We start from the raw sequence: 56,927 nt of genomic DNA on the forward strand, positions 1-56,927 counted from the left end.
TTTGATCGCGCTTGAGCTGCTTACGCACCAATGGCTTACCGCGTTTGTCGGCACCGTGGATCTGAAAGACACTCTTTGCCAAATCGATCGCAACTGTCGTAATCTCCATAGCGGACGCTCCTTCCGTTCAAGTGGTTGTACGCACTCCCACTTTGGCACATTGATGCCGTTTCAGGTAGGGGCGTCCATCCCATTGATTTCGGCTGATGCTGCAGGCGAGTACCGCCTGCATCTTACGACCAATGCATTCGCTGTCGTCCGTCAGCAGCGCCGATCAATGTGCACGCCGAGCCAATACTTCATCACGCGGTCCTGCATCCACCACACGTCCCGCCTCCATCACCACAATCGTGTCAAAGCGGCTGAGCAGGCTGGGCCGATGCACAGAGGCCACGATACACGCCGTGGGAAATGCGGCATACATGCGATCGAATACTTGGCCTTCCGCTTGCGGGTCCAGCGCGCTGGTGGGCTCATCGAGCAGCAACAACGAACTGCCTTGCGCCGCCAATGCCCCGCGTGACAGAGCCAGGCGTTGCCGCTGCCCGCCCGACAGATTGCTGCCGCGTTCGTTGACCGGGCTGGCCAGGCCGTCGGGCATTCGTTGCAGGACTTCGTCGAACACACCGGTATGTACGGCGGACTGCAGGGCGGCTGACGTGGCGGGCTCGCCAAAGGTCAGGTTCTCTTGCACGCTGGCTTCGAACACCTCGGCTTCTTGCGGGATGAGCGTCGCCAATGTGCGCAGTTCGGCCCAGTCTACTGATTTGCCGTCGCGCAGCAGATCGCCTTGCTGCGGCGGATAGAGGCCGGCCAATGTGCGCAACAGTGTGCTCTTGCCGCCTCCGCTGGGACCTATCAACGCGATGCGTGATCCGCGGCGCAATACCAGATCGACGTCATGCAAGCCACCGCGTCCATCAGCGGAATAGCTCCAGGTGAGGCCGCGCAGCGCCAAAGTTTGCCAAGGCGCATCGGGCACGACGGCGGGCACGGTGGCCTGCGGATTGCCAGGCGCCTGCCAGATGGGCTCGGCGCTGGTGAAGTCGGTGTGGATTCTTGAAAAGCTCTGGAAGTTCGACGCAATGGCGCTGACGACCGAGGCGACCTGCTGGGCATATTGATAGATCATGAAGATCGTGCCTAACAGCACTGCCTGTCCCGGTTCGCGATGTTGCAGTACGTAATGGACGACCAGTATCCACGTCAGGCCCATGCCCATCAGATCCACCACGCACCACTTGACCTCGTTGACCCAGAGCGCCCGGCGCAGCGGGACCATCACGGTTGCCAGGCGACGGCCCAGAATCTTGCGCGAGGCAGCTTGCAGCCGCAGACCAATTACCGTCCCTGCATTGCTGACAAAGTCGAGCAGCGCCGCAACATAGCGACGTTCCTCATCGTTCTCGGAGCGCGCCAGCCGCATCAGGACGAGGTCGAAACGCAAGGTGATGAGCGCGATCACCAGGTAACCGCCAACGGCAATGCTGCCGCTAGCCTGAGACAGCAAGAACAACGCTACCAGGGGCCCGACGAAGTTCAAGGCGCTGTGCAAGTAGCCATACATGCCGCGCGCGAATGTCGACAAGGCACGGCTGGACTGCAGCACGCGGTGCTGCAAGTCGCCGGAGTGACGGCCATCGCGCCAGGTCAGCGGTGCGGCAGCGATACGCGCGTAGAGCTCATCGGCCAGTTGTTCGCGCGCCTGTATGCCCACCTGACCTTCCAGCACGCGACCGGGACCGTGAAATACCCAGTGCATCGCGTAGCAACTGACCAGGAACATGATCCACAGTCCGGCCGTCGGCATATCGTTCTGCTGCAGGGCATTGATGGCGTGGCCTGCCAGCCAGGGCAAAGTCAGCTTGATCAGCTGCGCGCCGGACAGCAGGGTGATGGCACCGATCAGGTGCCGGCGCTTGCCTTCGGCATAGCGCCACAGCGCGCCACACAGCTCGAGCGCTGCGCGGGTCATGCCGATAGAGGAAGATGAGGAGGATGAATCAAGTTTCATTATGCAGGGCAGGCAGGTCGGACTGGCTTGGCAGGATTAGGCAGAACATTCTTGTGGGGAAGTCTGTTGATTCAGCAACGTCGCTATTTTGACATTTACTATCTCTCATGCCTTTGGCTTGCGGTGTTTGCTCGCCAGATAGTGCTCGCCCCAGGATTTCATGGCTTCCAGTGTCGGAGCCAGCGTGAGGCCAAGCGCTGTCAGTGTGTATTCGACCCGTGGTGGGACCTCGGCAAACACTTTACGGCTGATGATGCCGTTTGCCTCCAGCTGTCGCAACTGCAACGTCAACGACCGCTGCGTCACCCCGCCGATCAGTTTTTTCAGTTTCCCGAAACGCTTGGTCCCGCTTAGCAGATAGTGAATGATTAATGGCTTCCATTTGCCGCCGGTGATGTCGACCGTGATCTCCACCGCGCGTCGGTATTGATCGAGCTTGCTAAGTGCCATAGGTGTTCCGCGAGTCCATGCATAGATTTCATTAGTGTAATTAATATACTTAGGATCGCGGACGCCCACCCGGCACCCGAATCGGGATCCATGATGGGCAAATTGTTCGTAGCCTGGTGAGTGGATGTAGGCGCGCGGCGAGTCGTTGCTGCCCGCTTATCGTTTAGATACTCCGCAATAGAGTTCCAGCGCCATATGAAGTCGCCTCCTGTAGCGGCTCGCAATGGCCGTTGCCAACAATCCCCCGATCAGCGATATGTGTTCCAGCCCCCAGTACATAGCTTGAGCTGCCTGTGGCGCTTCCGGCGCCTGAAGGCAATGGACGATCAGGCGGGTCAGCAGCAAGAGCGCCACTAACGCGGCGGCACCCAGCCAAAGCGCTTTGTCCAGGATGATCAGGACTGCGCCGCCGATCAAGATCGTAGCGGTGGAGATATTCAAAAGCCACGCCGGCTGCAGGCCACCTGATGGCATCTGACCTTGGCTGCCCGGTAGGCCAATGAGCTTGGCCAGGCCTGATGACAGGAACACGATCGCTACCAGGACCCGGGCAGTGATCCACAACCATCGGCTGTCCAATACGGAGCCGATCCGAGTGCGCATGCGAGTCAGCCTCATGCCTGCCCCATTAATAGCGGGTACAGCGAAAGCTCTTTGGCGCGTTGTTCCAGACGCTGGTAGTAGACCTGCACCGCTTCCAAGTGCGGACGATCGAATGGAGTCTGAAGCCAGCGCTGAACCGACAAACCCACGGCAATATCGGCCAGGCTGAAGTCCGGCCCGGCAACATAGGCGCCAGTCTCCGTTAGTCGGCCCTCCAAGACCAGCATGAATCGCGTCCACGATCGGAGCGAAATCTGAATCTGCGTTGAGTCACCATGATCGGGCGAGCGCCTGACCAGCGACATGAAGGCATAGCTCCACGCACGATTGAGGTCGGACGCCTGCCAGTCGAGCCACTGATCGACCCGAGCTCGGGCTGTAGCCTCAACGGGATAAAGTGCGCCGTCACCATAACGATTGGCCAGGTAGCGCAGGATGCTGTTGGATTCCCACAGCACGAAATCGCCGTCTATCAACACAGGCACCATTGCGTTCGGGTTCAGAGCCCTGAATGCATCGGTATCGATGTCGCGAAAGCCGCTGCCCCAGTCTTCCTGCTGGAACGGCAGGCCGAGTTCGGCGCATGCCCATAGAACCTTGCGAACGTTGATGGAAGATTGTTTTCCGAGAATAGTCAGCATACAGCGCAGCAACGGTGAAAACTGATTCACCCACGGCCATCAAGCCGTCCGTGATCAGGTAGGGAGTCGTTGCACGCCATCATAATTGCACATACCATTACATTCAAAAAATTGTCATGGATACACCGATAATGGCGACGGCGCGCTACAAGCAATTGGTTGACCGGTTTGCTGCCGATATTCGTTCAGGAAAATTGCCGCCCGGCACTCGATTGCCCACACACCGCCAGCTCGCGGCAAAAGAGAAGGTAGCGCTCGTTACCGCCACGCGTGTCTATGCAGAGCTCGAAACGATGGGCTTGGCGATCGGGGAAACCGGGCGCGGCACATTTGTGCGCGAGATCGCGCTTCCGTCGGGACTGGGCATGGATCAACAGGCGATAGCTGCGGACATGCTCGATCTGAACTTCAACTACCCGGCCTTGCCCGAGCAGACCGAGTTGCTGCGTACGGCATTGCGGCAGCTCTCCACCGCTGGCGACCTGGACGCATTCCTGCGTTGTCATCCTCATGGCGGCCGTCCGCATGAACGAGTAGTATTTGCCAACCACTTGGCGCAGTCCGGCCTGCCAGTGAAACCCGAGCAAGTGCTGGTGGTCAACGGCGCTCAGCATGGCTTGGCCGTGGTGACGATGGCGCTGTTGCAGCCTGGTGATGTAGTGGCCGTTGATGCGCTGACCTATCCTGGTTTCAAGGCATTGGCTGAACAGTGCAAATTGGATCTTCTGCCACTGCCTGCATCTGGCTCCGGTTGCGACTTGGATGCACTGGAGCGAGCATGCAAGAAACGGCCCGTACGTGCCGTCTACGCCATGCCGACGGTGCACAATCCTTTAGGGTGGGTGCAGGACATCGACGGCCGCAAGCGGTTGGTAGCCCTTGCCAGACGTCACGATCTGATGTTGATCGAGGATGCGCCTTATGCATTTCTTGAACGGCGTCCACCGCCGCCACTGGCCGCTCTGGCCCCCGAGCGATGTGTGCATGTCACGACGCTGTCCAAGAGCGTAGCAGCGGGGTTGCGCGTAGGTTTTGTGACGGCGCCCGCAGACTGGATCGCCAGGCTCGAACGCGCCATCCGTGCGACTGTCTGGAATACGCCCGCAGCCATGACAGCCTTGGCCTGCGCATGGTTGCTCGATGGGACGGTGGACCGGCTGGTCACAGAGAAACGGCGAGACGCAATTGCCAGGCAGGCCGTGGCGGCAAAGGCGCTCGCCGGCTTGAATCCCGTCAGCCATCCCGCTTCATACTTTGTCTGGTTGCCTTTGACCGAAGACGTGCGCGCCGAGTCGGTTGCCATGTCGCTCCTGCAACGCCGGATATCGGTATCAACCGCCGCACCATTTTCCGTAGGGTCGCGTATTCCTCATGCTTTGCGCATCGCTTTGGGATCTGTAGATCTCGCCACGTTAAAGCGCGCCCTCGACATCGTTAGAGAGGTCGTCGAGCGCGCCGAGTGACGAGTCAGCGTTCTATCGCGGATCCAGCTCGCGTTTGTGCTGGATGATTCTCGACACCAGACCATAGGCGACGGCGTCTCCAGCGGACATCCACAGGTCGCGCTCGATATCCATGCGCACCCGTTCGATAGGTTGGCCGGTTTCACGCGAGATGACCTGCGCGATACGTTCGCGCGCCTTGATGATCTCTTTTGCCTGTAGCGCCATGTCGCTGGCAGAACCACCCGCTCCGCCACTGGGCTGGTGAATGAGAAAGCGGGTTTGCGGCAGGCAATAGCGTCGCTCGCGGGGCGCTCCTAAAAAAAGATGAGTGGCCGCGCTGCCAACCCATCCCGTGCCGACCATGTTGACGGGCGCCGAAATAAAGCGCACCACATCATGGATCGCGTCACCCGATTCGAGATGCCCTCCCGGCGACGAGACGATAACGGTGATTGGCGCGTCCGAGTCGGCATCCAGCGCCAGCAACTTGCGCACCGTTTCGGAAGCAAGTGTGTCCGTAACGGTACCGAATATCAGGACCGTTCTGGACTGAAATGCCTTTTCCTCCAGGAAAGTGCTGTCGCGCAGTGACGAGGGCCCGGGTTGCGTGTCTATCTGTTGTGCAAACATATACTATCGTTCCTTGGTGTTGATTCATTTAGTAGACGAACGAACAGGTGTTTGCGTGACATATCCAGACGACTCTGCTTTTTCAATCGATGATGAAGCACTGCACCGCCGCCTTCTTGCGCTAGCTCGCCACTGGTTGTCCGTTGGCGACGAGGCCCAAGATCTGGTGCAGGACACATGGGAACGCGCCCTCGACGGCAGGCTGCCTTCCGACGCCGAGAGCCGCGAGGCCTGGATGGTGACTGTCCTGCGCAACCTTTGCATCGATGCCTGGCGCCGTCAGGAGCGGCTACGGATCATCAAGGATAGGCTTGTAGAGGATGGTTCACCGGCGTCTGGCGTCGACTTCCCCGAGCGATTGGTCGAACAGGCACAGCGTGTAGAGCAGGCTCTACGGCATCTTGTTCGCGTCTTGCCCGCAGGCGAAGTTGCGATGGTCCTTCTGTATGAGGTATTCGATTACAGTCACGTCGAACTCGGCGCACTGACGGGACACAACGCGGTCGCTTCACGCCAGCAACTGCACCGTATATTGCAGCGGGTACGCCGCTCCGACCCGAAGGACGACCCGGTAGACGACGATTCAAGCGATTTGCTCGTCCTATGTTATTGGGCGTTGGCGCAACGCGACCCTGCCGGATTGGTCGCTGTGTTGCGGACTTCACAGCCGCAGGCGATGGCGCTTTCGGTTCCGGCTGTCGGGTATGAGTTTGGCGACTCGGTCCAGTTGCCCCAGGCTACGCCGACCCGGATCATCGATCTGTTTACCTCGCAGTTCTGCATTGTCAGCGGTTTTCACTTTTACCTGCCCCAAATTGAGGCAATCGCTGAGCTCGCCTGATTGCAAGGCCTGCTTGCGCTAGGCGGCAACGAGCGCCATGATCAGGTCGTTGAGCTCGTTTCGAATATTTCGAGAATTTCGAACTTATGCTATCATGCGAGGCATGGCTACCAAGTTGACTCCTTCCCGTTCGAGCAAGCGGCGCGCTGCTGCGGCTGTTCGCCAAGTGGCTAGGGCGCGCGTAGAAACAGCTCGTCCTATGCCGGTGTTCGAATTGTCATTCGACGTGGAGCCTGTCGTATCCATCGTCCGGCGTCACGTCAAGCTCAGTAAAAAAGCCGACGCGGCCATCACGCATGAATTGGTCGAAATGCTGGGTCGCGCCACCGTGCAGTTGCGGACCGCGGATCACAAAGCCAAAGCTCAAGAAGACGATCCGGTACTCACTACGGAGCAAGCAGCACAGCTTGCCAATGTCAGCCGGCCATACATGGCCAAGCTAATTGACGCTGGTACAGTGGCATTGCACCAGAAGGTCGGTAATCAGCGCCGCGTGCTGCGCAGCGCCGTGATCCGCTGGCAGGAAAGCGAACGGACACGTCAGGCCAAGGCACTCAAGCGTCTGTCCAAGGACCTGGACGAGGAAATCTTCTCGTCGTGAGCGTTCCTGTTGTCGCCGATGCTGATACGCTGTTTGCAGCCACGACGCGCGGGCTATTGATCTACCTGGACTACCACGGGCTCATCAAGCTGCACTGGTCTCCGCTGATACTGGATGAAGTCAGTCGGGCGCTGGTGGACACGGGACGTAAGCCAACACTGAAAGATGCGAGGGCGCACGAGGCGCGCATGTGCAAGGCCTTGCCTAATGCGCTGGTGTCGACGGCCGACGTGCAAGCCCAGTTTGCGGCCGTAGCGTCTGCTGTTCGCTCTGGGAAGGACATCCACGTTGCGGCGTGTGCGTACTGCGTGATCGCTGGCGAGGTGTATGGCGGTACACCGGCGGTCGCGCTGGTGTCGCGCAATACTAAGGACTTCAGGAAAACCGCGCTCGCCAGACTTGGCATTGTGCTGCAGCTACCGGACGCTTTTCTCTACGGGTTAATTACGGCGCAGCCCGTGGAAGTCGCAGCAGCGTTTCGCCGGTTCCGCATGGATCTGGCTTCCAAACCCGAGCCGGAGGCTCTATTAGAACGCCTGGAGCGGGATGGACAGGTGAAAGCCGTGCAGCGGTTGCTCGACTTATATCGGGCACAGGAAATCGAACTTTAGGATTTCTTCCCATCGGTATGATCGGAAATGGGCGGGCAACGATTGTCAATCAGGTCATATCCCAATCCCATCTATTTGGCACCCGGGTATATGTAGTCGCTCCTATAGCAACAACCCGGGAGACGGCTTTGAAGAGACTACCATTCTTGATAGCGGGAGTGATGGCGATGGCGGCACAAGCGTATGCGCAGGACAAGCCCACGGTCCAGTTGATCGCCACAGGCGGCACGATCGCGATGAAAATCGATCCGGTCAAGAAAGCGCCGGTGCCCGCGATTTCCGGCGACGATTTGATGGCCACCGTGCCCGACGTCGCAAAGTACGCCAAAGTCGAAGTCAACAACCTATCCAACGTCCCGTCCGATTACATGGACCCGGTACGCTGGACAGCCTTGACCAAGGCCGTCGAAGAAACGCTGAAGCGCCCCGAGGTAGCGGGCGTGGTGGTGTCGCACGGTACGGACACGCTCGAAGAAACCGCATTCTGGCTGGATACGACAGTCAAGTCGGATAAGCCCGTGATCTTGATCGGCGCCCAGCGCAATGCTTCATCATCGGACTTCGACGGCCCGCGTAACCTGCTCAACGCGGTACGCATTGCGGTCGACGGACAAGCGAAAGGCAAGGGCGCCATGTTGGCCATGAATAACCAGATCAACGCGGCGCGTTATGTCACAAAGACGCACACGGCCAATGTGGAGACCTTTCAATCGGGCAGCTATGGCTTGATCGGCGAAGTCTATGCGGACAAGGTCGTCATTGACCGAGCGCCGTTGCGCCGCCAGCACATCCCGATTGTCGCCTCGCAAATGCCACGGGTGGATATCGTGGCCATGTATGGAGGCGCCGACGACCGTATGTTGCGCAGCGCGGTTGATCAGGGGGCCAAGGGTATCGTGGTACAGGCCCTGGGCATGGGCAACGTCAACATGCCTATGTTCGAAGGGATCAAGTACGCGCTGTCCAAAGGGGTGCCGGTGGTCATTTCGACCCGGGTACATAACGGCCGAGTCATGGCGAACTATGGTTTCGAGGGCGGCGGCAAGACGCTGGCCGATGCGGGCGCCATCATGGCGGGCGACCTGACGCCACAGAAATCACGCATTTTGCTGATGTTGCTGCTGCAGCAGGGCAAGACGGGCAAGGAAGATATCCAGGCCGCGTTTGATCTGTAGCGGGATCGGCCAGCGGGCGCCTTCTCGTAGCGCCTAATCGAAATCGATCAGGCGCTGCCACTGCCACTGGGGATCGTTCCTAACCCAGTCACGCCTGGGGTTGAGGCGCCTTACCAGGTTCATTCGGACGGACAGGACGCTTTGGTTCGTGCCGAAATGGATCGGGAGCGTCGCCCGGAACAGGCTGCTGACGTCCGGGGGCGTTCTTCCCTGGGAGATCGCCGGGGAACTGATCCCGGTTGCCCGACTCCGGACGGCCGGGCTGGCCGTTCTGATCTACGCTTTGCTGACTCATATGCATGGATATTTCCTTTTGATTGTAGGAAGCAGCATGACGCTGCATCCACATCCTAAATATCCAGCGGCAAGCTAGATAGATCGCGTCATACTGATTTTTCTAGTACTTTTGGCTCACCGATCCTGCTGGCATTCGACTACCAATCTCATAAAAGGGACGAGATGCAACAGTTGTCCACCGTCTTCACCACCGAACGCCGTCATCTTCTGGAAATCATCGATGGATTGGTGGAGGGCATTATCCTGCTGGACATGAACCGGCATATCGCCTGGGCCAATGACACCGCCTTGTCCATGCATGGCGTGGCCAATCTTTCCGATCTGGGCGGTACGGCTTCCGGTTATCGCAAGAACTATAAGCTGCGATATCGTAATCAGCGCAAATTGCTGGCCCGCCAATATCCCATGTACCGAGCGTTGGCCGGAGAGTCGTTTAACGATATCGTCGTGGAAGTCACCAGCGTGCGCGATTCGGATTTCTATCGAATCCATCAAGCCAGGAATCTCGTGCTCAGCGATGCACAAGGCAATCCCGAGGGCATTGTGCTGGTGCTGCTGGACGTCACCGAGCGCTACAGCGCCGAAGAACGCTTCGAGAAGACCTTCAACACCAACCCCGCTCCGGCAATCATCTGTTCGCTGGAGGACATGCGTTACGTCAAGGTCAATCAGGGCTTTCTGCAGATGACGGGTTACGAGCGTCAGAACGTCCTGGATCATCCCTTTGATGAGATCGACATACTCGGTAATTCGCCACAGCGAGAGAGCGCCGAAGAACGGCTGAAGGAGCGGCGGACCATCTCGCAAATGGAAACCTGCATACCGCTGCCGGACGGCACCGACAAACTGGTGGTCGTAGCCGGCCAGCCCATAGAGGTCGGCGATGCTGAATGCATGCTTTTTACGTTCAACGATCTGGAGCCGCGGCGCAAAGCGGAAAACGCACTGCGCTATAGCGAGGAGCGTTTTTCGAAAGCGTTCCGGTTAGCACCTGTGCCCATGGTGCTGAGCACGCCTGCAGGCGATGTATTGGAGGTCAATGACGCGTTCGTCGAGACGACAGGTTATACGTTAAACGCTCTGAGCGGGAATAAGGCATTAGCTGATCTGTGTGTGGAATCGGGCGTCTACGACGAGACGATGACCAAGCTAGAGGAGGGCGCAGGGGTTAGAAGCCGGGAGTTCAAACTAAGCACGCAAGACGGACAAGTACTGGACTGCCTGCTGTCAGCCGAACCTGTTGTTATCCAGGACCAACCCTGCATTCTGACCGTGATTCAGGACATCACTGAGCGCAAGCGCAGCGAGACCGAACTGATGGCTGCTATCGAAGCCGTCATGCAGGATACTTCCTGGTTCAGTCAGACGGTGATCGAGAAACTGGCCCAGATCCGCCAGCCTCAAGGTGCCCCCAAGGCCGATGCCCAACTGGCCGACCTCACGCCGCGTGAACGCGAAATACTTGGTCTGATGTGTCAGGGTCTGAGCGATCCCGATATTGCGCAGCACCTGAACGTGTCCCGTCATACGGTGCGCAATCATGTTGCGTCGCTGTATAGCAAGCTTCAGGTTCACCGGCGCAGTGCTGCAATTGTCTGGGCACGTGAACGCGGCATTGTGGGATATGAAAAGCCGCAGCGCGTCCGGCGAAAAGCCGGCCGGTAGTTTGATACTAGAAAAAATAGTATTTCCGTCGCTTTTTAGGTCTGATAGTGCTTTTTATAGTGCAGCCATCCGGAATCGCTTCGCAGAGGTGCTGCCGGGTACTTCTTCAATGCACGAATAGGGAGACCGTTATGGATAACGATCGCATCAAAGGCGCAGCCAAGGAAGTCAAAGGCAATATCAAGGAAGCTGTAGGCAAGGTGACTGGCAATCGCCAGACCGAGGCTGAAGGTAAGGTTGAAAAGACCGTCGGTAAAGTTCAGCGCAATGTCGGCGAAGCCAAGGACGAGGTTCGCGACGCACTCAAAGGAAAACAGTAATCAAGCGCGAAGCCGATGACGCGTTCAGGCAAATAATCTGGATTCGAAAAGGACACACCATGAGAAGCAAAACATTGGTCGTTGCGATGACACTGCTGCTAACGGGTTTGATGGCCGGTTGCAACACCATGCACGGAGCAGGCAAGGATATCGAGCGTGGTGGTGAAAAGATCCAGGAGCAGGCCCGATAAGGGGGCACTTGCAAGCTAGAGCTGCGACCCACTCATTGGGAGTGGGTCGTTTTTTAAATTCGTCCAGTAAAGAGCGGCAAGCGCGACTCGATACGGCGCAACAATTCGGCGGCCGCGGTCGACAGCGGCCGGCCCAATCGCACCATCAGCTGCATCTCGGCCTGATGCATTACGGGGTGATCGATGGGCACCAATACCAATGATCCATTGGCCACGTCATGTGTGACGCCGAGGTCGGCCATTAGCACGACGCCCGCGCCACTTAAGGCATAGTGCCGCAGCACGCCCAGCGAATTCGTCGTCAAGGCGGGCGATATATGAATCTTCTCGGTGAATTCCAGCATGTCGACCATGCGCCGCAGGCCGTAAGGCGCCGTCATCAGAGCCAAGGGATGCTGTAGCAGTTCCTTGATCGAGATCGCTCTGCGACGCCGTGCGAGCGGATGATCGGCACGTACCAACGCGCCCACGGGGATACGCTGCTTTGCGCGTACTCGTACTTCGGGATGTTGCGGTGGATTGAACGCAAGGCCGATGTGTACACGATCGCTGCGTACGGCTTCCACCACCTCGTCGACCGATGCAGTGTTGATACCTATGCGTATATCCGGAAACTCCTGACAATAGGGTGCCAACGCATGCGTCATCAACGCTTCTATCATGCCTTCACTGAGGCTGATCTCGATACGCCCGCGCCGCATGCCCCGCAGCGCTTGCAGCCGGTCTTCCAAGTGCTCGTGCTGGGCACGATAGCCTCTCAGGAATTCCTCCAGCATCTCGGCAGCTTCAGTAGGCGTCAATCCGCGTGCTCGGCGCTCGAACAGCGGCAGGCCGACCTCTTTCTCCAGTAATTGGATCTGTCTGCTGATCACGGACGGTGACATATCCAGCTTCTCTGCGGCGCCACGTATTGATCCGCAGACGATGACTTCGTGCATGTAGCGCAAACGCGCCTGATTCAATTCGTTCATTGGGCTCGCCTGCCGACGTCTAACGCCTGTTGTTTGCCGCCAGGTACCGCCGCAGCACGATCGTTGCCTAAAAGCGAACGATAAGTGATAACTAGTTCATTGTCTACAACACTAGCGTCTGCGAAGATCGCGCCTGGAACCTGCACGACTATTACCACAATACATAGGGAAAACTCGCATGAATCACGGCGCCTCTTTGCCAGCAACCCGCGACGCATATGCGTCTGCGGACCTATCTTCCATCTATCGCAAGATCAACTGGCGCCTGTTGCCGCTACTCGTTCTCTGCTACACCTTTGCCTATCTGGATCGCGTCAACATCGGCTTCGCCAAGCTGCAGATGCAGGCCGACGTCGGCATTTCCGATGCGGTATATGGACTGGGCGCGGGTATCTTCTTTCTGGGATACGTGTTGTTCGAGGTGCCCAGCAATCTGCTGCTGGTGCGCATCGGCGCGCGCAAAACGATCTGCCGCATCATGATTCTGTGGGGGCTGACCTCGGCCAGCATGCTGTTCGTGCAGGGCGAGTACAGCTTTTACGCGCTGCGCTTTCTGCTGGGCGTATTCGAGGCCGGCTTCGCACCTGGCATGATCTTCTTCCTGACCTATTGGTACTCTACCCGGCGCATGGCGGGCGTCATGGCAGTAGTGATGTGTGCCGGCCCGCTTGGTGGCATGCTGGGTGGACCGGTGTCCGCCTGGATCATGACGCGCTTTAGCGGTGCGCACGGCCTAGACGGCTGGCAATGGATGTTTCTGCTGGAGGGCCTGCCCTGCGTGCTGTTGGGTATCGTGGCTTTTATATGCCTGGCTGACAAGCCGGAAAAAGCCCGCTGGCTGTCGCCACAAGAACGTGAATTGCTGGCGGCCGACCTGCAGACGAGGCAGGCCGCACACGCGACGCATGCCTTCAAGGACGTGCTGAAAGATCCCGGCATCTATGCACTGGCCATCCCGTATTTCTGCCTCATCAGCGGCTTGTACGCGGTCAGTTTCTGGTTGCCGACTTTGTTGCAGCAGTCGGGCCTGCGCGACACCATGGAGATCGGCATCTGGTCGGCAATCCCGTACATCGCTGCCATTGCGGCCATGTTCGTCCTGTCGCGCCACTCGGACAGGACGAACGAGCGGCGTTGGCATGTGACTGCACCAGCCATTCTCGCTGGCGTCCTGCTCGTCGGCGCGCTGTCGGTACCCGATCATTTTCTATTGTCGATGACGATGCTGGCGTTAGCCACGGCCCTGATGTGGGCTGCGTACACCGTATTCTGGGCGATCCCATCGCAACACTTGAAAGGCCCGGCAGCGGCAGGCGGCATTGCGCTGATCAACAGCATAGGCCTGTTGGGCGGTTTCGCCAGCCCCTCATTGATAGGCTGGATCAAAACGTCGACACAGTCGCTGAACGCGGGTTTATACGTCATTGCCGCACTACTTGTCGTCGGCGTCCTGCCCATACTGTTTACCCGCCACGCGCGCACGCAAGGATGAACACTGCCATGAAAATTCTAGTCGCCGGTTTTCAACACGAGACCAACACCTTCGCGCCTACGCAGACCGACTATGTAAACTTCGAGCGCGGCGAAGGCTTTCCCGCCATGACGCGGGGCGCGGATTTGCTGGCTTTCGCCGATATCAACATACCGGCGGGAGGCTTCATCCGCGCCGCGCAAGCCGCCGGGCACCAGCTCGAACCGGTCATCTGGACCGCCGCCAGTCCCGCGGCACACGTCACGCGGCAAGCCTATGAACGTATTGCGGCCGAGATTATCGATGCCGCGGGCCATCGCGAGTACGATGCGATTTACCTGGACTTGCACGGCGCCATGGTCACCGTCGACGCCGATGACGGCGAGGGAGAACTGCTGTCGCGCCTGCGCGCCCGCGTTGGCAACCGCGTGCCGATCGTGGCCAGCCTGGACCTGCATGCCAACGTGACAACGGCAATGTTGCGTCACGCGAGTGGCATGACTGCCTTTCGCACCTATCCGCATGTGGACATGGCCGACACGGGCGCTCGCGCGTATCGGTTGCTCGAAGATCTATTGCAGCCGGACAGCACGTTGCACACGCGGTCGTTGCGCTTGCCATTCTTGATCCCGATCAATGGAATGTGCTCCATGCTGGAGCCTGCAAAATCCATCTACGCCACGCTGGCATCGCTGGAAGACCGGTTCGGCCTGGCATCTCTGTCATTCTCTCCAGGTTTCCCAGCGGCGGACTTTCCCGAATGCGGGCCAGTAGTGTGGGGACATGGTCGAGATCTCGAGGCGGTAGAGCAGGCCGTGCAAGCATTGTATGACGCCGTGCTGCAGGCCGAACCGCTATGGGCCGTTCCGTTTCTCGAGCCGTCGGAGGCCGTACGCCAAGCCCAGGTCTTGGCGCGGGATGCGGACCGGCCGGTAGTCATCGCCGACACGCAGGACAATCCGGGAGCAGGAGGCGACTCGAACACCACAGGCATGCTGCGTGCGCTGATCGAAGCCGATGCGCAAGGTGCTGCGCTGGGCCTGCTGTGGGATCCGCAAGCCGTACAGCAGGCAGTGCAGGCGGGAGTAGGCAACCGGGTCACCCTGTCTCTGGGTGGCAAGTCGCGCATACCTGGAGACGAGCCCGTGAATGCGGAGTTCGACGTCGAGTACATTGGCGACGGCAAATGCCGTTTCGACGGTCCCATGATGCACGGCGTCCAAGCCGACGTAGGGCCGGTCGCCTGCTTGCGCCTGGGCGGAATCCGCGTGGTGGTCAGTTCAGGCAAATCACAAATGCTGGACCGGAATCTATTCCGTACGGGTAATGTGCAACCGGAACAGATGAAAATTCTGGTGGTGAAAAGCTCGGTGCATTTCCGCGCCGATTTCCAGCCTATCGCTCAGGATATCTTGGTAGCGAAAGCGCCTGGCCCCATGAAGGCCGACAGTGCGGACTTGCCCTGGATGCGCTTGGCGCCAGGAATGCGCATGCGCCCGATGGGCGAGCCATTTGCGCCGCCATCTGCAAACGCTGTCCCAGACCGCGTCACAGGAACGGGGCTCCCATGAAGAACGTGGGGAAGCCTCAGTATTGAATAAGAACCAGCCACTCGTGAACGCTCCACAGGTGGTTGGTTCTGTTCCGCGACTGTGTGAAGGGAGGTCACAGTCCTTCACACTAGGGACGAGATCAGCCCAGCAGGCCGCCGCCCAGCAGGCCGTTCAGCAGATTGTTGACGAGGCCGAGAACAGTACCCAACAAGTTGTTGACGAGATCCATAATGACTCCGTAAATAATGGTCACAACGCGGAAATGCATTGTGATCCTTTGTCATTCTCAGCGAGTGATACAGTTGTTGTCAAGACCGTTCTTTTCAAGTATTCGCAGTGTGTTTTGAGCTGCGCTAAGGGCTCGCCTTTAATGGGGGAAGCGCATTTCTTTGGTCAAAAGCCGGAAATGACAAGACAGATCCTGGCTGACGTCCGGGGAACGCAGGGACTCAACGATCCGCTCAAGTGCGGCGACTCGCGCGGTGGCCCGAATCATTGATCGAGTACTATTAGCGCGTTGGTGGCCAATCTCTGGCCGTCCCCTGTCAGAGCTACCTGTTTCCATCTGTCTCAAGACTGCCGCATCGCATGCCCCACTCGACGACGAAGCCTTTGGGTAAAAGCAAGAGAAAACGTTATATATGGATCGCGGTGGCCGTGGCAGTGATGCTGTTGCTGGGCAAGATCTTGTTCTTCGGCGCGCCGCCCAAGCCCGATTACGCCACCGCCGAAGTCAAGGTGGCCGACATGGAAGACAGCGTGCTCGCTTCCGGCACCCTGGAAGCAGTGCGGCAAGTCAGCGTGGGTGCCCAGGTATCGGGCCAGCTCAAGTCGCTCAAGGTGCAACTGGGCGACGAAGTCCAACAGGGTCAGCTCGTCGCCGAGATCGACGACATGACTCAGCAGAACGATCTGCGCAACGCGCAGGCCGCGCTGGCTACTCGCAAGGCCGAACGCCAGGCCAAGCTCGCCACCCTGAAACAGGCTGAACTCGCCTACAAACGCCAGCGCCAGATGCTCGCCCGCGATGCCAGTTCCCGCGAAGATTTCGAGCAGGCCGAAGCCACTCTGAAAGTGACGCGCGCCGACATCGCGGCCCTGGACGCGCAAATCGCCCAGGCCGAGATCGAGGTTGACACGGCGCGGGTCAACCTTGGCTACACTCGTATCTCTTCGCCCATGGACGGCAAGGTGGTCGCCATCGTCACTAAGGAAGGCCAGACGGTGAACTCGATCCAGATCGCGCCTACCATCATCAAGGTGGCGCAGGTCGACACCATGACGGTGAAGGCGCAGATCTCGGAAGCCGACGTCACGCGCGTGCGGCCGGGCCAGAAGGTGTACTTCACGATCCTGGGCGAGCCGGACAAACGCCACTATGGCACGCTGCGGGCCATCGAACCGGCGCCCGACTCGATCCAGCGCGACGAAAGCACCAGTGCCCTCACCGGCGCGGCCTCGAGCGCCAGTGGCACCAGCGCGGCGGTGTACTACAACGGCTTGTTCGACGTACCCAATCCTGACGAGACGCTCCGTATCTCGATGACGGCGCAAGTCTTCATCGTGCTGGGCGAAGCGGAGCAGACACTGGTCATACCGTCATCGGCATTGGGCAAGCGCGGCGAGGACGGCCTCTATACCGTGCGGGTGATCGGTCCGGACGACAAACCAGTCGAACGCCAGATCAAAGTGGGCATGAACAACAATGTCAACGCCCAGGTACTGGAAGGCCTGGCGGCTGGCGACAAGGTAGTTTCGGCTGAGGCTGCCGCTCCTGCGACGCCGCTATGACGGAGCAGGCCATGCCGCCGCTCTCAGGCGAACATCCACTGATCAGCCTGCGCGATGTGTGGCGCGAATTCGCCGCCGGCGACCAGACCGTCGCCGTGCTACGCGAGGTAAATCTGCGGATCGAAGCCGGCGAAATGGTGGCCATTGTGGGCGCCTCGGGGTCGGGCAAGTCCACCCTGATGAACATCCTGGGCTGCCTGGACCAGCCCAGCCGCGGGGTATACCAGGTCGACGGCCGCGCCACCGATACCATGGACCCCGACGAATTGGCCGAGTTGCGTCGCGAGCACTTCGGCTTCATCTTCCAGCGATATCACCTGCTGTCCGATCTGACCGCGCAAGGCAACGTAGAAATGCCGGCCATCTATGCCGCCACGCCGCGCGCAGCACGGCACACGCGTGCCCAGGCTCTGCTGCGTCGCCTGGGGTTGGACCAACGCTTGGACTACCGGCCCGGGCAATTGTCGGGGGGCCAGCAACAACGTGTGAGCATCGCGCGCGCCTTGATGAACGGCGGCCGCATCATCCTGGCCGACGAACCTACGGGCGCGCTGGACTCCCATACGGGCCAGGAGGTGCTGCGCATTCTCGAAGAGTTGAACGCGGCGGGACATACCGTGGTGATCGTCACGCACGATATGAGCGTGGCCCGGCACGCGCGGCGCATCATTGAAATCAGCGACGGCCGCATCGTGGCCGACCGTCGTAATGCCGAGACGCTGCCGGCACCTGCCGTGGCGCCCAGCGACCCGGTCCGTGCCGAGCCGCCGAGTGAGCGCGCCCGCCCCTGGCAGGCGGAGCTGGAACGCATCAACGAGTCACTGCACATGGCGCTGCTGGCCATGAATGCGCACCGGCTGCGCACTTTCCTGACCATGCTGGGCATCGTGATCGGCATTGCCGCGGTGGTCACCGTGGTGGCGTTGGGCGAAGGCTCGCGACAGAAAATCCTGGCCGACATTAGCGAGATCGGCACCAACACGGTCGGTATTTATCCGGGCAAGGACTTCGGTGATGAAAAGGCCAGCACCATCCGCACCCTGGTGCCTGCCGACGCGGACGCCCTGGCACGCCAGACGTACGTCGACAGTGTCACGCCCGAGGCCGCGACGACGGCCTCGTTGCGCTACCGGAATGTATCGGTCAATGGCTCGATCCAGGGGGTGGGCGAGCAGTTCTTCCGCGTGCGCGGCCTGAAACTGGCCCAGGGGCAGTTTTTCGATGCCGAGGCGGTGACGCGCCGCGCTCAGGAAGTGGTGATTGACGAGAACACCCGCAAGGCGCTGTTCGGTAACCATACCGACCCGATCGGGCAGGTGATTTTCCTGGGCACGGTACCGGCGCGCGTCGTCGGCGTGACCGTCCGCAAGGAGAGCCTGTTCGGCGACAGCCAGACGCTCAGCGTCTGGATTCCCTATACCACGGCGCTCAGCCGCTTGTTAGGCCAGCAACACCTGCGCAGCATCACCGTACGGGTCAGCGACACCATGCCCACCAAGCTCGCCGAACAGGCCATCACGCGACTGATGATGCAGCGCCATGGCGCTAAGGATTTCTTCGTCTTCAATACCGACACCATCCGACAGACCATCGAGCGCACCACCACCACCATGACACTACTGGTGTCGGCGATTGCCGTCATCTCACTGGTGGTGGGCGGCATCGGCGTGATGAACATCATGCTGGTGTCGGTCACCGAGCGTACGCGCGAGATCGGTGTGCGCATGGCCGTGGGCGCGCGCCGCGGCGACATCATGCAACAGTTCCTGATCGAAGCCGTGCTGGTCTGCCTGATCGGCGGGATGCTGGGCATCCTGCTGTCGCTGGGCCTGGGCGTGCTGGTCGCGCAGCTGTCCGGCGGGAGCTTCCGCCTCATCTATTCCGGCGCCTCGATGGTGGCCGCCTTCGTGTGTTCCACGCTGATCGGCGTGGGCTTCGGTTACCTGCCGGCGCGCAACGCCGCCCGGCTCAACCCTGTCGAATCCCTGGCCAGAGAATGAGTCCCCTGTTTCCGAGCGTGCCCCGCCCCGTGCTTGCCTGCCTGTTAGCCGTGCCGTTGGCGCTCGGCGGCTGTGGCCTGATGCGCACGGACTACGAACGTCCGGCCGTGCAAAGCCCCGCTACCTGGACGTACGATACTGCGCGGGACGTGGCGGCCGCTGGCGGCGTCTGGTGGCGCAACTTCAACGATCCCACGCTCGAGCGCCTGATCGACCAGGCGCTCGAGCGGAACAACGACCTGGCCGCTGCCGCTCTGCGCGTGCAGCAGGCTCGACTGCAGGCGGGCTTGGCGCGTTCGGACCAATTCCCCACGCTAGACGGTGAGATCGACATCAGCCGCCAGCGCAACCTGCGCGGTGAACGCCAGATACTGCGCAGCAACCGCGCCAACCTGTCAGTGAGCTACGAGCTGGATCTGTGGGACCGCCTGCAGGCCCAGCGCGACGCCGCTGAATGGGAGGCCGCCGCCACCGAGCAGGACCGCGCCAGCGCCGCGCTGTCGCTAGTCGGCACCACAGCCACGCTCTATTGGCAAACGGCCTTCCTCAACCAGCGCCTGGCCAGCGCTGCCGACAGTATTGCCTATGCGCAGCGCACGCTGGAATTGGTGCAGTCGCAATATGACGCCGGAGGCGCCTCGGCGCTCGAAGTGGCAGAGGCGCGCCAGAACCTGGCCAGCCAGCAGGCGGCTCGTACAGAATTGGCGCAACAACGCGTGGAAGACCTCAACGCGATGGCCATCTTGTTCGACGGCCCGCCCGATCGCATCATGGCCGACCCGTTGCGCCTGCCGCCCACCACCCTGCCGCCGGTTCCCGCCGGTGTGCCGGCCGATCTACTGGCGCGGCGCCCCGACCTGCGCGCCGCCGAACTGCGTTTGCGCGAAGCGCTGGCACAGACGGATGCCACGCGCGCCAGCTTCTATCCGCCGCTGGTTCTTACCGGCTCACTGGGCAGTAGCAGTACGGTACTGAGCAACCTGTTGCAGAATCCAGTGGGCACGTTGGGCGCAGGGCTGACGCTGCCATTCCTGAACTGGAACCAGATGCGGCTCAATATCCGCGTGTCCGAAACCGAATACGAGTTGCGCGTGGTGGAATTCCGGCAAGCCCTGTACCAGGCGATGGCGGACGTCGAAAACGCTCTGTCCGGCCGCACCCAACTTGCCGCGCGGGCCGACCTGCTGCAGCAATCGCTTGCCGCAGCGCGCCAGGCGGAAGACCTGTACGAAGTGCGCTACCGCAGCGGGGCAGTGTCACTGCGTTTCTGGCTCGACGCGCAGGAAAAGCGCCGTACCGCCGAGATCGAACTGGACCAGAATACACTGGACCGGCTGCTTAACCAGGTGAATCTGTACCAGGCCCTGGGTGGCGATACGCGCTGAGCGATCCGTCGGCCACCAATTTCTATATCGTAGATACGGATTTATTGCTTTTCCGAACAATACCCAGAGGCTATTCCTGCCGATGGCAACGATACGTCAATTGCAAGAGTCTTGAGCGAAAACCCCGAAGGTTGGATTTCCGTCCAACTTCCTGCGTTAAGGAACCATCATGTCGACGTTGAACGATATTTGGCTGACGGTAGTGAGCGAGTTTTCCGATATCGCAGACATTAAAGAAGCGACGGTGATAGTGCTTCGGCTGGGCCTGGCCGTCATTCTGGGTGCGGCGATCGGCTATGAGCGCGAAATGAAAGGAAAGGACGCCGGTTTGCGAACCCATATGCTGGTGTCTCTAGGCGCAGCCATTTTCGTTCTGGTTCCTAGCGCCAGTGGAATGCAGATTGCCGATATGAGCCGGGTAATGCAGGGCGTGATCGCAGGGGTGGGTTTTCTCGGCGCAGGCGCCATCCTCAAGCAGGAAAATGATCGCGTCGTCAAAGGTTTGACAACGGCAGCCAGCATCTGGATTGTCGCCGCCATTGGCGTTGCCGCGGGCTATGGTCGGGAAGCCACCGCCGTTGCCAGCACCCTGATCGCCTTGTTTGTTTTGGCGGTCGTTAATCGGTTCGAGAAAAAGATCCCCAAGGATGGTGACGCCCCTGCGAAAAGAACCAATACATGACCAAAAAGTAAGGAAAAGCTCATTTGACGCATAGGGGTTGCTCAAACGGATAATTCGGGTCCGCAGTTTCGCGCACTAGAGCGGAGCTGAGTTCGATAAATTCCAAGGAGACAACTACATGCGTCGAGTCGACTACCGCGACTTGCTCGGGGGCGGATTGATCACGCTTGTCGGGGCTGCAGCGATGTACCACTCATTGACCTCATTCACCCTCGGCACGTCCGACCGGATGGGGCCTGGCTATTTTCCCGCCCTCGTCGGCGGCGTGCTGGCGTTGTGCGGGCTCGCAATACTGATCCCCGCATTGCTGCGTGCGGGGCCGGTGCCCACATTCGAATGGCGACCGCTGCTCTGGATCAGTCTGTCAACGCTCGCATTTGCGTTGCTGCTTGTTCCGTTCGGCCTGATTCCCGCGATCATCGGGCAGACTATTCTGGCCGGTATTTCCGATTGCAAACTGTCCTGGAAGGGGTCGCTGATTCTTGCCGTGGGCGTTGCTGTCGGCGCGACCCTGCTCTTCAAGATGGCCCTGGGCCTGATTGTGCCGGTCTTCGCCTGGCCCTGGTAGGAGAGAGCAAAAATGGAATTACTTGGCAACCTCGTGCTCGGTCTGTCAACCGCGCTCGCCTGGAACAACCTTCTTTGGTGTGTTATCGGCGTAGCACTGGGCACGCTGATCGGCGTAATACCGGGCGTCGGAACGCTGGCGACCATGTCGCTGCTGTTCCCGATTACCTACCACCTGGAGCCGACCGCCGCGCTGATCATGCTGTCCGGCATCTGGTATGGCAGTACCTACGGCGGGTCAACTGCCTCGATTCTGCTGAATCTTCCGGGGACACCGGCCAATGCCGTGACCTGTTTGGATGGGTTTCCGATGGCCAAACAAGGCCGGGGCGGCGTGGCGCTGCTCATGACGACCGTTGCCTCCTTTGTCGGGGCCAGCGTGGGTATCGTCTTGTTAACGCTGTTCTCCGAGCCGATTGCCAACATCGCGTTCAAGTTCGGCCCGGCCGAGTACTTTGCGATCATGGTGCTGGGCCTGGTGGCAGCTTCTGTCGTGTCGTCCGGTTCAGCAATCAAGGGCATCACCATGGTCGTAGGCGGTGTGCTGCTGGGTCTGGTCGGCACCGACGTCAATTCGGGTGTGTCGCGCTTCGACTTCGGCTTTCCCGAGTTGCAAGATGGGGTGGGCATCGTCGCACTGGCCATGGGGCTGTTTGGCATTACCGAGATCATCGCCAGCATTAATCATGTAAAGGCGGCTGACAGCAAAATGGACGTATCCATGAAGAGCATGCTGCCGACGCGTGACGAGGTCAAGCGCTCGTGGGGCGGGATGGCACGCGGATCGGGCATAGGGGCATGGTTGGGCGTGCTGCCCGGCGTAGGCCCCACTGTGGCAGCCTACATGGCCTACGCAGTCGAGAAACGGGTCTCAAAAAAGCCGGAGCGCTTCGGCAAGGGAACCATCGAGGGCATCATGGCACCGGAGACCGCCAACAGTGCGTCCGACATGGCCTCCTTCATCCCGACGCTGACGCTTGGCATCCCCGGCAGCGTGACGATGGCGTTGATCATCGGTGCGATGATGATCCATGGCATTCAGCCCGGCCCGCAAATGCTCACGGAGCAACCTGGCATGTTCTGGGGCCTGGTGATGAGCTTCTGGATCGGCAATATCGTTCTGGTGATTTTGAACGTGCCGATGATCGGTATGTGGATCCGTGTGCTGACGATTCCGTATCACATCCTCTATCCGGCGATCGTGATGTTCGTCTGCATTGGGGTCTATGGGGTCAACAATAATGTCTTCGACGTCTACCTTGTGCTGTTGTTCGGCATTGTCGGCTATGTGCTGCGGGTGCTCGACTTCGAGCCTGCACCGCTGTTGCTGGGCTATGTGCTGGGTCCGATGCTGGAAGAGAATTTCCGGCGTGCCATGCTGCTCTCGCGAGGTAGCTTCCAGACTTTCATCGATCGCCCGATCAGCATGTGGGTGCTGATACTGACGGTCGTCTTGCTGGTGTGGGGCGTGTGGAGCAGCCTGCGCCAGCGGTCGAGCGTGGCGCTCTCCGACGCAAGCCCGAAAGCAGCTTGACGCAAGTCGGCCGCTTGGGGGATTCGCCAGGTACGGAACAGCCCGTGGGACTGTTTTGTGCCTGGCAAAAGCGCGCGTGGAGGTATATGTCGTGAACACTGAGCGGCGGCAACAGTGTGAGTCACTACCTTTATTCGAGGATAAGGGCGTTCTGGTGGCCCTCACAGTGTCAACTGTGTGTTGAATCCAGCGGCAGTGACAAGCTGACCCGCAGACCTGGCTGAGCATCCGCAAAAGAGAGGGTACCGCCGTGCAAGGCGACAATATTCATTACGCTGGTCAAGCCCAAGCCATGGCCTTCCGAGGATGGATCTAATCGGTAGAAGTGTTTGCCCAGATGTTCATACTCGGTAGCAGGCAGCCCAGGGCCATCGTCCTCAATCGTAATAAGCGCAGCATCCCCGTGCTTGACGACGTCGACCTCTACCTGGCTGGTGGCATACTTAATCGCGTTGTGGAGCAGATTGGCGAGCGCACTGGCCAATAAATTGACATCGCCAGAAAGGGTGACGTTATCCAGGTTGCTGCTGTGTAACGCAACACCTTTTTCTTCTGCTAGCGCCTCATGCATCTCCATCACGTCGGTGACGATGGCATTCAATTCGCAGGATCTAAACGAGCGGCGTCGTATACCTGCCTCCATCTCGGCAATTTGCAAAAGTCTTTCCAGCAGGATGTTCAGGTTCTCGATGCCTTCTATTGCGCGCTGATTGGCTTCCAGTACTTCAGTCATGGACGCGTCCGGCCGTTGCGCCGCGCGCAATCCGCCAACAATGCGAGTCAGCGGAGTGCGAAGATTATGTGCAATGGTGTCCGAGATGTGCCTCGCGCTCTTCATCAAGAGCTCGATCCTGTCCAGCATCGTGTTGATATCGCGATTCAGCAGCGTGAACTCGTCTTCGCTAGTGGGGGGAGATATGCGCTTTGAGAGTTGGCCGGCACCGATTTGCTGCGTGGTGCGGCGAATGTGACTGACACGGTACGCCAGTTCTCTTCTGAATAGATACGTTCCCAGCAGTACCAGCAGTACAGCTAAAAAAATCGCCGCTGCCGTGGCCCGGCCAATCAATGCCGTGATGTCGCGTATCTCGCTCAGATCCTGTCCTACGACTAACGTTTCTCCCTGCGCCAGGGTTTGGACTTTCAGATGGCCACGCGCAGGGATGCCGTCTTGAATCACCTCGGCGTCAAAGACTTCGGTAGATGTTGCGCTCGATAGAGGGATATTCGTCAGATTTCCGGCTAGCTTGCGGCCGTCTTTATCCAGTAGCAAATAGATCTCGCGGGGCGAGTCGATCCGATCCGACAGCGTCAGTTCAATAGCCGATATCAGGTCCTCGGGGCCACCCTCTTCATAGGTCACCATTAGACGTTGTGCTGTCGCTGTTATTTGCCGCGCATACTCAGTGCGCAGGGCCCCGATAAATTGAACGTATATGAATACGATCAATATCAACGTCGTCAAAATTGCCAGTAACCCATAATTCAACGTCAGGCGAAAGGAAATGGAGTTCCATAGGCGTCGAAAAAAATGCGTCATGCTTCTGCGAGTTTTCTATCGTGGAGATTCGGCTTGTCGGAGATCGTGTATCCCGCGCCGCGTATCGTGTGAATCAGCGGGGTGGATGAATTGGAGTCGATCTTGCGACGCAGTCTGCTGACCTGAACATCAATAACATTCGACTGCGGGTCAAAGCTGTATCCCCAAATCGTTTCGAGCAGCATTGTTCGTGTCACGATTCTGTGCATATTGAGCATGAGATAGACCAGCAAACGGAATTCCTGCGGTTGCAGGGAAATCGGCTGACCGGCACGGTGCACTTTCTGTGTGGCGACATTGACAGTCAGGTCTGCGATGCGAAGTTGTTTGACTTCTAGATGGTCGGGGCGCGTGCGCCTGACCAACGCATCCATTCGAGCGACGAGTTCAGAAAAGGAGAACGGTTTGACCAGATAGTCATCGCCTCCTGCTCTTAGGCCGTCAACCCGATCGTCAACGGCCGACAGCGCGCTCAACACCAACACCGGCGTTTTTTTTCCCAATGATCTCAGGGTGGAGAGTATCGAAAGGCCATCGACATGATTGGGCAGTATGCGATCCAAAATGATGATGTCCCACTTGTCCTTCATGGCGTTTTCAAGGCCACTCACGCCATCTCTGCTGACGCTGACCATGTGCCCGAGTTCCGTCAGGCCATTGGCGAGATAACGAGCGTTCTCTCGGTCGTCCTCAATGATAAGACACTGCCACATAGTTATTTCCGATGCTATTTTTCGATTGCCTTCGTGCGTCGCTGCGACTCTTATTGATTGAGTCAGCAACGACGTTAGCACGCTCTGTCAGCTTTTTCTCTTACCAAATGGTAAGGCAGGCGTAATACGCTCCTGGCTGGTTTTGACTAAGATGATTCAACCTGCCCGAAGTTATTCTCTTGCCTCAAGAAGGTCGCGTAGTGAGTGTTCATGTCAGCCCCGGTCTGGATCAAGACCAACGCATTTGTAAGCCGATCAGTTTCTACGACCTGGTTGAGCTAGTGACGTATGGGCGACTCACTTTCAACCCGTCAGCTAGCCTCCGGTTCGCTTCATTAGGTCCTCCCGTCATAAATAAAAAAGGGATGGCCGACATGGCTGCAACCAGCATGCCGAGTCTACAGGATGGAGCGTCTATCCAGGCATCCCGTGCCCCGAGCGCCATTGGATATCAGTCATGGGACCTGCTGGAGCACGAGTTCTCTATAGATTGGGACGGTGACGATGCGTCGACACCTACCATCTATATCCTTTCGACTATTCAGGCGCTATCGGAATCATTATTCCTCAGCCAGGACATGGAGGCGTTTGTTAATCGTACCTCACGCTTCGCTGGCGCTGCGGTGCAGCGGCGGTCAACGCGTTCCACCGCCGTGCCGATATGTGGCGAGGACAGGTTGACGGTGACATTGTGGTCGCGCAGTCACCCTGTAGCCAGCGGTCAACACTCCGTTTCACGGTTGCCTGTTGATCTGAGAACGCTGCTGACCAGTGTCCTCGTATCTCCGAGGGCACCAACCCGATTTTTTGAGTTGGTTTCGGATATCGTGCAGCGGATCAGCCGCGCCAGGGTATCCTATCCTCAGGAGACATCCGAGATCGCAGGGTACTTATGACAGCGCTGCGAATTACGTCAGACTGGATAATGTGGTCTGGCTCTCGGCAATTTCGGGCGTATAGTCTTCATCGAAGAAATCACGAATCGCCTTGTATGCGACGAGGCGATTTTTTTCGAGCAGGACGAGGTGGGTGGCTTCCCCAATCTCAACCCATTTCCGGTATGCCGCATTCTTCAGTTCGAGGAATAAGGCCTGAGCGAGGTCGATAGGTACGTCGATATCCCATTCGCCATGAATCAGCAGCACCGGGGCCGAGATTTCTGCGGGGTTGTAATACTTGCGGCCAGCGGCCCAATAGTCGCGAATGTCCTGGATGGGGCCGTTGCTCGCGCGCATCAGATTGGGCGTACGTTCCCGGCTCCATGGATCTTCGGCTAGTGTAAAGTCCGCCCATTGCTCAAACCAGCCATCCGGTATCAAAGTAGCGCGTCCATGCTCGGGCGCGGTGCTTAGCCAGCGACCCTTGCTTTCCCGTACCGGGACCAGCCTGTAGGCGCCCAAAGGGCCTCCCGAGTCGATCGGGATCGGCTTGTCGCTTAGCCACTGAGGCGCGAGCAGGGCGAGTTTCTCAACTTTATCCGCGTTGCGGCTGGTATAGGCGCCAGCCACTGTACCCCCCCAGGACATGCCGAACACGCAGACACGCTCCAAGCCACGAAGTGCGCGAACGTGATCCACCACCACTCCCAAGTCGTGTACGCCTATATCCGTCCCGATCACTGGAGCTGACTCGTCTGCAGGCGATTCCATCTCCGATGGCCGTGATGAATGTCCGTAGCCCCGGACATCCAACGCATGAACGTCGTAACCCGCCGCCGCCAGAAAGTCGAGGAAAGACATGCCATTGAATGGAACGTCGTAAAGGCTGCCTGACGAAAACGTCGCGCCGTGTACGATTACGATGGTGCGGTCTGCACGAAAGCGCGTCATAGAGGCAGGACGCTTGTTGCGTACGTGAATTTCGATACCCACGTCATCGGTCGGCACGTAGTACTGGTCAAAAACGAGATCTGTTCCGCAGGATGAGTATTTCTCGGTCATGATGAGTTCCCTGAAAGTGGTTTATTCATAGCGCCAGGCAAAGTGATCGCCGCGGCGCGTCACGTAGCCAGCAGAACTCTCTGCGAAATGTGGCGTGAAAAAAAGCAACTGGCGTTCGGCAGCATATTCGAGTGCCCAACGGCGGGACGCACGTGCCTCATCCTGCCATTCACAGAAAACGGAGTTCCAGTCCGGGCGAATGACTTGCAAGGGATGGTGCATGACGTCGCCACTGAACAGTGCAGCTGTCCCTTTGGAGCGCAGTTCTATCGACATATGCCCGATGCTATGTCCCTTAGACGGCCGGAAAATAAAGTTGTCGAGATACTCACCACCGGCGTTACTGATACGGTCGGCCTGTCCCGAGGCGATAATTGGCGCAACGCTGTCTTCGTAAACCCCCAGACTTGGCACATTGACGTCGTTATGGCTTGCCGGACTGCTGTAGTAGTCCTCTTCGGCATGCGAGAACACATGGCGTGCATTCGGAAAGGTAGGAATCCAGCGGCCGTCTACGAGTCTTGTATTCCAGCCGACATGATCGACGTGCAGATGCGTATGAAGAACGTAGTCCACATCCTCGGGTTTCACTCCCGCTGCAGCCAGGCGCTGGAGGTAAGGCGTCTGCAATCGATGGAAAATCGTGTTTCGTGGCCGTTCCTTGTTATTGCCGGAGCCGGTGTCGACGAGGATCGTATGGTGCTTGGTCCGTACCAGCCAAGTATGGATGCTCTGAATCAGGTTGCCAGTAGCGGCATCCATGTTGCTGGGCGTGAGCCAGTGCAGGTTTCTGTCCAGCTCGTCAGCGTCCCAATCCGGGAACAGAAAAGACGGCTGAGCGACATTCAACCGCATTTCTTCGATTTTCGTGATGGTTACGTCGCCGATCTGGTACGTCTTGTTTGTATGAGGCATTATTCAATAGGATTTGTTTGTCGGGTTGCTGCACGGACGTGCCGTGTTCACTTTCTTTGATGCTCGTGAAAGCTTAAGTGCGATACCCAAGTGACCGTTAATTGTTAGATTCGATGGGAGGTATCGGCATGTTCGATATGAAAAGATCGGAGTTGTACCTGCTGATCTCGTTGGACACATTGCTGGACGAATTGAACGTGACGCGCGCAGCGCAGCGTCTGCACATCAGTCAACCGACCTTGTCGGGCCATCTGTCTCGCCTGCGCGAGCTGTTCCAGGACCCACTGCTTGTACCTTCGGAAACGGGGCGCGGTATGGTGCCGACTGAGCGGGCGCTTGCATTACGTTCGAGCTTGGCCGATGCTCTTGTCAGGCTCCGCGACGCTGTGACGCAGCCGCATGAGTTTGATCCCAAGACCTCGGCCAGAACCTTTGTCGTCGCGACAAATGACAGTGTGTTTACGATCCTGGCGTTGGACGTAATGGCGCAGGTGATGAGTTATGGCAATCCGGAGTTGCGGATGGCCGTTGTGCCCGCTGACGACGCCGGACTGGTTGAGCGCATGGCGCGTCGTGAGATCGATTTATTTCTCGGGGATATCGACAAAGTGCCTGAGCCTCTGAAGGCACGGTTTCTGCTCAGTGACGATTTCGTGCTGGCGCAGCGTCGTGGCCACCCCCGGGGGACCGGCACACCGGATTTGGCAGAGTACTGCGCTCTGCACCATATCGTTGTTTCATCCCGTGCAGACTTCTCCACTCCGGTGGACATGATCTTGGAAAAACTCGGCGTGACGAGAAAAGTAGTCGCTACCGTGCCCAGTTACAACCAAGTGGCGCTTGTTCTGTCTCAGACTGACGCCGTGGCCAGTCTTCCGCAGAAACTGCTGCAGCGCTATGCGGCGTTTGTGGATTTGCTCCCTCTCCCATTTGACATTCCATCATTTCGCCTGGCGATGGCATGGCATCCGCGGGCACACAGTGATCCTGCTGGCATATGGATCAGAAATCGCTTTCAGGACGTCGGCGAACGAGGGTAGGCGCTCGAGTCCGGCTCGGCTAGATCCAAGGCTTCGGACTGCACATGCCCATATTTTCCAGAACCAACCCGGTGCCCATGCTTTGCACGGCAGAAAAGCCTGTGTGGATCCCAGGCTGGTCTGCAATCAGCTTTGCGGGCAAACAGCAATTGCATGCTGGGTCGATGATTAAAGCTTGCCTGAATCAGGCTAATCCTGGGGGTAAGTGCGAATGAGGCAGCCTATCCGAAGCGGCCGGATCTCTTTTGCGCGCATTAGTGGCCAGGGAGTTTCAGCATTTCGAGTTCGGCGAGCAGTCCATGTTGCTTCGGCTTCCATCCGAGCTTGTCCCGAGTCTGCGAGCTGGAGGCGGGCATGTCGTGTGCGGCAATCATCGAGAGCCAGCCAAAGAAGGACTGGGTCTCCTGCGGCGCAATAGATTTGACGGGCAGTTTCAAGAGTCGGCCAAGACTTTCGACAATATCGCGTACAGGCAGGCCTTCCTCAGCGACAGCGTGATATTTGGCCCCTGGTTCGGCCTTTTCGATGGCCAGCCTGTAAAGTTGGGCGACATCCAGGACGTGCGCTGCGGGCCAGCGGTTCAGACCGTCTCCAACATAAGCACACACACCCTTTTCGCGATATAGCTCGATCAGGGGAGTAATGAGCCCCTGCGTTACTGGATCGTGGACTTGCGGGAGCCGCACGATCGAGACGTTAACTCCCTCTGCGGCGACGGAGGCGGCAGCCTCTTCGGAGGCCGCGCGTGGGTTGATATCGGATCCGAAGGTGGCATTGTCTTCCCTGGCAGGTTCACCCGGTACTGTGTTGGCAATCGGAGTTCCCGAGGTGACGATCAATGGACGTTGCGAGCCCGTGAGGGCCGAGCCGAGCGCCTTGATTACTCCGCGGTCATCCTCGCAGCTTTGCACGAATCTCGAAAAATCGTGGTTGAAGGCCAGATGGATGATACCGTCCGAACGCGTGATCGCTTCCCTCAGGTTATCGATATCCGCGATCGATCCTCGGTGTACTTCGGCCCCGGTCGCGGCCAACGAGGCAGCTTTCTCTTCGGAACGGCAAAGACCGATCACCTGATGATTTGCCGCAATCAACTCGTTCACGACTCTCGAGCCGATATTTCCAGTAGCACCCGTAACAAATACTCGCATGAGCAGTCTCCATTTCGATGAAGACAAATTTATGCTCAATTTTTATACTCTTAAAGTAGTGACATTATCATGGTAAAAGCACTAACAGGATGGACAAACCTTCAGACGCAGCCAACGCGCTAGGGATGTTTCTAAGAGATCGGCGGAGCAAACTCGATCCGGCGACATTCGGGTTCTCGACGGCGCGCCGCCGCACGATCGGCCTGCGCCGTGAGGAGGTGGCGCAACGCGCCAATATCAGTTCGACCTGGTATACCTGGCTTGAACAAGGACGCGGCGGAGCTCCCTCGGCCGATGTGCTTGATCGGATAGCGCGCGCGCTCATGCTCACGGATGTCGAACGTGAACATCTATTTCTCATTGGTCTGGGCTACTCCCCTCAGGCGCGCTACCGGAAAAATGACAGTGTGACGCCCCGACTGCAGCGTGTGCTTGACGCGCTGGATCCGAGTCCGGCGGTGATCAGGACGGCAGGCTGGGATGTCATCGCCTGGAATCGTGCGGCGACCCTCATGTTGGGCGACTACGGGTCGCTGCCGCTGCATCGGCGCAATATCCTGCGAATGCTCTTTCTCGACCCGCAAGCGCGCGAGTCGCAATACGATTGGGAAAGCGTGGCGCACCACGTGGTCCGTGCGTTTCGTGCTGATGTCGCTCGCGCGGGAGCCTCTAGCGAGGTGGGACCTCTAGTCGACGAACTGTGCCTGCTCAGTCCAGAGTTCAGCACGATGTGGCGCGACAATGAGGTTGCCAGCGCTCGTATTGAAGCCGTCAAGTATATCCGCCACCCTGTGCTCGGCTCTATCGGTCTCGAATATTCAGCCTTCTCCGTCGACGGCAGAACGGACTTGACAATGGTGGTCTACAACCCGGCAACGCCAGCGGATGCTGAACTTATCAAGTCACTAAGTCACGACCCGAAAGCAGCAGGCCGTCGGACCCGCGTTCGACATTCGGATTCTGTGCGGCCAGGGTGATGCAGGCATTTTCGGGGTGCGTCCGGAACGCATCTATGGCGGGAACAGCGTGCAAGCCCTGGTGGGGTTGATCTCTGCCGGCGTGGGTGTCAACCGCCTTCCGATCGCCCTTGGACGTGACTGGATTGCACGTGATGATGGTGTCGGCGTTCTTCGCCAACGCCGAGATGTGTGCCGAGCGCACGGGTCTTGGAGCCGCCCATGGCGTTTGTACGGCTTACTTGCCCCGAACTTGCTCGATCGCTCGGTGCCAATCTTCAATGTGGTAGCTCAACACGATCTTGTTGTTCTCCACGGTATGGATGTCGATGGCCATGATGTCGAAACCACGTCCTGTTGCAGGCACGCCCATGAAGGTTCCGGTCGGTGTTGCACGTGCCCGGCTGCGTACGATGAAGCGATTCCCTATCGAAAGGACCTCTTCAACTTTCCATGTAAAGTTCGGAGCAATGGTTCCCATCCGCTGGAGTTGAGTGACAAACTGATCCCGGGTTTTCACGGGACTGGTGTAGTCTCCAATGCTCTGCCAATTCGGCGCCAAGACTGCTTCGATGCGAGAGGGCAGGTCCGGGCTGGTGATGGCGTTAAGAACCTGGCTGTAGAGGGCTTCGACGACGTCTTTGTCCGCAGCGTGAGCAGACCCGAGCATCGCGGCAGCGGCAGCCATGGCAAGGGCTGTGATTAACTTTTTCATGTGCGTTCCTTTAGGGTTCTCTTGGCCACGGAGCCAGGAGTGACTGCGTTCACCGTGATGGCGTGCCCCCTGAGTCCGTTGGCACTTACATGCACAAGCCCCTCGACAGCAGCCTTGGAGGCGATATGTACCGTCCCAATGCCTGATCCCGCACCCGTCACCAGGATCACTTGTTCGTCTTGTGCCACAGGCGATAGTGAGATGTTGGGTGTAAGGATAAAATTTGTCCAACAAATAAACTGTATATATGTTTATTCATCACATGAATTGTCATGGCGTGATCTGAGTCTGCCACGTACTCATGTCTAGCCCGTTGATCGACCGGGTTGCCGCCCAAGTTTGTACGATGCCGAGCCTCCGGCATCGCCGCGGCGAGTTGTAGTCCAGTTGCAATGTGCCTGTCACTATTGAATTCAATAATGGACGCCATTGAGTGTGGGAGTCGTGCGATGCAAAGGGCAGGCATATTCCGCTTTTTCGGTGCTCGCATGGAGATGCTTGGTGTTGTGTTGAGCATCGGGCTGGGTTGCGCGTCTGCCCATGCTGTGACTCAGATCGGCATGTTGAATCAACCTTATCCGTATCTGGTGATCGAGCAGGACTTGCGGATCGTACTGAGCGAGTTCGGGCGCAATCTGGGCATCGAAACGAAGGTGTCGCGGAATGTCGGCGGTATGGTGCGTGGTTTGCGAAATGTCGACAGCGCTGATGCGTTTCTGCGTAGCCTGACCGACGCCCACGATTTGGTCTGGTATATGGATCGTAATACGTTATTTGTCAGTACCCGGAAAGAAAACAGCACGGAGGTGCTGCCAGTGCCGTCGATGAACGTGGAACAACGCCAGGCGTTGGCGAGCGAATGGTCAAGGCAGGGGGCGGGTATCAGCATCGTGTTGGATGACCGGTCTCCAGCGCTATTCGTGACGGGGCCGGCATCCTTTCGTGAACGTATTGCAGCCGTCGTGAGTAGTGAACGCGTGACCAGTAGTCCTGGCGTGCACAGCCGGGACGTAGCGGAGATCACGGTGTATCGGGGCCAGGCTGGTCCCCAGCGGGTCATGGTCTCCAGGTGAGGCGGAGTTTGTTTTGTCATGCAACGTTTTCAGGAGCAAGAATATGTCAGTGACGCCAGTTGATTCCGTGGCAGTACCTAATGCGCCAGCAGAAGCCTCGTTCGACGCCGCCGTTCAGAATGCCCAAGCAAATTCTTCGGAAGATCAGGCACGGCTGGATGAAGCGATGCTGACGGGCGTGACGGCGCTGGCACAGACCATCCTTATGCCCCGTATGAACGAAATGCTCAGCGAAGCCCAGTCCGATGAGTGATCTCTCGGCTTGGGGTAAGGTAAAAGAGAACAGATAATGGATTTGCCGAGCGCTTCTGGCATCGCCCTGGAAGTTTCCGTGCATCAGGGCGGCGCGCCTCCTGCGTCGCAGGACTTGTTCGAAGTTATGGCCTTGCAGGCACGTGATCGGCATCTTTCCGGTGTCGGTGAGATCGGCCAAGTGGTGGCTAAGTATCTAGATGGGTATCTGGCGCGGAGCAGTCTAGCCTCGTCGCGGGCGGAGCACGTGGCGGGTAATCACGACCGCCTGTACACCATGCCCAAAACCGAGGCCGCCAGTACAGGTCAGGAGACGGATCAGAGGGTGATGATCGCGCTGAATGCTCTGAATCGCATGTTCGATTATTCCATTGAGACCCAGGTTGTCGTCCGCAGCGCAACCCAGGTTTCCGGTGCCGCTAATACTCTGATTCGAGGCCAGTGATTCGTGTTCGATTTGATCGGTTGGCGCACTTTGCGCACGGTTGCCTTGGTCATGTGCGTTTTGATTTTGCAGGCTTGTAAAACGGAGCTGTATTCCGGCCTGAATGAGCGGCAAGCCAATCAGATGATTTCCGTATTGATGAAGCATGGCATCGATGCCAGGCGGGAAAGCACCAAGGATGGCAGTCTGACCGTGATGGTCGATGAAGAGCGCTTTGCATCGGCTGTGCAGGTGCTGGAGGCCGCCGGCCTGCCCCAGGCCCATTTCGATTCCCTGGGCGATGTCTTCAAGAGCAACGGTCTAGTGGCCTCGCCAATTCAGGAACGGGCGCAACTGGTCTATGCCATGAGCCAGGAGCTCTCCAATACTGTGGCCCAGGTAGATGGCATCCGTACCGCCCGGGTACATGTGGATTTGCCGGATACGGATTTGCGAAGCAAGGAGACGCGTCCGGCGTCCGCCGCCGTATTTGTGCGTTATGAAGCGAACGTAGATGTCGAGCCTTTGATTCCGAAGATCAAGTCGCTGGTGTCGGGGAGCATTTCCGGACTGAGCTACGAGCGAGTGTCGGTGATTCCAGTGGCGGCGTCCATCGAGGAAGTCGCGGCCGAGCCCAGGATGACCAGTTGGCTGGGGGTGCCCGTGCCTGAGCATAGCGTCGGCAGGCTCTTCCAGTGGTCGCTGTTGATCTGCGTCTTGGCAGCCATCGTGGCTGGCGGCGGAACATGGTGGTTCTTGACCCGGTCTGCCAGACGGACGCGTATCTATCGCCAAGCGTCGTAATCATGGCCAGGACGACGACATCTACCGGCGAGTGGGAGCGATTTCAGAAAAATCCGTTGCCCGGTGTGCACGTGGCAAATTTGACGCGGTGCTTGGCGCCCCTCCGGATCCAGGACGAGTCGCGGCTACGGCAGGCCTTCGGGGTGGAGCCGTTCAGGTCGTCGCTCATCGATTTGCTGCGCCAGACACTTGGCGTAAAGCCGCTGGCGCAGTTGACCGTCGCACCCGAGGAAGCCGGATTCGTAGCTCTGGACGTGGCGGGCTGGGAACGGGCTGCCGGAGCCTGCGGCCTGATGTTCTGGTCTCAGGCGTTGGCGCGCGAATTGCGGGCGCCCGTGCTCAGGTCGCTGGAAACGTATTTTGGCGCGTCGTGGTGGCGATGGGTGGAGTTGGGCCAGGATCTGGCTCACGATACGGCCTTGGCCGCACAGGCGAGACACCGGCCGGATACCGCACAAGAGTGGATATCCGGGATCTGCGATGTGGGTTTTGCTGTGCTGGATGCCAAGGTCTCGTTGCTGGACGAGGACCTGGCGGCATGGGTGCATTTGAAGCGGCCGCTGAACTCGGATGTGGCGGGCGTGGATGGTATCCGGCATGTCGATGAGAAATTGGCTGTGGCGCTCGTCGACGTCCTGAATCGTCATCTGCGAGAGTCTTCATGAGTGCGACTGTTCCAGCGGATCGAGAGGACGCCTTGATCGTGCGTGCCGAGAGTTTGGCCGCATGGCGTGAGGGCGAACGCTTTCTCGAACAGGCCAGGCAAGAAGCGGACGCGATACGAAGCGAGGCCCTTGCGCAAGCGCAGGCCTTGCGCGAACAGGCCTGGCACGAGGGCTATGAAAACGGCCAACGTGCCGCGATGGACGAGGCGGCGGAGTTGGCGCTACGGATTTCGGCCGAGCGGGAGTCGTATAAGGCCGAGCTGGAGCCGCACCTCGTGCGGGTGATCGATACCGCGCTCAGAAAAATCCTCGATAGCATGCCTGATCAGGACCTGGTCATGTTCGCCGCGCGTAAGGCTATCGGTGAACTGAGAGAGTCCGGCAGGTTCACCTTGAAGGTGGCGCCACGGATGGCCGCGATTCTGGGCGAAGAGGTCACGCATCATCTGGCCCGCTTGGTCGTGCTGCGTGAAGATGATTCCTTACAAGAATCGCAATGCTTTCTGGAAACGCCGGCGGGCATCATCGAGTTGACGCCGCACGTCCAATGGGAGCGTATTCTCAAAGCACTACCTCGTACCAGCGGGGGCGATAAGTGACGGTAGGTCTAACAACGGATATTGCGGACCCCCTGCATCATATTCATATCGCCATGCAGGGGGTGGACACCCGTCCCAGGCAAGGAAAAGTCCAGGAAATACGTGGGCTGACCATCAGAGCCTGGCTGCCTGGGGCAACGCTGGGTGAATTCTGCAGTATCGAGCCCAGCATGCCCGACTATGCACCAGTTCCCGCGGAAGTCGTGGGTTTCGCGGATGAGCTGGCCTGGCTCGCGCCGATGGCCAAGGCAAACGGCATTAGCGCCGGTTGCCCTGTGTACCGCACGTCGCGGGGGTTCTCCATTGCGGTGGGCGAGCCGCTGCTGGGCACGGCCATCGATGCGTTTGGTCACGACCTGGACCCCCGGGCGCCGCGCCGAATAGGCGAGATGGTCCTGCGCGCTGTTCACGGCACAGCGCCGGCGGCGATAGAGCGCCAACGCATCAGCGAGCCTTGTCCGTTGGGCATCCGTGCCATCGATGGGCTCTTGACCGTGGGCCAAGGGCAGCGGGTGGCTATCCTGGGTGAGGCCGGTGCAGGCAAGTCTTCGCTGCTTGCCTCTATGTTGGCGGGTGCACAGGCCGATGTCATCGTGCTCGCGTTGATCGGCGAACGCGGTCGTGAAGTCCGGGAATGGCTGGAAGATGCCATGAGCCCGGACACCCGCGCTCGCACGGTTACCGTCGTGGCGACTTCGGATAAATCGGCCCTGGAGCGGGTCAAGGCGGCGGAGACGGCCACTTGCGTGGCGGAGTATTTCCGGGATACCGGCAAGCATGTCCTGTTGATGGTCGATAGTGTGACACGGTATGCGCGCGCGCGTCGCGAGATCGGTCTGGCCGTCGGGGAACCGCCCACACGCCGGGGATTTCCGCCTTCGTTGTTTGCAGCATTGCCGGAGCTGCTCGAGCGTGCCGGTCCAGGCGTGCGCGGCAGCATTACCGGCATTTACACGGTGCTGGTCGAAGGTGACGGTGAAGCCGATCCGGTCGCAGAGGAGGTCACCTCTATCGCCGACGGCCACATCGTGCTAGACGCTCAGTTGGCGCGCAGGAACCGGTTTCCGGCGATCGACATTCTGCGCAGCCGAAGCCGTCTGATGCACAAAGTCGTACATGACCAGCACGGTAATGCGGCCGCGCAGGTGCGTGACTTGATGGCGCGCTATGCGCAAGTGGAATTGCTTATCCGGCTGGGCGAATACGCTGCCGGCACGGATGCACAGACCGACGCTGCGATCCAGCGCCACGAGGCGATAGAAAGCTTTCTGTGCCAGGACATGAAAACGATATCCAGTTTTTCCGAGACGCGCAGCCGCCTGATGGAGTTGATAGCGTGAGTGCGGAACTGAAGAGAATCCGTACTGTGAAGGAAATCCGTCTCCGGCGCGAGGAGCGGCTGCTGTATTTGAAGAGTCTCCAGGCCAGGCACTGCGAACGCGTCGAGCAGGAGTTCCTGGCCGAGAGCCATCGTTCCGAGGAAACGATGGTTTCGATACGGCAGCGAAAGCATGAGCGTTGGCAGGAACTGTTCAGTGAACCTTTCGATAGCCGGAAAATCATGCATGTCCACGATCAGGATAGTGACGATGCGTGGCAACTATTGGAGATGGAGGCTTCGTTACAGAAGCTGAAAGGCAAGTTGGCGCAGATGCAAGCGGAGCTCGACCAGCTTACGGCTAATCACGCGCAATGTGTGCGCAAGCTTGAAGCCTGCAACGAGTTGGCGGTCTGGCATGGCCGCCAGCAGTCCAAACGTAATGCGTTGCGCGAGGAGTTTCTGGCCGACGAACTGCAGGGGGCGCGCCATGGCCGATGAGGCTGCCATTCCGGTGGTGCCGCTGTGGCAGGAGTTACCGATTTTCGACCCGGCCGCGGTGGCCGCGTTACAAGACGGCGTGGCATTGTCGCCGCTGGTATTCAACCTATTTGACGAGTCGATCACGTTCAATCTGCGCGAAGTGCAGCAGACTCCACCGGCCGATGCGTGTTGCGCAGCGCTTGAGATGGAGGGCGCGTACGGCCGCTTGTTCGCCGATGCCAAATGGTTGGATGGCGCATGCCTGCGGGCTGGTATGTCCCGTCCGCAGCAAACACCGTGGTCTGAGATCGCGCCGTCGCTGCGGGTCTTCCTGCTGTCCTGGGCGATGGCCAATGTGCTGTCACGCCTGGAGGCCGTGTGCGGCCATGACTTCGTGCTGTCTCCCAAGGACGGGCACCAGAATGCCGCTCCCGGTCTTCGTCGCGTGGCCTTGTTTCCTGAGGGCGCCGAAGAGGCGCAGGGCGCCTTGATATGGCTGGATTTGCCCGACGCCACCATGAGCCGCCTGCCGCGCGAGCAGGCCCATGAGGAAATCTGGCAGCGTGTGCCTATCCTGGCAGCGCTTCAGGCCGGGCGGCAGATGCTGAGCCTTGTCCAGTTGGCTTCCTTGAGGCCGGGGGATGTCGTGCTGTTGAACCGGCCGTTGGATGGGCTGCATTTGGCCGTAGCGCCCTCGCTGCTGGCCGATGTCCGCGAGCAGGATGGCGGTTACGTCATGTGCAGCGCTTGGTATATCGATGAACGAAGAGAGGTTGCCGTGGAAGAAATCAATACCGAAACGCAAACGGTTCCGTCCGTGATGCTGGATCAATTGACCGTGCCGGTGGTGTGTGAAGTCGGCCGTCTTACCATGAGCATGGCGGACCTGAAGACCCTCAAGCCGGGGGCGGTGCTGCCGATGAGCCGGCGGATCGATCAGGCGGTAGACCTGATGGTGAATGGGCAGAAAATCGGGCAAGGAGAGTTGGTACGGTTCGATGGCACGCTCGGTGTTCGGGTAACGAGGCTGGCAGATGCAAATGGCTGAGTATCAGCCGAATCTCGGCGTCATCATCCTATTGGTGGCAACGGTAGGCCTGCTGCCGCTGTTCATCGTGACGATGACCGGGTTCTTGAAAATTTCTGTTGTGCTGTTTCTGATCCGTAATGCACTTGGTGTGCAGCAGACGCCGCCGAACCTGGTGCTCTACGGTATTGCTCTGATCCTGGCATGCTACGTCACCGCACCTCTGATCGGCGAAATCAGCCATCAATTCCAGGGGGCGCAGATACAGCTTAATTCTATGGAAGACTTGAGCGATATCGCCAGTCGCGTGCGCGGACCCTTGCAGACGCATCTGGCCAGATATGCCTCGCCCGAAGAAAGGGAGTTCTTCCTGAACGCGACCGAGGGGTTATGGTCTGAGCAGGCGCGTCAGAATTTGCGCGACGACGACCTGGTCGTGTTGGTACCTGCCTTCGTCGGTTCAGAGCTGGCTAGAGCGTTCGAGATCGGTTTTCTGTTGTACATCCCGTTTCTGGTCATTGATTTGATCGTGTCCAACATACTGATGGCCATGGGCATGATGATGGTGTCGCCCGCCCTGATTTCCGTTCCATTGAAAATATTTTTGTTCGTTATTGTGGACGGATGGTCGCGCCTGATGCATGGATTGATCGTCAGTTATGGAGGTTGAGCGGAGATGGATCAGACGCTGATTATTTCACTGATGAACAAGGCGCTGATGACGGTTCTGATCATCTCGGCGCCGGCTTTGTTGATTGCGATCGTCATTGGTCTGGGTGTGGGGCTGCTGCAGGCCCTGACGCAGATCCAGGATCAGACCCTGCCGCAGGCAGTGAAACTGGTGGCGGTGTTGTTCTCGCTGATCTTCGGTCTGCCATTGCTGGCGGGGCAAGTGTCAGAACTGGCAGATCTGTTGCTGGCCGGATTTCCCCTATGGACACGATAGCGGGCGCTTCGACGGATCTATGGTGGCAAGGGGCGTTGTTATGGCTGGGTGCTGCGTATCCGGCGATCACGGCCACATCGCTTGCTATGGCGCGTTGCCTGGGGCTGGTAATGATTTCTCCGGTGTTCAACCGCCTGGGCATTACAGGCATGCTTCGCACTATGATCGCGTTGGTATTTGCGGCGCCGGCGGTGCCCATGTTGCTGCCGGAAGTCATGGACGGTTATTCCCATGCCGGTCATCGCCTGATAGGTGCGTTGGTGATAGAGATGCTGGTGGGCATGGTGCTGGGCGCAGTCTATGGCGTGCCTATCTGGGCCGCCGAGGCTGCGGGCGAATTGATCGATCTGCAGCGGGGTTCGACGATGGCGCAGTTGATCGATCCGTTATCCGCCACGGAGTCTGGCGTGACCGCCACCTTACTGAGCGTCGTCATGGTGGCCATGTTTTTCCTGGCAGGTGGACTGTTCTTCATGCTGCAGGGGTTGTATACCAGTTACTCGATCTGGCCGGTCGGCGGGTTTTTCCCCGTCATGGACGGCTTGGGACCGGCAATGCTTGGCTTGTTGGATAACGTGCTGAGACTGGCGGTCATGATGATTGCCCCGTTGATGATAGCCATTCTGGTTTCAGACTTGATGATGGCATATCTGTCGCGCATGGCGCCCAGCTTGCACGTTTTCGATTTGTCTCTGCCGGTGAAGAACTTGCTGTTCGCCATATTGCTCGTCCTTTACATGGCGGTGCTGTTGCCCGATATGGCGAGTCTGGTGGAGTCGGCCCAAGGCGTGTCCGATTGGGTAGGCAAGATGCGCAGATAAGGCGATAAGCATGGGTGCGGGAGGCTCAAGATGAGCAATGAATCGAGCGAAGAAAAGACCGAACCAGGCTCAGACAAGAAACTGCGCGATGCCAGGCAAAAGGGGCAGGTGGCGAAAAGCCAGGACATGATTACGGCGCTGGTCGTGCTGGCATCGACGGTCTATCTGGGCCTGTCGGCTCATACCATGGCGGTCCGAGCGATAGCTTTGTTCGACAGAGTGGCTCTGGCACTTGAGGCGCCCGATATGAAGTTCTCCGAAGTCTGGGGTGCTATCGTGGTGGAGGCGTTGGACGCGCTGATGTCTACGACTTTTCCGCTGTTTGTGCTCATCGTGCTCGTTGTCTTCATCGGGAACGTCCTGATTAGCAAGGGAATCGTCTTTTCGACAGAACCTGTCAAACCGGATATCAAGAGAGTCGACCCGATCAGCGGGTTCAAACGATTATTCAGTCTGAGAAACGTCGTGGAGTTTCTAAAGGCGCTGTTGAAAGTGGCGGCTTTGAGCGTGGCATTTTTCATCGCGTATAAAACAAGCCTGCCTTTTCTGTTCGGTGCTCCGTCCTGTGGCGTCGATTGTCTGCTGGCATCGTTCAATCATTTATTCATCCCCATTGCACTTACCGCGATTCTGGCATTTCTGGGTACCGGAATACTCGATCTGCTGCTTCAGAAATGGCTGTTTGCGCGCGATATGCGCATGTCGCATAGCGAAGTGAAACGCGAACGCAAGGATATGGATGGGTCGCCAGAAATCCGCAAGGAAAGACACCGGCAGCGTGTGGCCATGCAAGCAACTTCATCGGCCCGGGGCGAGCATATGGCCTCTGTAATGATCGGGAGCGAGAAGGGCTGGATCGTCGGTATACGGTATGTCCGTGGCGAAACCAAGGTGCCTGTGGTGGTGCACGTGGTCCCTCCGGACAAAGCGCCCCAGGCATGGGCGCAGCGCCATGAGAAGAGCACGCCGCACGTGTACGACCCAAACCTCGCCGGCGAGGTGGCGCGCCAATGCGCACTGGGGGAGCCGCTGCAGGAACGCCATTTTGGCCGAGTGGCGGAAGTGCTTGTCAAAGTGGGCCTGATATGACGATGGCGCACCCGGGCCACACGGCGGCCATGTTATTGCAACCGCCAGCATGTTTGTAATGCTGTGAAAGTGTAATGCCGTAGTCATTTCGGCCAAGCAGAATGGATTTGCTCGCAGGGGCATCTGATGAGCTCTCTATTTTTCGAGTGTTCAATTTCATATTTTTTGGAGTCAATTATGAGCAACGTTTCTCCTACCACGACTGGTGGCGGCGCCGAAGCCGGTTTGGCCAAAATGGAAGCGGCTTTCGATCGCGCGATCGAAATGTCGGCCAAGGTTACCGAAATCACCACGGAAAAAAAGGCGGAGTTGGACGCCAGCAAGCAACGTCCTAACTAATAGCGGTTTTCGGTGGCAGGGCCGGGAACGCTTCCGGCCCTTTTCTGTTTTTTATGTATCCGCCATGCGCAATTTAGTGACAATATGTCTGCTGGCCGGTATCGATCCCGGATGGTGTCGATTGTATGGATGAGCGCAGCGAATCACTTGCGCTGCATATAGCCAGCGGCATGCATGCAGGAGCCAGGACGCGTCTCCAGGAACATGTCACATATCGTCTCGGGGCCGATCTCGATGGCGATCTTGTCGTGCGGGATGAGGGAATTGCTCCGTGCCATATGACAGTCGAGGTCTGCAACGGCTGCGTCAGGCTGCAATCTTATGCGGAATCGGTACTGATAGACGGTGTGCGTAAACTGCCAATGGGGCATATTGCAGAAAGTCGTTTGCCGTGCCGCTTTGCCATAGGAAGCGTGCAGTTTCGGATCGGCAGTGAGGTGAGTGAGGCGGGGCGGCATGGCCTGCACCTGAATGCCTGGCTAGTGGGGCTGGTTTGCCTGGGGATAATGGGGGGCTACCTGCTACTGCCAGAGTCGGGCGCGGCAAAGAATGCCCAGGTCGGCCCAAAGCCCGATACTGCGCATGTGCGTCTGCCGAAGCCGACGGCGCAAGAAGTCCAGCGGGCGTTGCAGTCACGCTTGCAGGTAGCGGGCTTGCAGGACATGGTGGTCCAGGTTGATGGTGTCGTGGCCGAGGTGCGAGGTGTACTGCCGGACCACAGCAAAGCGCGATGGCGGGCCGTGCAGGAATGGTTCGATCTGCGTTATGGATCAAGCTATCTACTCAGATCAAAGATGGTCGACGTGGAAGTCCCCAAAGTCGCCATTACGGCCGTCTGGTTAGGAACGCACCCCTATATCGTCGATGCCGAAGGTGAACGCCATTACCAGGGAACCATGCTCAATGAAGGCTGGATGTTGAAGAGCATAGACAAAGGGCGAATAGTCCTGGTTCGCGGTGGCCAAGAGCATATTTTCGGACTGTGAGGGGATGCTGGAATAATGCGGATCACTCGATCAGATGTTGATCTCTGGCGTGCGCGCGAGATGCAGGGGCTGCGGCGATTGGCCGAGGCTTCGCCCTTCTCTTCTCAGGAAAGGCGGCCCGAACCGGCGCTCAGGCGAGCCTCGAGCAGCCGTCGTCGGCTTGTTGACCGAACTGAACAGGCAAACGCCGCGCCGCCTATCGACGATCAATTATCGGATACGGTGGGAAACGTCACGATTTTGCAGCATCTACTTGACAGCGTGCTGCCGGCGCTTGATCTGCCGGCTGAAGTGCGTCTTGCAGCGGCATCGTTGCTGTCTGAAGACATGAATCATCATTTGCGGGTCCTGGGTGCCGGCCTGGCCGGCGAAGAAGAACTCGAAGAAGGCGAACCGGAGGCCGAACCGGATGGAAGACTGGGATAGCCTCAGTGCGCAATGGCTGTGCCGCCGGGCGCGGTTGCTTGCGCTCAATGGACATGTGAGCCGAGGTCTGGTGTATCAATTAGTTGCCCATCACATGCAGCCCGTCGATATCGGGGTATTACATGGCTTGGCCGAGTTGTTCGCTATGGCGGGCGATGGCACACGTGCACTGACCGTGACCAACAAAATGGAGGCACTGGGTGTGCCGGCATCCGACCTGGCCTTGCTGCGAATCGACGCGCACCTGGCTTTGGGCCAGTTTGATACGGCTACGGAATTGCTGGCCCGGTACGACCGCGGGCCGGAGGCGAACGCGTGAAAGACCTGCTGAATCGCATCGTCCGGATGGCGGCGGGCCGCAGCGACATCGTCGTCGCGTCCTTCCTGCTGCTGGTGGTGGTGATGATGATCATCCCCATTCCGCTCTTTCTAGTAGATGTCATGGTCAGCTTCAGCATCGCATTTACGGTGCTGGTCTTGATCGTGGCATTCTACAGTTCTCGGGCAGCCGACTTTTCCGCATTGCCTCCCATCATTCTGTTGAGCACCCTGTTTCGCCTGTCGCTGTCCATCACCACCACGCGCCTCATTCTCCGCGATGCGGATGCTGGCGAGATCGTCGCTGCGTTTGGCGAGTACGTGATTGCTGGTGATGTGGTCGTTGGCCTGGTGATCTTTCTCATCATCACGGCAGCGCAATTCATCGTGATCACCAAAGGAGCAGAGCGCGTCGCTGAAGTAGGCGCGCGCTTTAGTCTCGACGCCATGCCGGGCAAGCAGATGAGTATCGATGCGGATCTGCGCAATGGCGACATCAACAAGGACGAAGCCAAGTTGCGTCGCCAGAGCCTGGAGCGCGAGAGCCAGTTGTTCGGCGCCATGGATGGCGCCATGAAATTCGTCAAGGGCGATGCGATTGCCAGTCTTATTATTCTTTGTGTCAATCTGATGGGCGGCATCATTATCGGTACTGTCCGCCACGGCCTGTCATTCTCGGATGCGGTGCATACGTATTCGCTGCTGTCGGTGGGTGATGGCCTGATTGCGCAACTTCCCGCGCTGATGACTGCGGTAGCTGCCGGGATTGTCGTCACGCGTGTCAACTCGGGTCAGAATGTCGACTTGGGTGCGGAAATCATCGGTCAATTGGGTGCGCAATCGAAGGTGATGGCCTTGTGCGCTGGTGTGCTCGTGCTTTTGTCGCTGGTGCCAGGCTTTCCCATGCATACGTTTCTTGGTATTGCCGTCCTGTTGGGCGGCGCGGCGTATATGGCCCGACGGCGCGAGGCTGCTGCCGTTGAGGTGGATAGCGATGAGGCGGCTGAGGAAGGGCAAGGCGATGTCGGTGCTGTTCAAGTCAGCGCAGTCCATATGTTGTCTGACTGGGTTGATCCTCCGTCGGGACGCGTGACGTTGCGTGTCGGTCCCGAATTGGCGACGGCCCTCGGCCTGCAGCCAGTACAGCTGGCACTCGAAGATGCCCGGATTCGTGCCGAGATTGCCTTGGGGATACCGTTTCAGCCAATCGGTTTCAAACTCGATGATTTGTTGCCCGACCCCCTGTTCAGTGTGTACCTGGATGGGGTGCCGGTGGCGGGCGGCGCAGTGCATCCGGGATGCGTGTTTGCCCGTGGCAATTTGCCGATGCTGGAGGTGCTGGGCGTCGAACCGCGGGAAACGGTCAGCATCGAAGGCCAGCCGGCTGTTTGGATACCGCATCAATACACGCAGGAAATCGAGAAACTCGGCGGTGTGTGTCTGACACCGGAAGAAGCGCTGGCAGAGTATCTGTTGGCCATCCAGCTTCAGCATGCGCCAGAGTTTCTCGGCATACAAGAGACACGGCAATTGCTGGGAGAACTGGAGCAGAGCTTTCCGGAGTTGGTTCGACAGGCTACGCAAGCCGTGCCTTTGCAGCGGATGGCAGAGATATTCAGACGTCTGCTGGAAGAGCGGGTGTGCATCGGCAACCTCAGGGCAGTTCTGGAGGTGCTGGCGAGGACGGGGGAAGGCAATTCCTTGCCTGCACAGGTTGAAAGCATCCGGGCTGCCTTGTCTCGCCACATCTGTCATCAGTATGCGGATGTGCATCGCACGATTGCCGTCTACGTTTTTTCGCGAGACCTGGAACAAGAGATCCGTCGGGAGCTTTCGTCCAAGGAAGGACGTGGCGGCATGCTGTCGGCAGGCCTGAGTTCCCGTCTGATCGAGGGCTTGCAGGCGGTGCCGAGTGTGGCGGGGCGCACATCCAGGGCGGTATTGATGATTGCAGCGGATATGCGTCGATATATGTACCACCACCTGTCCAGACATGGGGTGAACATCCCCGTCATGTCGTATACCGAATTGGCAAACGGTTATGTGTCGCACCCCCTGGGCATGCTGGGTCTGAATGGACGCCTGGAGGCCTTGGGTACGCCGTCTCCGAATGAAGCGGACAAGGCGGCTGCGTGAACTTTTTATTGGCATAGGGAAGACTTCATGGCGTTTCCGAACAGTAGAAGAAAAACAAGCGGGCTGGCGAATTCGGTGTGTGGAAAACGCTCGCTGGACGCCGTTCGACTGCTGCTGGTCTTGCTGGCGTTTATCAGTGGATCGATGGCGCCCGCCGCTACGGCGATCGCGGCGCAGACTCGCTGGACGGTCGGCAAGGACGATGGGCTGATCATTCGTTTCGATCGTCCTGTCAGCTCAGTAATGGTCGCGAACGAAAATATTGCGGATGTAGAAATGGTCAGCACCACCTCCGCGTATCTGTTTGGCAAGAATGTGGGCACCACGCGCGTGACGGCCCTGGATGCGCAGCACAATGTGGTCGCCGATGCGAGAGTGCAGGTCGGTGTCGGGCTGGCAGGAAATGCGCGGGAAGACGTCCGCGGCCGCCGCATCGTCGCCAGAGGCGAAGTCGATGACCTGGACGAAGGTGTCGAACAGAATGTCCTGCTTGATGGACACGCGTCCCAAGGCGTCAAGGCAGTGAACATGATGACGCAAGGGGATTTGCAACAGATCAATTTGCGGGTGCGCTTTGCCGAAGTCTCGCGCCGAGAACTACTGAGCTACGGCGTGAATTGGCAGGCGTTGATCAATTCCGGGTCGTTCTCTTTCGGGCTGATCACGGGCGGTCCGCTGTCTGGGAGTACTGGTGCTACCAACACAGCGACCGGCGGATTCAGTTCGAGCAGCGCCAATGTCGATCTTATCCTCGATGCCTTGCAGAGCAACGGGGTGCTGGAAATCCTGGCAGAGCCGAACATCACCACCGTGACGGGGCGTTCGGCGAGCTTCCTGGCCGGAGGTGAAATTCCGGTGCCGGTGCCTGTCACCAGCGATATGGTCGGCATTGAATATAAATCCTATGGGGTGTCGCTGGTGTTCACGCCGACCCTGCTGCCCAACAATAGAATATCGCTGCAGGTCAAGCCCGAGGTCAGTACGCTGGCCGGGACGGGAATCGTGGAGATCGCCGGAGTAAGCGTGCCGGAATTCCGCGTGCGAAGAGCCGACACGCAAGTTGAAGTCGCCAGCGGGCAGACCTTTGCGATTGCAGGCCTGTTCCAGCGCGATAGCTCCACGGATGCCGATCAACTGCCTTTACTCGGTGACATCCCTATCCTGGGCAATCTGTTCCGATCCAAACGTTTCCAGCGCAATGAGACAGAATTGGTAATTCTGATCACGCCCTATCTGGTGCGTCCGGTTTCCAGCCAGGTTAGTGCGACGCCGCTGGATCCGGCCAGCGAGAACCCCGCCATTCTGGCTGCCGGTAGCGCTGCCGCGGTCCGGCGCAACGCGCTGGATTTCGGCTTCTATGTGTTCTGAGGGAAACGTGATGAATAGGCGTGTCCGCAACGTCATTTGCGCCGCTGCATTGAGCAGCATGCTTGGCTGCACGACAATGTCTGAAACGGGTTATTCGCCGAGATATGCGGGCGTGGCTGGCCCCGGGGGTGATATCGGCTATCTTCCCCGCGCATGTTCGACGGATGTGGGTATCAGGCCAGGCGGGTTCTTGCCGCCTGGTTGTGCCAATGCCCTTAATTTGTTGGGTATGGTCGCCGACAAAAGAGATCTGCTGCAGGGGCGCGAAATGGGGCCGGCTTTTGTGGCGCCGGCCGCTGCCGCGGTGGAACGTTACCTGGGGGGAATACAAGATGATGGTGCCCCGGATCAACAGATCGCTGAACCCAGCGTTTCGAACTAGCACGGTGAATGTCCGGCTTTTTCGTCTCAAACGGAGTCATGCTCAAGGCGGATGGGGGTCACTGTGCAGCAGGTAAGTCTTTGGAGGATGGCGAGGATATGCTGCCAGCCGGGCCGGGAGCCCTCAGTGAGGTTGTGATCCCGATGGCGGCCGCCTTTTCGACAACGGTAGGCAATTCGCGGATGTGCTGGGCGCGACTGATCAGCGAAGCACGTTCGGATTCTGGGAGTTCGCGTGTCAAGGCGAGGGCCTGCTCGTCGTCCCCGGCCAGCATCAGAATGAGAATCGCCCGCCGCGTATGGTGTGTTTCGGCCAACGGCGATGTGGTGACTGCCGATACTTGCTCGATGGCGACCGCCGATTGTCCAGCCAACGCGTTGGCTAATGCCTCGTTGGTCTTGATTTCCAGATTGGCTGGTGCAAGCTGCTGCGCGCTGTGGAACGCGGACATGGCGGCATCTATTTCTCCGTTCAAGGTGCGGCTGATGCCTAGCAAGTTGTAGGCGCCGAACGTATTTAGTGCAGGTGCCGCCTGCGCGATGAGATCATTGGCACGCTTGACTCTGCCCTCCATGAGAGCGGCTTGGCCTAGCCCGAGCAGGGCCCGGGGGGCTCCTTCCTGCAGGCGGTAGGCCTGCTGGAAGGCGGTGGTGGCCGATTGGGGATCGTTATTGCGCAAATACGCTCGGCCCAACGCTAGCAGGATATCGGGATTGTTTGGCATCGCCATCGCGGCGCGTTCGTACAGCGCGATGGCAGATGCCGTGTCCCCTTTCCGGTCGAGTTCCGTCGCCAGTGTGGTCAGGCGGTTATCTGCTTTATCAGCAAACAGATGGCCGGCGCAGCCCGTAATCAGCACTACGGCTGGTATAGCAGCAAAGAGGCGGAGCATCTGTATTCCCATACTATCTATTCCATGCATAAACCAACCATGCATTGGATGACTTTTCAATGACGTGTGCGTGACAGGTGCACGCGGACCACGGCTTTCACGTCATATGGAAACTTGGCTATCGCAGTATCTGTATAGCCATGATGAGGCTTGTTTGATCCACTATCTGCGTCATAGTGGCGTCATGCGGGTACGCTAATTTGCGGGTAATGCATCAGACGTTCAGCGGCTATGGGAAATGCCATGCTGCGACGGTTTACAGATCAAGGCGCGCGCAGGATCAAGGCAAAAGATGGTATTGCCATTTCAACTTGATGGTTTAACTCGAGTATGGAGTGACGATATCGGGATCCCTCGCTTCATTGGGAGAGTGATATGCAGGCAGGAACAGATTCCATTGGCGGATGGCAGGCTTTCTACGCTGACCGTACAGCACGTCTCAATGCGACAACGGACGACGCCTTGCGCAAGCATTTCGAGGCTGAACTGGAAGTCGCGCGTATTACGATGCAGGCGATGGGTATAGAGGTACCCGGTGCCGGTGTTTCTCCGTCGGACACTCCGCAGGAAAACAATGCGGTGGAACAACCCGACGCAACTGCCCCTGGTGGCGACGGCACCGCAGATCAGGCGCAACCGCCTACGAAGGAAGGTCCTGGCAACAGCAAGGCGTTGAGCCCGAATTTAAATCCGCAATTGGAGCCTTTCCGGGACGAGATTCTTGCGGCGTCGGAGGCGACGGGTATTGCGCCGAATCTGCTTGCGGCAGTGATCTGGGACGAGTCGAAAGGAGTCGTGTCGGCCGGTTCGGTCAATGGGGAAAACGGAATGACCGATTCCGGTTTGATGCAACTGAATCCGCAAACGTTTGCCGATATGAAGGCGAAGAATCCGGGCTTGATCACCGGCGACAGTTCTGATGCGCGCTCCAATATCATGGCGGGCGCGATGTATCTCAAAGAAATGTATGACCAGTTCGGCGATTGGGATTTTGCATTGCGCGCATATAACTCGGGTCCTCTTTCCGTTGATATGAGCGATGCCTCCATTTCCACGACAGGATTCGGTACGAAGAATTATGTAGAGAAGGTCAATTTCTATCGCGAGACCCTTGATCAAGGCAATGTCATGCCCGATGGGTTCCCTGGCGGAAACCAGATGTACTAGGTTTTATTCGCGGGATATTCATTTCAATTCCCCGCCATTTCTGGTTGCGCCATCCCGAACATATTTTCGAGGGCCATATCGATCGGCCGAATTTTTTTGAAACTTTGTATGGAGAGTTCAAATGTCAGTAGCCATGCCAAACGCGGGTGCCACTCCGCCCTCTCAGACCCAGCCTTCGTCGCAATTCGACCAGTATCTCGATTCGGCGAAGTCCAGTCAGATTTTGGTCGATTATCTGAAAGGTAAGGACCAGTCGGCAATCAACATCACGGAATTGAGAGAATTGGCCGATAACAAGAGCGGTAACGTGCCCGACGATGTGCAGTCGGCTGCCGCCTATATGGTGCGTCACGAGGCCATCTTTACCGCCGTGGAAACCCATGACGTGCCTGGCGCCGATGGTTTGTCTGGGGTCTGGAATTTCGAATGGGCAGCCGAAGGCGGCATGACGGGTACCGCGGAAGAGGCTTTGGCCAAAATGACCGACGCTTTTGATCGCGCCATCGCGATGTCTGCCGAAGTGACCAAGGTCACGACCGAGAAGAAGGCCTCGCTTGATGCCAGCAAGCAGCGTCCACAGTAACTATCTGAGAGTACGGCGGGAAGCAGGGAGCTGTCCTGTCGTGATGTCTGCAGCAGAAAAGACCTGCTGGCAGAAAGCGGCCTGGGCGATGCTTCACGGCTGTGTCATCGAGATGGTTTAGTTTTTGTCGCAAGCTACGTTAACCCCCTTATTTCCAGGAACGTTCTCATGTCCAATGTCGCTGCCTCTGCCCCCGTGGATCCCAAATCGGTTGATCCCCACAACACCGAAGCCTGGAACGAGGCGAAGCAGCAGGCAAAGGAAGCCGGCATTCGTTGGGAGCGTCCCGAAGGCGATAAGCGTACGGCGAAGGAAATTCTCGAAGACAGCGAGTTGCTGAAGAACCTTGGTAATCAAGCGGGTGTGCGCGAGTCATTAGAAAAGCGCGTGAACGGCAAGATCGGCGTGGATGCCGACGCGACTTATCGCGCCGTGCAGGTACTGGAACATATCGAGCGCTTCGATGGTGATGGAAAGCGTTTGGTTGGCGACGAAGTCGGCAATGGCCAGATCAACGGATTCTCCAAGGATCAAGAGGCTTATCACGGGACCGAGGCCGGGCGGCTGCAGGATTTCGGTAAATACGGTTTCGGCAACCTCAAGGGTGAACTGCAGCATATCGAAAGCGCATCCGAGGATCCCAAGGCCCGAGAGCAGGCTGAGGCCCTGGGTATCGAATGGGAGCTGCCAGAGGGAGACGATAGATCCGCCAAGGAAATCATCGACAAGAACCCGTTGCTGAAGAACCTTGGCAATCAAAGTCACGTCAGGGAGATGCTGAAAGAGCGGGTCGGAGATTTCGAAAACGATCCTAATGCGGCGTACCGTGCTGTGCAGGTGCTACAACACATCGAGCAATACGATGAGGGTGGAAATCGCATTGCCAGTACGGATGTCGGGAACGGCGAAATCAACGGCTTCCGTAAGAGTGGCGAGGCAGATCATGGCACCGAGGCAGGGCGTCTGCAAGACTTTGGCAAATATGGTTTCGAAAGCCTGAAGGGCAAGGTCCGTAACAGCGGAAACGCTGCCGATGACAAAGACGCGCGCGCCAAGGCCGAAGCGCTAGGCATCCATTGGGAGCGTCCCGAAACGGACAAGCGCAGCGCCAAGGACATTATCGAAAACAATCCGTTGCTGAAGAATCTGGGCAACCAGTCCGGTGTCAGGGACATGCTGAAGGAACAGGTTGGCGACTTCGAGAATGATGCCGATGCCGCCTTTCGCGCCGAACAGGTTCTGAAGCATATCGAGACTTATGATGCCACCGGGAACTCGACTGGCGCGCAAAGCGACGGCAAGATCAACGGGTTTGATCCCGAAGGCCGAGCGGAGCCCGATACCGAGGCTGCGCGGCTGCAGGATTTCGGTAAATACGGCTTTGGCGCCTTGAAGGGCAAGATGGCTGACGAAATCACTCCCAAGCATGAGGACGCGGCCGAAAAGGAACGCATCGACGCTGTCAATAAAGCCCGCGAGGAAGCCGGCCTGCCGCCGATGGACAAGCAGGACGTCACACAGCTGCTGACCTCAGACAAAGGTGCCGACGGCAAGAACCTGACGGTCACCGAATCCGCCTGGCAACAGGTCATGTCCGATTGGAAAGCCGGCATCGATAACGGCTCGATCAAGGCTGATGATGATCGTGCGAAGCTCTACAACGCGATGAAGGCTGGCGCGTTTGTTGATAATGGCGCGCAAATGTATACGCTGAACATCAGCGAGGGTGTCACGACCCGCGCCGTCACGGGCAGCGACATGGAAGATATCATCGACCGTGCTAAGGTCGATGAACAGATCGAAACACTGATGAAGTCCGAGGCGGTGGCCAAGGACATTACGGCAGCCCGCAAGACTGCACTCGGTAAGGTCGAAGGTGGCGACAAGGTTGTCCAAGAGCTGAAGGAGATGGCAGAGAGCGCGGAATATGCGAAGTACATCCAGGATCTCAGCAAGGATCCCAAGATGAAGCAAGTGGCCGAGGATGACATCTCCGCGACGTATACGTCACTTTTGGCAGCCGACCCGGAAGCCGCGGCCAAGTTTGCCCAGAACATGCAGATCGACAGCATGACGATGGAGCTAGACGCGCTGATGGCTGATCCAAGCAAGATCAGTGAGGAAAACCTGACCCTTGCCGGTTCTGATGTAGGCAAGATGCTGTTGACGCTGATCAAGAAGGGAGGGCTTGATCTGGGGCGCCGTGCAGCCGAAGCACAGAAATTCTTAGAAGGCATGCTGGGCGACAAGAAGACCAATAAAGAATTTGCGCAGGCAATCGCCGAGCTCGGGGCGAAATATTCGCATTCCGGCGAAGTGACTACGAAGGATGTCGAGAAAATCATCGGCAGCGGCAAATACAAGGGCCTTGAGGCGGGCGGTGCGCGCGCCTTTTTCGAAACCATGACCAAGGCTGGCGTCATTGGCTCGCTCGGTGGCATGGTTTCGCTGGCCTCGGGAATTTATCAACTGGCCGGAAAGGGTGGAACACTGGCCGACACACCTGAAGAACGGTTGGCTATCGCCAAGGATTTTGTCAGCTTCGTCGGCGCCGGCAAGCACTTCGCTGATCTGGGTAACCATATCATCGGTGAGCACAACAAGAGCGTCATGGAGTTTAACGAGGCGATCGACAAGAAATATGTTGCCAGCGATGCGCCGAGAGTAGGAGACGGGCCGAACCCGCTTGAGGACGAAACGCGCGAAGTTAAGACTCAGGCTGAAATCGACGCAATGAAAAAGAAGCCGGCCCCTTCGTTGCTGGGTTTGGACAAGACGCTGGACGATCTGCTAAGAAGTCCCTCTGGAATCACGCCCGCCGGAGCACACAACAGCTACGGTGGTTTCTACGAAGCGATGGATAAAGCGTTATCGAGTTCGACCAACCGAGAAACCTACGAAAAGCGGATGGCTCAGTTCAAGATCGATGAGAAGGAAGGCAATAAGATCATCAAGGCGGTTGAAGAGGGGATTCAGACTCGGCCTGGCGTCAAGGGGCCGGACGGTAAGCCGGCCAGTGGATTGCACAAGGGCGCCTCGGCCTATTTGCTGGTGGCCAGTGCTGGCGCCGACACTTTTGCCGGGGCGGCGGACATCGCCATCGGAGCGCTGACCATCAAAAAGGGCGTGGCGTCGGGCGACGATACCACGACGGCCAAGGGCGCGCTTCAGGTCGCGGCCGGCGGCTTTGGTCTGGCGGGCGGCGTCGCGTCCTCGCTGGGGCTGCTCAAGAGCTTGCAGTTCGTCAAGGCCGCTGCGGCGCCATCCTTCCTTGTCTCCGCGGTGTTATCCATCGCTACCGTTATTCCTGACATCATTAACGACATCAAGAAGACCGACCAGATCCGAAGTTACCGTACAGACATGCAGGAGTTCATGATCCAGCTGAACGATCAGGGTCTCTTGACCGAGGACGGGTTGGACAAGTTCCGCTTCCTGGATAGCTATATGGCCAGCTATGGTCAGCGGGATGCTCCGGACGGCGTCAGCATCTTCGATTACCGCGATGAGGAAGTAGATCACTTCTTGAGTTATTGGGATAGTGAGGCCGGCAGGAAAGCCGAGGAGCGCGGCCAGTTCTCCTCAACCTTCGGTCTGGATGAGGACAATCACGAGGACTACAAAGGCGATGGCGATAACCTGAATACCGATATGGAGGGGCAGGGCGGGTTGTCTTGATCTTTGCGCGAGTTCAACGGATCGGCTTTGCCTTCACGAAGAGTTTTCAGGGCTTGACGCGGCAACGGCACAACGTGCCCCGGCGTGCGGTTGTCGCGCTTTTGCCATTCGTGGCTGACCGGACGGTAGCCGAGGCCGTCGCTCGCCACGTGTTTTGGTGCTTTGTTGGAAAATCCGCTTTGCTTCACCGTTGCGGATTCGGCCTCCCTTGCTCTGCTGCGTCATAGGCGCGCCGCGATGCTTCGATCTCCTGCCACGTATTACGTATCCAGTTGGTAAACCCGGCAAGCGGTTCTAGCATTGAGTGTCCTCTTGGGGTGAGCTCGTACTCAACCCGTGGCGGCACTTCTGCGTAGTAATGCCGTGCAACGAGACCGTCACGCTCGAGATTGCGCAAGGTGAGTGTCAGCATCCGTTGAGAAATATCCGGAATGCCGCGCCTTAGAGCGCTGAACCGCATAGGCCTGTCGGGCGAGAGCGAAAGCATCGAGATCACGAGAATCGTCCATTTGTCGCCCAATCGAGCGAGTACGCTTCCCGGTGCGCAGGGCGTAAGAACCGGCCCGCTCGTGGTCTCTATGACAGGTCGACCGTTTACCTCACGTGGTGTGTCTGTTTCTGTGGAGTTGCGCGCCATTCGTTACCTCTCTGTAACTGAGAACCAAAAACGTGCCGTCTTGCGAGGAAGAAACAATAGTTCAAAATGGGAACTGGCAACAGTTACGATGGAGAACTTTCATGAAGGGCACTGAAGAATTTCTGGTTTTCGGAGTCACTGGTCAACAAGGTGGGGCCGTTGCACGGGCACTTCTGGCAAACGGGCGTACCGTGCGAGGTTTCGTGCGTGATCCACAAAGCGACAAGGCGAAGGCGCTTGCCAATCAAGGTGTTTCACTGGTCGTTGGCGATCTGTTCGATCGTGCTTCCATTGATCGGGCAATGGTTGGGGTAAGAGGCGTATACAGCGTGCAAACCAGTTCACCGTCAGGAATGGTGTCGGATGAACAGGAGGTCTTTCAGGGCAAAGCAATCGCCGACAGCGCGGTCGCTTCGGGCGTAGAACACCTTGTCTATTCCTCGGGAGGCGCAGCCGGAAAAGGCCATACAGGGATGGGACATTTCGACAGCAAGTCTGAGATTGAGGATTACATCCGCAGCCTGCCAATCCCCGCTACGATCACCCGCCCAGCCAGTTTCATGGAAATGATGATGCTTCCCGGCATGGGGCTTAATGACGGGGTCTTTACGTTCTTCATGCACCCAAATCAAACCATGCAGATGATTGCGCTGCACGATCTTGGCCGCATCAATGCGGAAATCCTGTGTCACCCACAGCGCTACGTGGGACAGTCATTGGAACTATCCGGGCAAGCCATTACAGGTGAAGATCTGGAGCGGGCCTTCTCCCGTGCCGCGGGCCGCCCAATCCGCTATCAGCGGTTCCCGGAAGAGCTGCTGGCCACCAACGCTTTCTTGAGAAAGCTTACAGCGCTTGTCGATAACGGCGTCGTCGCGGGTGTTGCAGATATCCCTGCGCTAGAGCGTGTATTCGGTCCAATGCTCACATTGGAGCAATGGCTTTCGGGACCGGGAAAAGAACTTTTTCAGGCGGCACTGAATGCACCAAAGTCCGATATTGCTTTGCGGTGATCTGACCCCAGTTCGAGCAAAGTCTTGGCTCAGTGCGGTTGGAACGATGTGATTAAGCGGGTCTGTGAATGCCTATCCGCCGTTTACGGGGTAGAGCCCGTTTAACGGCTAGAGGCACGTTCATTGCCCGCGCGGTCGCCTACTAACTGCATGTGCACGCGCGGGCATACTCAAGTAGATTTCGCCACCTCGGTAATTATCGCTGTGAGCACCATGTTAGGAAGGTCTCTGGTTTGACGCCGTCCTTTCGCGCGTTCTCGATCAGCGGTCTGAGGGTCTTTTGAATGAATTCTTCCATGGTCGTGCTCAGCGCGGGACGATCATCGCGGAATTTCACGCGCCCATCGTTAAGAGCAGCCGCGGTGTTCTTATCATAGACCCAGCGATCGAGCGTGCCGAACCTCTCCCGGAATACCGTTTCGACCTCACGATCGCTCGTATCGACGAAGCGATAGTCCACCTCTCTGCCGAGTGCGCGGCCGATAATCTCGGTAATCTCGGCCATCGTGTAATCGATGCCCAGTTGCTTTACCGATCGGCGCTGGTCGCTCGGCGTGTCGAACTCCTTCGCTGCGATATCCGCGATGTCCCGAATGGCAACCCACGGAGCTCTGACGTTGGGATCAAGCGTCCAGCCGATCCTGTCGTGCTGCGCGATCGCGTCGCTCCATCTCGATAAGTCCTCCATGAACCAGCCACCCTGCAGGTGCACCAGGTTGATGTCGCGTAGCCGGTTGAGGATCTGATCCAGAATATGGAAGCCCTGGAAATGGCCGGTGTTTCCGCTGAGCTCGGACCCCATTCCGGTCAGGCTTACGGCCAATTTCACCGGGGAATCCCGAAGGGCGTCAAAAAACCGAAGCGCTACCGCTGGGTAGTGCCCATGAAGATCCCCATCCCAAATGGTTTTGACCATCAGGAACGCAGCGTCGGCATCTTCGAAGAACCTACCAAGTTCACCAGCACCTGTGTCGAAGCTGCCGAGGAACGGTTCTGCTCCTTTCGCGACAAGCGCATCGAGGCCGGGGCCTCCTCTCGACAGAGCTTTGACTGAATGGCCTTTGGCCAAGAGGTTCTCGGTAAGTTTGGCGCC

General features: G+C 58.3%; 56 protein-coding genes and 2 pseudogenes (1 of these 58 running past the window's edge). 41 read left to right on the forward strand and 17 right to left on the reverse strand.

The features are described 5' to 3' along the window. The 5 genes and pseudogenes from CAL20_RS25730 to CAL20_RS02415 all read right to left on the reverse strand — a co-directional run. A pseudogene (locus CAL20_RS25730) lies at positions 1-109 on the reverse strand (IS110 family transposase); the annotation flags it as partial. Between the two features lie 165 nt (positions 110-274). Then, positions 275-2,014, reverse strand: coding sequence for an ABC transporter ATP-binding protein (locus CAL20_RS02400; RefSeq protein ID WP_254924428.1), 1,740 nt, complete (start codon positions 2,012-2,014; stop codon positions 275-277). 105 nt (positions 2,015-2,119) lie between these two features. Next, positions 2,120-2,464, reverse strand: coding sequence for a winged helix-turn-helix transcriptional regulator (locus tag CAL20_RS02405; RefSeq protein ID WP_094837103.1), 345 nt, complete (start codon positions 2,462-2,464; stop codon positions 2,120-2,122). Positions 2,465-2,620: 156 nt separating this feature from the next. Next, positions 2,621-3,067, reverse strand: coding sequence for a DoxX family protein (locus tag CAL20_RS02410; protein ID WP_094837294.1), 447 nt, complete (start codon positions 3,065-3,067; stop codon positions 2,621-2,623). An 11-nt stretch (positions 3,068-3,078) separates the two neighbouring features. Beyond that, positions 3,079-3,708, reverse strand: coding sequence for a glutathione S-transferase family protein (locus tag CAL20_RS02415; RefSeq protein ID WP_094837104.1), 630 nt, complete (start codon positions 3,706-3,708; stop codon positions 3,079-3,081). A gap of 131 nt (positions 3,709-3,839) precedes the next feature. Between CAL20_RS02415 and CAL20_RS02420 the strand changes: the two genes are divergently transcribed. After that, the gene (locus CAL20_RS02420) at positions 3,840-5,171 is read left to right on the forward strand and encodes an aminotransferase-like domain-containing protein (RefSeq protein WP_094837105.1); all 1,332 of its coding nucleotides are present in this window, start codon (positions 3,840-3,842) and stop codon (positions 5,169-5,171) included. Positions 5,172-5,183: 12 nt separating this feature from the next. Here CAL20_RS02420 and CAL20_RS02425 read toward each other — a convergent pair whose 3' ends face one another. Beyond that, a complete protein-coding gene (locus CAL20_RS02425) occupies positions 5,184-5,783 on the reverse strand; it encodes an ATP-dependent Clp protease proteolytic subunit (protein ID WP_094837106.1) in 600 nt (199 codons plus the stop codon). Between the two features lie 55 nt (positions 5,784-5,838). On the opposite strand from CAL20_RS02425, the gene CAL20_RS02430 reads away from it, so the two are divergent. From CAL20_RS02430 to CAL20_RS02460, 7 genes are all read left to right on the forward strand, one after another. Beyond that, on the forward strand, positions 5,839-6,624 hold the full coding sequence (locus CAL20_RS02430) for an RNA polymerase sigma factor (protein WP_094837107.1): 786 nt from the start codon (positions 5,839-5,841) through the stop codon (positions 6,622-6,624). Positions 6,625-6,727: 103 nt separating this feature from the next. Next, positions 6,728-7,225 carry a helix-turn-helix domain-containing protein gene (locus CAL20_RS02435; protein ID WP_256981323.1) on the forward strand — a complete coding sequence of 166 codons (498 nt, stop codon included), beginning with the start codon at positions 6,728-6,730 and terminating at the stop codon, positions 7,223-7,225. After that, entirely contained in the window at positions 7,222-7,836 is a 615-nt protein-coding gene (locus CAL20_RS02440) for a PIN domain-containing protein (protein WP_094837109.1), read from the forward strand. The genes CAL20_RS02435 and CAL20_RS02440 overlap by 4 nt, the downstream gene beginning before the upstream one ends. Before the next feature lie 167 nt (positions 7,837-8,003). After that, the gene (locus CAL20_RS02445) at positions 8,004-9,011 is read left to right on the forward strand and encodes an asparaginase (RefSeq protein ID WP_094837295.1); all 1,008 of its coding nucleotides are present in this window, start codon (positions 8,004-8,006) and stop codon (positions 9,009-9,011) included. 459 nt (positions 9,012-9,470) lie between these two features. Then, positions 9,471-10,973, forward strand: a complete 1,503-nt coding sequence (locus CAL20_RS02450; protein ID WP_094837110.1) for a PAS domain S-box protein — start codon at positions 9,471-9,473, stop codon at positions 10,971-10,973. A gap of 131 nt (positions 10,974-11,104) precedes the next feature. Next, a complete protein-coding gene (locus tag CAL20_RS02455; protein ID WP_094823852.1) occupies positions 11,105-11,293 on the forward strand; it encodes a CsbD family protein in 189 nt (62 codons plus the stop codon). 59 nt (positions 11,294-11,352) lie between these two features. Further along, complete coding sequence (locus CAL20_RS02460) at positions 11,353-11,484, forward strand: entericidin A/B family lipoprotein (protein WP_094823851.1); 132 nt, start codon at positions 11,353-11,355, stop codon at positions 11,482-11,484. A 53-nt stretch (positions 11,485-11,537) separates the two neighbouring features. On the opposite strand, the gene CAL20_RS02465 is transcribed toward CAL20_RS02460, so the two are convergent. Then, a complete protein-coding gene (locus tag CAL20_RS02465; RefSeq protein WP_094837111.1) occupies positions 11,538-12,455 on the reverse strand; it encodes a LysR family transcriptional regulator in 918 nt (305 codons plus the stop codon). 178 nt (positions 12,456-12,633) lie between these two features. On the opposite strand from CAL20_RS02465, the gene CAL20_RS02470 reads away from it, so the two are divergent. The 8 genes from CAL20_RS02470 to CAL20_RS02505 all read left to right on the forward strand — a co-directional run bounded on the left by CAL20_RS02470 (position 12,634) and on the right by CAL20_RS02505 (position 23,438). Then, the gene (locus CAL20_RS02470; RefSeq protein WP_094837112.1) at positions 12,634-13,947 is read left to right on the forward strand and encodes an MFS transporter; all 1,314 of its coding nucleotides are present in this window, start codon (positions 12,634-12,636) and stop codon (positions 13,945-13,947) included. 8 nt (positions 13,948-13,955) lie between these two features. Further along, entirely contained in the window at positions 13,956-15,497 is a 1,542-nt protein-coding gene (locus CAL20_RS02475; RefSeq protein WP_094837113.1) for a M81 family metallopeptidase, read from the forward strand. Between the two features lie 570 nt (positions 15,498-16,067). Then, positions 16,068-17,270: a macrolide transporter subunit MacA gene (gene macA / locus CAL20_RS02480; RefSeq protein ID WP_094837114.1), complete on the forward strand. Its 1,203-nt coding sequence runs from the start codon at positions 16,068-16,070 to the stop codon at positions 17,268-17,270. After that, the gene (locus CAL20_RS02485; protein ID WP_256981324.1) at positions 17,267-19,270 is read left to right on the forward strand and encodes a MacB family efflux pump subunit; all 2,004 of its coding nucleotides are present in this window, start codon (positions 17,267-17,269) and stop codon (positions 19,268-19,270) included. Before macA ends, CAL20_RS02485 begins: the two co-directional genes overlap by 4 nt. Beyond that, positions 19,267-20,655: an efflux transporter outer membrane subunit gene (locus CAL20_RS02490; protein ID WP_094837115.1), complete on the forward strand. Its 1,389-nt coding sequence runs from the start codon at positions 19,267-19,269 to the stop codon at positions 20,653-20,655. The genes CAL20_RS02485 and CAL20_RS02490 overlap by 4 nt, the downstream gene beginning before the upstream one ends. Before the next feature lie 169 nt (positions 20,656-20,824). Beyond that, positions 20,825-21,337 carry an MgtC/SapB family protein gene (locus CAL20_RS02495; protein ID WP_094837116.1) on the forward strand — a complete coding sequence of 171 codons (513 nt, stop codon included), beginning with the start codon at positions 20,825-20,827 and terminating at the stop codon, positions 21,335-21,337. 118 nt (positions 21,338-21,455) lie between these two features. Continuing rightward, on the forward strand, positions 21,456-21,905 hold the full coding sequence (locus CAL20_RS02500) for a tripartite tricarboxylate transporter TctB family protein (RefSeq protein WP_094823846.1): 450 nt from the start codon (positions 21,456-21,458) through the stop codon (positions 21,903-21,905). A gap of 12 nt (positions 21,906-21,917) precedes the next feature. Beyond that, positions 21,918-23,438, forward strand: a complete 1,521-nt coding sequence (locus CAL20_RS02505) for a tripartite tricarboxylate transporter permease (protein ID WP_094837117.1) — start codon at positions 21,918-21,920, stop codon at positions 23,436-23,438. Between the two features lie 169 nt (positions 23,439-23,607). On the opposite strand, the gene CAL20_RS02510 is transcribed toward CAL20_RS02505, so the two are convergent. The 4 genes from CAL20_RS02510 to CAL20_RS02530 form a co-directional block, all read right to left on the reverse strand. Beyond that, complete coding sequence (locus tag CAL20_RS02510; protein WP_256981325.1) at positions 23,608-24,804, reverse strand: sensor histidine kinase; 1,197 nt, start codon at positions 24,802-24,804, stop codon at positions 23,608-23,610. Positions 24,805-24,974: 170 nt separating this feature from the next. Next, entirely contained in the window at positions 24,975-25,691 is a 717-nt protein-coding gene (locus CAL20_RS02515) for a response regulator transcription factor (RefSeq protein ID WP_094823843.1), read from the reverse strand. A gap of 908 nt (positions 25,692-26,599) precedes the next feature. After that, the gene (locus tag CAL20_RS02525) at positions 26,600-27,631 is read right to left on the reverse strand and encodes an alpha/beta hydrolase (RefSeq protein WP_094823841.1); all 1,032 of its coding nucleotides are present in this window, start codon (positions 27,629-27,631) and stop codon (positions 26,600-26,602) included. Positions 27,632-27,652: 21 nt separating this feature from the next. Further along, a complete protein-coding gene (locus CAL20_RS02530) occupies positions 27,653-28,546 on the reverse strand; it encodes an MBL fold metallo-hydrolase (RefSeq protein WP_094837118.1) in 894 nt (297 codons plus the stop codon). A gap of 128 nt (positions 28,547-28,674) precedes the next feature. Here CAL20_RS02530 and CAL20_RS02535 point away from each other — a divergent pair, with 128 nt between their 5' ends. Further along, positions 28,675-29,586 (forward strand): LysR family transcriptional regulator, encoded by a 912-nt coding sequence (locus CAL20_RS02535; protein ID WP_217903954.1) that lies wholly within the window; start codon positions 28,675-28,677, stop codon positions 29,584-29,586. A gap of 254 nt (positions 29,587-29,840) precedes the next feature. Here CAL20_RS02535 and CAL20_RS02540 read toward each other — a convergent pair whose 3' ends face one another. Then, complete coding sequence (locus CAL20_RS02540) at positions 29,841-30,737, reverse strand: SDR family oxidoreductase (RefSeq protein WP_094823838.1); 897 nt, start codon at positions 30,735-30,737, stop codon at positions 29,841-29,843. Positions 30,738-30,826: 89 nt separating this feature from the next. On the opposite strand from CAL20_RS02540, the gene CAL20_RS02545 reads away from it, so the two are divergent. Next, positions 30,827-31,714 carry a helix-turn-helix transcriptional regulator gene (locus CAL20_RS02545; protein ID WP_094823837.1) on the forward strand — a complete coding sequence of 296 codons (888 nt, stop codon included), beginning with the start codon at positions 30,827-30,829 and terminating at the stop codon, positions 31,712-31,714. A gap of 217 nt (positions 31,715-31,931) precedes the next feature. Here the strand turns inward: CAL20_RS02545 and CAL20_RS02550 are convergent, their stop codons facing one another. Both CAL20_RS02550 and CAL20_RS25935 read right to left on the reverse strand, forming a co-directional pair. Next, a complete protein-coding gene (locus CAL20_RS02550) occupies positions 31,932-32,408 on the reverse strand; it encodes an ester cyclase (RefSeq protein ID WP_094823836.1) in 477 nt (158 codons plus the stop codon). A 23-nt stretch (positions 32,409-32,431) separates the two neighbouring features. Beyond that, positions 32,432-32,536 (reverse strand): annotated as a pseudogene (locus tag CAL20_RS25935) (SDR family NAD(P)-dependent oxidoreductase); the annotation flags it as partial. A gap of 360 nt (positions 32,537-32,896) precedes the next feature. Here CAL20_RS25935 and CAL20_RS02560 point away from each other — a divergent pair. The 19 genes from CAL20_RS02560 to CAL20_RS02645 all read left to right on the forward strand — a co-directional run bounded on the left by CAL20_RS02560 (position 32,897) and on the right by CAL20_RS02645 (position 47,482). Then, entirely contained in the window at positions 32,897-33,481 is a 585-nt protein-coding gene (locus CAL20_RS02560) for a hypothetical protein (RefSeq protein ID WP_141217727.1), read from the forward strand. Between the two features lie 43 nt (positions 33,482-33,524). Next, entirely contained in the window at positions 33,525-33,734 is a 210-nt protein-coding gene (locus tag CAL20_RS02565) for a hypothetical protein (RefSeq protein WP_094823834.1), read from the forward strand. 36 nt (positions 33,735-33,770) lie between these two features. Next, positions 33,771-34,178 (forward strand): hypothetical protein, encoded by a 408-nt coding sequence (locus CAL20_RS02570; RefSeq protein ID WP_094823833.1) that lies wholly within the window; start codon positions 33,771-33,773, stop codon positions 34,176-34,178. 3 nt (positions 34,179-34,181) lie between these two features. After that, on the forward strand, positions 34,182-34,961 hold the full coding sequence (sctJ, locus tag CAL20_RS02575) for a type III secretion system inner membrane ring lipoprotein SctJ (protein ID WP_217903953.1): 780 nt from the start codon (positions 34,182-34,184) through the stop codon (positions 34,959-34,961). A gap of 2 nt (positions 34,962-34,963) precedes the next feature. Then, the gene (locus CAL20_RS02580; protein WP_094823832.1) at positions 34,964-35,626 is read left to right on the forward strand and encodes a hypothetical protein; all 663 of its coding nucleotides are present in this window, start codon (positions 34,964-34,966) and stop codon (positions 35,624-35,626) included. Further along, positions 35,623-36,225, forward strand: a complete 603-nt coding sequence (gene sctL, locus CAL20_RS02585; protein WP_094823831.1) for a type III secretion system stator protein SctL — start codon at positions 35,623-35,625, stop codon at positions 36,223-36,225. The genes CAL20_RS02580 and sctL overlap by 4 nt, the downstream gene beginning before the upstream one ends. Then, on the forward strand, positions 36,222-37,565 hold the full coding sequence (locus CAL20_RS02590) for a FliI/YscN family ATPase (RefSeq protein WP_254924426.1): 1,344 nt from the start codon (positions 36,222-36,224) through the stop codon (positions 37,563-37,565). Before sctL ends, CAL20_RS02590 begins: the two co-directional genes overlap by 4 nt. Then, complete coding sequence (locus tag CAL20_RS02595) at positions 37,562-38,044, forward strand: hypothetical protein (RefSeq protein WP_094823829.1); 483 nt, start codon at positions 37,562-37,564, stop codon at positions 38,042-38,044. Before CAL20_RS02590 ends, CAL20_RS02595 begins: the two co-directional genes overlap by 4 nt. Next, complete coding sequence (gene sctQ / locus CAL20_RS02600; protein ID WP_176456627.1) at positions 38,034-39,074, forward strand: type III secretion system cytoplasmic ring protein SctQ; 1,041 nt, start codon at positions 38,034-38,036, stop codon at positions 39,072-39,074. Before CAL20_RS02595 ends, sctQ begins: the two co-directional genes overlap by 11 nt. Further along, positions 39,067-39,723: a type III secretion system export apparatus subunit SctR gene (gene sctR / locus CAL20_RS02605; protein ID WP_094823866.1), complete on the forward strand. Its 657-nt coding sequence runs from the start codon at positions 39,067-39,069 to the stop codon at positions 39,721-39,723. Before sctQ ends, sctR begins: the two co-directional genes overlap by 8 nt. Before the next feature lie 6 nt (positions 39,724-39,729). Next, complete coding sequence (locus tag CAL20_RS02610) at positions 39,730-39,999, forward strand: EscS/YscS/HrcS family type III secretion system export apparatus protein (RefSeq protein WP_094823827.1); 270 nt, start codon at positions 39,730-39,732, stop codon at positions 39,997-39,999. Further along, a complete protein-coding gene (gene sctT, locus CAL20_RS02615) occupies positions 39,987-40,820 on the forward strand; it encodes a type III secretion system export apparatus subunit SctT (protein WP_094823826.1) in 834 nt (277 codons plus the stop codon). Before CAL20_RS02610 ends, sctT begins: the two co-directional genes overlap by 13 nt. A gap of 30 nt (positions 40,821-40,850) precedes the next feature. Then, on the forward strand, positions 40,851-41,909 hold the full coding sequence (locus CAL20_RS02620; RefSeq protein ID WP_094837119.1) for an EscU/YscU/HrcU family type III secretion system export apparatus switch protein: 1,059 nt from the start codon (positions 40,851-40,853) through the stop codon (positions 41,907-41,909). A gap of 177 nt (positions 41,910-42,086) precedes the next feature. Continuing rightward, positions 42,087-42,248: a hypothetical protein gene (locus CAL20_RS25545; RefSeq protein ID WP_176456626.1), complete on the forward strand. Its 162-nt coding sequence runs from the start codon at positions 42,087-42,089 to the stop codon at positions 42,246-42,248. Between the two features lie 170 nt (positions 42,249-42,418). Further along, the gene (locus tag CAL20_RS02625) at positions 42,419-43,234 is read left to right on the forward strand and encodes a SctD/MshK family protein (protein ID WP_256981338.1); all 816 of its coding nucleotides are present in this window, start codon (positions 42,419-42,421) and stop codon (positions 43,232-43,234) included. A 78-nt stretch (positions 43,235-43,312) separates the two neighbouring features. Beyond that, positions 43,313-43,660 carry a hypothetical protein gene (locus tag CAL20_RS02630; RefSeq protein ID WP_141217726.1) on the forward strand — a complete coding sequence of 116 codons (348 nt, stop codon included), beginning with the start codon at positions 43,313-43,315 and terminating at the stop codon, positions 43,658-43,660. Next, on the forward strand, positions 43,644-43,979 hold the full coding sequence (locus CAL20_RS02635; protein ID WP_094823822.1) for a hypothetical protein: 336 nt from the start codon (positions 43,644-43,646) through the stop codon (positions 43,977-43,979). Before CAL20_RS02630 ends, CAL20_RS02635 begins: the two co-directional genes overlap by 17 nt. Then, positions 43,976-46,114 (forward strand): flagellar biosynthesis protein FlhA, encoded by a 2,139-nt coding sequence (locus tag CAL20_RS02640; protein WP_094823821.1) that lies wholly within the window; start codon positions 43,976-43,978, stop codon positions 46,112-46,114. The genes CAL20_RS02635 and CAL20_RS02640 overlap by 4 nt, the downstream gene beginning before the upstream one ends. Positions 46,115-46,141: 27 nt before the next feature. Next, on the forward strand, positions 46,142-47,482 hold the full coding sequence (locus CAL20_RS02645; protein WP_094823820.1) for a type II and III secretion system protein family protein: 1,341 nt from the start codon (positions 46,142-46,144) through the stop codon (positions 47,480-47,482). A gap of 440 nt (positions 47,483-47,922) precedes the next feature. Here the strand turns inward: CAL20_RS02645 and CAL20_RS02655 are convergent, their stop codons facing one another. After that, positions 47,923-48,756: a tetratricopeptide repeat protein gene (locus CAL20_RS02655; RefSeq protein ID WP_176456625.1), complete on the reverse strand. Its 834-nt coding sequence runs from the start codon at positions 48,754-48,756 to the stop codon at positions 47,923-47,925. A gap of 375 nt (positions 48,757-49,131) precedes the next feature. Here CAL20_RS02655 and CAL20_RS02660 point away from each other — a divergent pair, with 375 nt between their 5' ends. The 3 genes from CAL20_RS02660 (at position 49,132) to CAL20_RS02670 (ending at position 54,184) form a co-directional block, all read left to right on the forward strand. Further along, the gene (locus CAL20_RS02660) at positions 49,132-49,923 is read left to right on the forward strand and encodes a transglycosylase SLT domain-containing protein (protein ID WP_094823817.1); all 792 of its coding nucleotides are present in this window, start codon (positions 49,132-49,134) and stop codon (positions 49,921-49,923) included. A gap of 121 nt (positions 49,924-50,044) precedes the next feature. Further along, positions 50,045-50,506, forward strand: a complete 462-nt coding sequence (locus CAL20_RS02665; protein ID WP_094823816.1) for a hypothetical protein — start codon at positions 50,045-50,047, stop codon at positions 50,504-50,506. Positions 50,507-50,674: 168 nt separating this feature from the next. Further along, complete coding sequence (locus CAL20_RS02670; protein ID WP_094823815.1) at positions 50,675-54,184, forward strand: hypothetical protein; 3,510 nt, start codon at positions 50,675-50,677, stop codon at positions 54,182-54,184. Between the two features lie 184 nt (positions 54,185-54,368). Here the strand turns inward: CAL20_RS02670 and CAL20_RS02675 are convergent, their stop codons facing one another. Beyond that, positions 54,369-54,821, reverse strand: a complete 453-nt coding sequence (locus CAL20_RS02675) for a winged helix-turn-helix transcriptional regulator (protein ID WP_094823814.1) — start codon at positions 54,819-54,821, stop codon at positions 54,369-54,371. A gap of 101 nt (positions 54,822-54,922) precedes the next feature. On the opposite strand from CAL20_RS02675, the gene CAL20_RS02680 reads away from it, so the two are divergent. Next, on the forward strand, positions 54,923-55,834 hold the full coding sequence (locus CAL20_RS02680; protein WP_094823813.1) for an NmrA/HSCARG family protein: 912 nt from the start codon (positions 54,923-54,925) through the stop codon (positions 55,832-55,834). A 196-nt stretch (positions 55,835-56,030) separates the two neighbouring features. Here CAL20_RS02680 and CAL20_RS02685 read toward each other — a convergent pair whose 3' ends face one another. Next, positions 56,031-56,927, reverse strand: the 3' portion of a protein-coding gene (locus CAL20_RS02685) for an NmrA family NAD(P)-binding protein (RefSeq protein WP_094823812.1). It continues 36 nt past the right edge of the window; the window shows 897 of its 933 coding nt (coding positions 37-933); its start codon lies beyond the right edge, outside the window — the gene reads right to left on this strand; the stop codon is at positions 56,031-56,033.

Source organism: Bordetella genomosp. 4 (genome assembly GCF_002261185.1).
Classification (GTDB): Bacteria; Pseudomonadota; Gammaproteobacteria; order Burkholderiales; family Burkholderiaceae_B; genus Bordetella_A.

Coding starts and splice junctions, on each gene's coding strand:
- CAL20_RS02400 (WP_254924428.1), bottom strand. CDS start 2,014: ATGAAACTTGATTCATCCTCCTCATCTTCCTCTATCGGCATGACCCGC.
- CAL20_RS02405 (WP_094837103.1), bottom strand. CDS start 2,464: ATGGCACTTAGCAAGCTCGATCAATACCGACGCGCGGTGGAGATCACG.
- CAL20_RS02410 (WP_094837294.1), bottom strand. CDS start 3,067: ATGCGCACTCGGATCGGCTCCGTATTGGACAGCCGATGGTTGTGGATC.
- CAL20_RS02415 (WP_094837104.1), bottom strand. CDS start 3,708: ATGCTGACTATTCTCGGAAAACAATCTTCCATCAACGTTCGCAAGGTT.
- CAL20_RS02420 (WP_094837105.1), top strand. CDS start 3,840: ATGGCGACGGCGCGCTACAAGCAATTGGTTGACCGGTTTGCTGCCGAT.
- CAL20_RS02425 (WP_094837106.1), bottom strand. CDS start 5,783: ATGTTTGCACAACAGATAGACACGCAACCCGGGCCCTCGTCACTGCGC.
- CAL20_RS02435 (WP_256981323.1), top strand. CDS start 6,728: ATGGCTACCAAGTTGACTCCTTCCCGTTCGAGCAAGCGGCGCGCTGCT.
- CAL20_RS02445 (WP_094837295.1), top strand. CDS start 8,004: ATGGCGGCACAAGCGTATGCGCAGGACAAGCCCACGGTCCAGTTGATC.
- CAL20_RS02450 (WP_094837110.1), top strand. CDS start 9,471: ATGCAACAGTTGTCCACCGTCTTCACCACCGAACGCCGTCATCTTCTG.
- CAL20_RS02455 (WP_094823852.1), top strand. CDS start 11,105: ATGGATAACGATCGCATCAAAGGCGCAGCCAAGGAAGTCAAAGGCAAT.
- CAL20_RS02460 (WP_094823851.1), top strand. CDS start 11,353: ATGAGAAGCAAAACATTGGTCGTTGCGATGACACTGCTGCTAACGGGT.
- CAL20_RS02465 (WP_094837111.1), bottom strand. CDS start 12,455: ATGAACGAATTGAATCAGGCGCGTTTGCGCTACATGCACGAAGTCATC.
- CAL20_RS02470 (WP_094837112.1), top strand. CDS start 12,634: ATGAATCACGGCGCCTCTTTGCCAGCAACCCGCGACGCATATGCGTCT.
- CAL20_RS02475 (WP_094837113.1), top strand. CDS start 13,956: ATGAAAATTCTAGTCGCCGGTTTTCAACACGAGACCAACACCTTCGCG.
- macA (WP_094837114.1), top strand. CDS start 16,068: ATGCCCCACTCGACGACGAAGCCTTTGGGTAAAAGCAAGAGAAAACGT.
- CAL20_RS02485 (WP_256981324.1), top strand. CDS start 17,267: ATGACGGAGCAGGCCATGCCGCCGCTCTCAGGCGAACATCCACTGATC.
- CAL20_RS02490 (WP_094837115.1), top strand. CDS start 19,267: ATGAGTCCCCTGTTTCCGAGCGTGCCCCGCCCCGTGCTTGCCTGCCTG.
- CAL20_RS02495 (WP_094837116.1), top strand. CDS start 20,825: ATGTCGACGTTGAACGATATTTGGCTGACGGTAGTGAGCGAGTTTTCC.
- CAL20_RS02500 (WP_094823846.1), top strand. CDS start 21,456: ATGCGTCGAGTCGACTACCGCGACTTGCTCGGGGGCGGATTGATCACG.
- CAL20_RS02505 (WP_094837117.1), top strand. CDS start 21,918: ATGGAATTACTTGGCAACCTCGTGCTCGGTCTGTCAACCGCGCTCGCC.
- CAL20_RS02510 (WP_256981325.1), bottom strand. CDS start 24,804: ATGGTGACCTATGAAGAGGGTGGCCCCGAGGACCTGATATCGGCTATT.
- CAL20_RS02515 (WP_094823843.1), bottom strand. CDS start 25,691: ATGTGGCAGTGTCTTATCATTGAGGACGACCGAGAGAACGCTCGTTAT.
- CAL20_RS02525 (WP_094823841.1), bottom strand. CDS start 27,631: ATGACCGAGAAATACTCATCCTGCGGAACAGATCTCGTTTTTGACCAG.
- CAL20_RS02530 (WP_094837118.1), bottom strand. CDS start 28,546: ATGCCTCATACAAACAAGACGTACCAGATCGGCGACGTAACCATCACG.
- CAL20_RS02535 (WP_217903954.1), top strand. CDS start 28,675: ATGTTCGATATGAAAAGATCGGAGTTGTACCTGCTGATCTCGTTGGAC.
- CAL20_RS02540 (WP_094823838.1), bottom strand. CDS start 30,737: ATGCGAGTATTTGTTACGGGTGCTACTGGAAATATCGGCTCGAGAGTC.
- CAL20_RS02545 (WP_094823837.1), top strand. CDS start 30,827: ATGGACAAACCTTCAGACGCAGCCAACGCGCTAGGGATGTTTCTAAGA.
- CAL20_RS02550 (WP_094823836.1), bottom strand. CDS start 32,408: ATGAAAAAGTTAATCACAGCCCTTGCCATGGCTGCCGCTGCCGCGATG.
- CAL20_RS02560 (WP_141217727.1), top strand. CDS start 32,897: ATGGAGATGCTTGGTGTTGTGTTGAGCATCGGGCTGGGTTGCGCGTCT.
- CAL20_RS02565 (WP_094823834.1), top strand. CDS start 33,525: ATGTCAGTGACGCCAGTTGATTCCGTGGCAGTACCTAATGCGCCAGCA.
- CAL20_RS02570 (WP_094823833.1), top strand. CDS start 33,771: ATGGATTTGCCGAGCGCTTCTGGCATCGCCCTGGAAGTTTCCGTGCAT.
- CAL20_RS02580 (WP_094823832.1), top strand. CDS start 34,964: ATGGCCAGGACGACGACATCTACCGGCGAGTGGGAGCGATTTCAGAAA.
- sctL (WP_094823831.1), top strand. CDS start 35,623: ATGAGTGCGACTGTTCCAGCGGATCGAGAGGACGCCTTGATCGTGCGT.
- sctQ (WP_176456627.1), top strand. CDS start 38,034: ATGGCCGATGAGGCTGCCATTCCGGTGGTGCCGCTGTGGCAGGAGTTA.
- sctR (WP_094823866.1), top strand. CDS start 39,067: ATGGCTGAGTATCAGCCGAATCTCGGCGTCATCATCCTATTGGTGGCA.
- CAL20_RS02610 (WP_094823827.1), top strand. CDS start 39,730: ATGGATCAGACGCTGATTATTTCACTGATGAACAAGGCGCTGATGACG.
- sctT (WP_094823826.1), top strand. CDS start 39,987: ATGGACACGATAGCGGGCGCTTCGACGGATCTATGGTGGCAAGGGGCG.
- CAL20_RS02620 (WP_094837119.1), top strand. CDS start 40,851: ATGAGCAATGAATCGAGCGAAGAAAAGACCGAACCAGGCTCAGACAAG.
- CAL20_RS25545 (WP_176456626.1), top strand. CDS start 42,087: ATGAGCAACGTTTCTCCTACCACGACTGGTGGCGGCGCCGAAGCCGGT.
- CAL20_RS02625 (WP_256981338.1), top strand. CDS start 42,419: ATGCATGCAGGAGCCAGGACGCGTCTCCAGGAACATGTCACATATCGT.
- CAL20_RS02635 (WP_094823822.1), top strand. CDS start 43,644: ATGGAAGACTGGGATAGCCTCAGTGCGCAATGGCTGTGCCGCCGGGCG.
- CAL20_RS02645 (WP_094823820.1), top strand. CDS start 46,142: ATGGCGTTTCCGAACAGTAGAAGAAAAACAAGCGGGCTGGCGAATTCG.
- CAL20_RS02655 (WP_176456625.1), bottom strand. CDS start 48,756: ATGCTCCGCCTCTTTGCTGCTATACCAGCCGTAGTGCTGATTACGGGC.
- CAL20_RS02660 (WP_094823817.1), top strand. CDS start 49,132: ATGCAGGCAGGAACAGATTCCATTGGCGGATGGCAGGCTTTCTACGCT.
- CAL20_RS02665 (WP_094823816.1), top strand. CDS start 50,045: ATGTCAGTAGCCATGCCAAACGCGGGTGCCACTCCGCCCTCTCAGACC.
- CAL20_RS02670 (WP_094823815.1), top strand. CDS start 50,675: ATGTCCAATGTCGCTGCCTCTGCCCCCGTGGATCCCAAATCGGTTGAT.
- CAL20_RS02675 (WP_094823814.1), bottom strand. CDS start 54,821: ATGGCGCGCAACTCCACAGAAACAGACACACCACGTGAGGTAAACGGT.
- CAL20_RS02680 (WP_094823813.1), top strand. CDS start 54,923: ATGAAGGGCACTGAAGAATTTCTGGTTTTCGGAGTCACTGGTCAACAA.